The sequence below is a fragment of the Bacteroides sp. 43_46 genome (assembly GCF_001915455.1).
GTDB lineage: Bacteria > Bacteroidota > Bacteroidia > Bacteroidales > Bacteroidaceae > Bacteroides > Bacteroides caccae.
This window is the reverse complement of record NZ_MNQN01000124.1, coordinates 1-57,671: the sequence shown is the minus strand read 5'-3', so window position 1 is coordinate 57,671 and position 57,671 is coordinate 1. Positions and strand designations below refer to the sequence as shown.

The following is a 57,671-nucleotide window of genomic DNA, read 5'->3' as shown; positions in this document are numbered from 1 at the left end:
CTCATCCCGCCTTCCGTATGGGAGACGCGGAAATGGTTCGGAGACATTTGGAATTCCTGCCTGTCGAGGGGAACAATCTGATTGCGTTCCTTTTGAAGGAGCATGCGAACGGTGACCGTTGGGAAGATATTATCGTTGCTTTCAACTCCCGCACTACTCCCGCACGTCTGGAAGTACCTGCCGGCAAATATACGGTAGTATGTAAGGACGGTGTGATAGATGTTCGCGGACTTGGGACGCAAACCGGACCGGAAGTAATTGTTCCCGGCCAGTCTGCACTGATTATGTATAAATAGATAAAAATAGAAGAATATGAGCCAAAATACATTCAGCATGGCGGGGGGCGTAGCACGCAACCCGCTTGTGCGTTTAGCCAAACCCGTCACGGCAACTATCGGGGCAGACGAACATATAGCCATTGTAGGACCGAACGGTAGTGGTAAAAGCCTTTTTGTAGATACGCTGATCGGTAAATATCCGCTGCGTGAAGGAGCGCTGCAATATGATTTTTCTCCTTCTGCTACTCAGACCGTTTATGATAATGTAAAATACATCGCTTTTCGTGATACCTATGGAGCTGCCGACGCCAATTACTACTATCAGCAACGTTGGAATGCCCATGACCAGGATGAGGCTCCCGATGTCCGCGAAATGCTGGGCGAGATCAAGGACGAGCAACTGAAAAACGAATTATTCGACCTTTTCCGTATCGAGCCTCTTCTGGATAAGAAGATTATCCTTCTTTCCAGTGGGGAATTACGCAAATTCCAGCTCACAAAGACCCTGCTGACTGCTCCCCGTGTTCTGATTATGGATAACCCGTTTATCGGACTGGATGCTCCTACACGCGAATTGCTTTTCTCTTTGCTCGATCGTCTGACGAAGATGTCGTCGGTACAGATAATTCTGGTGCTTTCCATGTTGGATGATATTCCTTCCTTCATTACTCATGTCATTCCCGTTGACAAAATGGAAGTCTTTCCGAAAATGGAACGTGAAGTCTATTTGGATGCTTTCCGTTCAAGAGATACGGTCGTTCCTTTTGACGATTTACAACAACGTATCATTGATTTGCCTTACAATGGCAATAATTACGATGCCGATGAAGTGGTAAAACTAAACAAAGTCAGTATCCGCTATGGTGACCGTACTATTCTGAAAGAACTCGATTGGACTGTGCATCGTGGGGAGAAATGGGCATTGAGTGGAGAAAACGGTGCGGGTAAATCAACCTTGTTGAGTCTTGTTTGTGCGGATAATCCCCAATCGTATGCCTGTGATATCAGCCTGTTCGGACGAAAAAGAGGAACCGGGGAGAGTATCTGGGAAATTAAGAAACACATTGGCTACGTCAGTCCGGAGATGCATCGTGCTTACCTTAAAAACCTGCCGGCTATTGAGATTGTAGCAAGCGGTTTACATGATAGTATCGGGTTGTACAGACGTCCGCAACCGGAGCAGATGGATATTTGTGAATGGTGGATGGATGTATTCGGTATCGCAGCATTGAAAGATAAAGCATTCCTGCAACTTTCCAGTGGCGAGCAACGGCTGGCTCTGCTGGCACGTGCTTTCGTCAAAGATCCGGAACTGTTGATTTTGGATGAACCGCTTCACGGACTTGATACTTACAACCGTCGCCGGGTGAAGAAGGTGATTGAAGCCTTCTGCCAACGTAAAGATAAAACGATGATTATGGTGACACATTATGAATCGGAGCTTCCGGGTACGATAACAGACCGCATTTTCCTGAAAAGAAATTAGATGGCACACCGTTCAAGTTTGGTTTCTAATCTTCTTTTATGAATTGATTATTCTATTCATTTATATAAGTTATTGACTAAGGTTTTTCTCAAACCATTCTCACTGTGATGAGAACTTTTTCTCATTACTATGAGAAAAAGTTCTCGTCATGGTGAGAATAATCCCTGCCCTGAATGTATTGTAACGGGGTTCTGGAAGTAAATTGTGAACCTGCTTTCCGGGTTAGCCGAGTGGATGTGTAAACCAGAAACAGGAACCCTTTCCGGGTTCCGAGTCTACTCCGATCTTTCCTCCGAGTTGTGTGATGATACTCTGGCAGATAGAAAGACCGAGACCGGTGCCGGGAATAAAATTATTGAGTTTGACAAAACGGTTGAATACAGCCGTTTGCTTTTCCGGTTCGATTCCTATACCCGTATCCTCTACGGAGAATTTTGCTTCTTTTCCTTTTATTTGGTAACTGATGGTTATACTCCCTTCGGAGGTAAATTTTAACGCATTGACTACGAAGTTTGATAATACTTGGTAAAGCCTACTTTTATCGCTGGTGAGTTGCAAATCGGGCAGATCGGGAGACAGGCGGAGTTCCACCTGCGGGGAGGTTCGCATCTGCATTGCTTGGTATAATTCATTGCATAACCGTTTGGCATTCACTTTCTCGAAGGTAAAGTCAAAAGTTCCAGCTTCGATTTTTGACAAGTCGAGAATATCGGAAATAAGTTGTAGCAGGCGTTTGTTGTTCTCTTCGATGATGGTGACATACTGCAGTTTCTCTTCCGGATTGTCCGCCTCTTGCAGCATACTCGAAAAACCGACAATCGCATTGAGCGGTGTACGTATCTCGTGGCTCATATTGGCAAGGAAGGCAGACTTTAGCCGGTCGGATTCTTCTGCTTTCTCTTTAGCTTGAATGAGCATTCGTTCCGTTTCTTTCAGTTGGGTGATATCAAAGTTGATGCACAACATTTCGATGATATTATCCTGTGGGAGATAATTCCGGACCAGCACATTCACGCGTGTCCACGTATAGTTTCCGTCAGCTCTGCGAATACGCATATCACGACATAATTTGCTACTTTCCCCTTTAATGACCTTATCCAGAAAATCAAGCATTACAGCCCGGTCTTCGGGGTGGAAGTGGGAGTGTATGCCGATGATTTCCGGTAGTGGGGTACCTTCTTCCTCTCCTATATTCCTGTACCAGCTGCTCAGGGCATAACCGTCCCGGCTCAAAGCGTCGAAATGGGCATAACCAACTTTGGCATAGTCGCCTACCAGGTCGAAGAAATTTTTGAACTCCTGAATCTTATTATAAGCAATGGTATTTTCGGTCTTGTCTACGTTAATCACCAAGTAATTGATCGGCTCATGATTATGGTCGTACAGCGTAGTTACTTTGGTTGTTAAATCTATACTGCCTCCCGAACTTTGTGACTGGTAGTATCCGTTTATCTTGGAAAATTCATAGCAGAATGTAAAGTCGGCGTCTTCATTATTTCTGAGTTTCTGTTTGATCTCTTCCGGAAGCAGGGGATTCTCGAACAGATTAACTCCCAAGACATCTTCTTTGCTGGCTATATGAAACATTTCCAGTTCCTTCTTGTTAAGGTCGATCAGGAGCCCGTCTTTATTGTATAATTCGATGCCTACGGGGATATTTTTATAGATATTATGCAGAATGCGTTCACTGTTCTGCAATGCCTGGTAAGCGGACGCCATATGTGGTCCGTCTTGTGTTTCGGCTATGCCATATATCTTGGTGTTTCCTGCCTCGTCTGTTTCCTGGTAACATATCTTGCTGCGTATCCATACACCCCCTTTAGGAGTATCGAGCAGATATACTTCTTCAATCGTCTGCTGTAATTCATCGAAAGAGTGGGAAGTGGTGTGTTGCTGGTCTTCCCTCAGAATCCGCTTGTTGAAATCATTGAAACTAATAATACCCTCCTCGTCGAGACCGAGAAGTTGGGCTATGAAGCCGGAGCATTTGTAACACTCTGTTTTTACATCTGCCTCCCACCAGCCGATGTTGGCTTTATTCATTAATTTCCGTAGGAAGATGTCTTCTCTGTGTGTGTCTGTTTCAGGCATTTTACAGTTTGTTCTGAAGGTTAAAAATTTGTTTAATATGTAAAAGTAGTCATTTTTGTCGGATTCCTGCTAATAAACCACCATTTTTAGGTATTGATAACTCCTTATTCTTTCGTGAACTTTGTGGAGAAATAAAATGTTCTATATATAATGCGTAGATATAAAAAGAAAGGAGATCATTAAGAATGAAAAAAATAGTATTACTTCGTCACGGAGAGAGTGTATGGAACAAGGAAAATCGTTTCACCGGCTGGACGGATGTAGACCTTACGGAAAAAGGAGTTGCCGAAGCCGAGAAGGCAGGGGAGACGCTGAGAGAATATGGCTTCAATTTCGATAAAGCCTATACTTCCTATCTGAAACGTGCAGTGAAAACTCTGAACTGCGTGCTTGATAAGATGAATCTCGACTGGATTCCCGTGGAAAAGAACTGGCGCCTGAATGAGAAGCATTATGGAGAGTTACAAGGGCTGAATAAAGCGGAAACCGCCGGGAAGTATGGGGAGGAACAAGTGCTTGTATGGCGCCGCAGCTATGACATTGCTCCTAATCCGCTTGCAGAGAATGACCTTAGAAATCCACGTTTCGACTATCGATATCACGAGGTACCCGATGCTGAACTGCCCCGTACCGAATCATTGAAGGATACCATTGAACGTATTATGCCTTATTGGGAATCAAATATATTTCCTGCATTGAAAACTGCCCATACTTTACTGGTGGTAGCTCACGGTAATAGTTTGAGGGGGATTATCAAACATCTGAAACATATTTCGGATGAAGATATTATAAAACTGAACCTGCCTACTGCCGTGCCTTATGTGTTTGAGTTCGACGAGAATCTTAATGTAGCTAATGACTACTTTCTGGGTAATCCCGAAGAAATCAGAAAATTAATGGAGGCAGTAGCCAACCAGGGAAAGAAAAAATAGAATAAAGTTATACATTAAAAAAATGAAGTTATGAATAAAGTTATAGAATTATTAGGAGATAAATCCTGTTATTATTTGGATCACACCTGTAAAACCATCGATAAATCGCTGATTCACATTCCCTCTCCCGATACAATAGATAAAATCTGGTTGGATTCAGATCGTAATATAAAGGTATTGAATAGCCTTCAGTCTCTCTTGGGGCATGGCCGATTGGCAAATACCGGATATGTGTCCATTCTTCCTGTCGATCAGGATATCGAGCATACCGCCGGGGCTTCTTTTGCTCCGAACCCGATCTATTTCGACCCGGAGAATATCGTGAAACTGGCTATTGAAGGCGGCTGCAACGCCGTGGCTTCCACTTTCGGAATCCTGGGTTCCGTAGCGCGTAAGTATGCCCATAAGATACCTATCGTTGTGAAGTTGAATCATAATGAACTGCTTTCTTATCCGAACAGCTTCGACCAAGTGTTGTTTGGCACCGTGAAGGAGGCATGGAACATGGGGGCAGTAGCTGTCGGAGCTACTATCTATTTCGGTTCGGAACAGAGTCGCCGTCAGTTGGTAGAGATTGCCGAGGCGTTTGAATATGCGCACGAACTGGGTATGGCAACCATTCTGTGGTGTTATCTGCGTAACAATGATTTCAAAAAAGGAGCAATAGATTATCACTCTGCTGCCGACCTGACCGGACAGGCTGACCGCCTGGGTGTGACCATTAAGGCGGATATTGTGAAGCAGAAACTTCCGACGAATAACGGCGGCTTTAAAGCTATCGGCTTCGGCAAGGTGGACGAACGTATGTACACCGAACTGGCGACTGACCACCCGATTGACCTTTGCCGTTATCAGGTTGCTAATGGCTACATGGGGCGTGTAGGACTGATTAATTCCGGTGGGGAATCTCACGGAACTTCCGATTTGCGTGATGCCGTCATTACTGCCGTAGTGAATAAGCGTGCCGGAGGTATGGGACTGATTAGCGGACGTAAGGCTTTCCAGAAACCGATGAATAAAGGGGTAGAATTATTGAATGCTATCCAGGATGTTTATCTTGATCCGTCAATAACGATCGCTTGATACGGTTGTGAATGGAAATAATTTCTTATCTTTGACTATTAGATAGTTAACCATTAAAAAAATAAGAGTATGAAGTTTTTTATTGACACAGCCAATTTGGAGCAGATTAAGGAGGCACATGACCTCGGTGTACTTGACGGAGTGACTACCAACCCTTCGCTCATGGCGAAAGAAGGTATCAAGGGAACACAGAACCAGCGTGACCATTATGTCAAGATATGTAATATCGTCAACGGTGATGTGAGTGCCGAGGTGATAGCGACCGATTATGAAGGGATGATTCGCGAAGGCGAGGAGCTGGCGGCGCTTAATCCGCATATCGTAGTGAAAGTGCCTTGTATTGCCGACGGTATCAAAGCCATCAAGTATTTCACGGAGAAAGGAATACGCACGAACTGTACGCTGGTCTTTTCGGTGGGACAGGCGTTGCTGGCGGCTAAAGCCGGGGCAACTTATGTATCTCCTTTCGTCGGCCGTCTGGATGATATTTGTGAAGATGGGATAGGACTTGTTGGGGATATTGTACGTATGTACCGCACGTATGATTACAAGACGCAAGTGCTGGCAGCTTCTATCCGTAATACGAAGCACATTATCGAATGTGTGGAAGTGGGGGCGGATGTTGCTACTTGCCCGTTGAGTGCCATTAAGGGATTGTTGAATCATCCGTTGACGGATTCGGGACTGAAAAAATTCCTGGAAGACTATAAAAAAGTCAACGGTTGAGAGTAGACAAGGCTCAATATATAGAACAAACGGTGAACATCAGGCAGTTCGTTGCTGCACAGTGTTCACCGTTTTTTATTTTTTAGTTGTCGGATGGCTATTCGTTTTTCTTTTCCTGTTTCCGCTTTTCCTTATACTGTGTCGGCGTTTCGCCTGTATATTGTTTGAAAGCCGTACTGAAATAGCGGGAAGTAGTAAACCCGACTTTCTCGGCGATTTCCGTAAATGACAGCTCCGTGCCAGTCATTAATGTGATCGCTTTCTCCATTCTGAATTTGTTAATATAATCATTGGCCCCCATATCGGTAAGAGCTTTTAGCTTGTTATAGAGCGAAGCTCGGCTCATGCCGATTTCTTTGCAGACCAGAGCGACATCCAGATTACTGTTATCCAGATTTTCCTGGATAATCTTATTCATTTTGAGTAAGAATGTTTCGTCCGCCTGACTGAACGTGCTCTCTTCCGGGGCAGGAATCAAGCCGGCATTCAGATACCTTTTCTTGGTATGTTCGCGGTTTTTCAACCGGTTGCGGATGAGTTCCATTAACATTTCTATTTCAAAAGGCTTGGTGAGATAGGCGTCCGCTCCGTTTTTGTAACCGCTCAGCTGGCTTTGTTTATCATCTCTTGCCGTCAGCAGGATGATAGGGATGTGGCTGATAGTAATATCCTCTTTGATGTTTTTACACAATTCATATCCGTTCATTCGCGGCATCATTACATCACTGACGATGATATCCGGAGTATGGCTCTTGATAAGTTGAAGGGCTTCTACACCGTCTGCAGCAATTACGATCCGCTTGAAATATTCTCCTAATGATTTTTTCAGGAAGTCCGTCAGGTCGGAATTGTCGTCCACTACCAGAATACTGTAAGGGGTCGTGTCGAAATTGTCCTCATCAGGAATCTGTTCATTGTCATTGTCGCCTATCAGTTCGTTCAGATATGCCTTAGGCTGGCAGATAATTTCTTCGGTCTTTTGCTTCAGTGGCAGTTCAAAGAAGAAAGTTGCACCTGCTTCCTGATTGTTGCGGGCACCGATAGAACCACCATGCAGCTCAACCAGAATCTTGGAATAAGATAATCCGATTCCCGTTCCGCTTTGTTCTCCTGTTCCTTGATAGAAACGGGTAAAGAGTTTCCGGGTGTCTACTTGCTGCAATCCGTTTCCCTGGTCGATTATGGAAATACGTATTCTGCTTTCTTCTGAAAGTAATTCGGAGGTAATTGTAATTTCTGTATTTTCAGGACTATGTTTGAGCGCGTTGATAAGCAGGTTGCTTAAAATAGTCTCGCACTTGTCCTTATCGAAACTGACAGTTTCAATCCGTGGGTCGAGCTCATAACGGATTCGCACATTCTTGGCTTCACCTTCACTGATAAAGTCTTGTGATACGTCCTCAATCCATTTATTGAGCGGATGAGGCTGTATCTGCATTTTACTTTCTCCGACTTCCATTTTACGCACATCAAGCACCATGTTAATCAGGTTCTTCATACGTTGTGACTGTCTGTAAATAGCTTTCAGCGGAAGATATTGATGATCTTCGGAGGAGAGTGATTTCAATATTCTGCTAAGTGGAGCGTGTATCAGTGTCAACGGTGTACGAAGCTCGTGGCTGATATTGATAAGGAAGCGTACTTTTTCTTCATACACTTGTTGCTCGTGCTCTTTCATAGCCCATTTGAGCTTTTCCTCTTTGCGTTTCAAGGTTCTTCGGAAAGTCTCTATAATAACGGCGACAACGAAAACTGCGCAACTGAGGATGAACCACCATGTACGATACCAGGGAGGAAGAATCGTTAACTCCAGTACTTCTTGGTTAGGAATCCAACTACCGTCTTTGGCCGTACAGGAAGCCATGATTTTATAACTGCCCGGTGGCAGTGAGCGTATAGCCAGTTCAGGGTTGTAGGATTCGACTTGTTGGTCATTCAACCCTTCTATCTGGTATTTATATACTTTTTGGCGGAAAATGTCTTCCTCTTTCGACATGATTCGGATAGTAATATTGCTGTTCCAAGGAGCAGAGATACCTTTCGGATTGCCGCTTAACTTATCGTTGACGGATTCTCCGTTGATAATGACATTTGACAATTGGAGTTGTGGAAGTTCGGAGGTAGTCAGCGGGAGCTTGCTGTTGATATGAAGCAAGCCTTTTACACCGCCCATGTAGATATCTCCCTGCATACTTAATAATTGAGGCTTGGAAAGATATTCGTTTAAAATAGCTCCATCCGACTCTCCGAATAGGACAAACTTCTTTTCTTTGATCAACCAGGCAAAGAGCATACTGTCGGCTCCTATCCATACTTTTCCCTGCTGGTCGCATACGAGTAGAGTAATTTCGCCGAACAGGGAAGTCGGTATCAGAGTCTTTGTCTTGGTTCCGGGATGATAATGTATCAATCCGTAATTGCTCCCGATCCAGAAGTGTCCTTCTTTATCTCGTGAAACGGAGTTGATAACAGTATCTTTCCGGCAAGAGTACAATGCTTTCAACCGGTTTGTACGGTTATCTAGTTCGTAGATGTGTTTTGTATCGTTTATATAAGTATAATCCTGATAATTGCCAATAGGTAAAAGGGTACCGATGATATCTTGCCCTTCCTGCTCGGTAGCAATATTGAAAGTCTGTTCTTTCAGATTGTATTTATAAACATGATCTCCCAGGAATAATATGCTGTGAGGCGTGTTTTGTAGTAAATTCACGGCTTTTCCCCGGTTACAGAGACGGGTGTTCGTTTCATTATCTACAATGGTGAAGGGATGTTTTTCTCCTGTTGCCGGATTGAAAATGAATACTCCCTGCGAGAAAAGGGAAATTAATAATTTACCGGGAGTAAACGGACAGATAGAGGCTACTTTGTCTTCCCAAGTCGAAGGGTAATGGGCGAATTTCTCCGTAAACGGGTTAAAGCTGTTTATGCCTCCTCCGTCCGTACCTATCCAGATCCGGTTTTCGGATTCCTGAAAAAGGCTCAAAACAGTGGAGTTGCTTAATCCGCGGTCGTTGCCGGGCAATACATCTTTATATGTTTTCATAGAAACTTCCCGGATGCTGATTAATCCGTTTCGGATGCTGCCTGCCCACATATTATTATTCCGGTCGTTATAAAGACATAAGATCGAATTGGCAGGAAGTGAATAGTTATCTCTTCCGGGGATGTGTTCCAATAGGGAAAATTGTCCCGTTTCCGGGTCAAGGATATTGATGCCTCCTCCGTCTGTTCCAATCCATATCTGCCCTTCCCGTTCGGCGAGGCTTAATACAACATTGTTGCTCAGAGAAGAATTGCGGGTGGTATAGGTGGCTAGCAGTTTTCCGTCGCGGGTCAGGCAATTCAAGCCTCCGTTGTAAGGTGCCACCCATATCCTTTTCTGTGAATCGATGAATATATTCATGATTTCTTTTCCGCAATCGAAAGGGGGAGGGTTATATTTTCCGGTTTTTAAGTCGAGTAGTAGTAAGCCCTGCCACCGACTACAACAGAGCAGGGTATGTTCATCCCAAAGGGTCAGCAGGGTGACATTGTAATTCGGTTCCCGCTCAAATGATTGCAAGAGGCGTAAGGAAGCATCCTGATAATTATAGAAAAAGATTTTATTTTTTGAACCGAACAAGACGCCGCCTTTTGTCAGGCAAACTGAATAAACGATAATGTTATTTCCCGACTCATTCGTTGGTATGAAGAAGTCATCACTCTGCCGTCGATAGCGCGCCACTCCTTTGTCCGTCAGAATCCAGATATTGTTTTGTTCGTCTTCTATCATCTGATAGATAAAATTATGTGGAATGGAATGAGGATCATCGGCCTGATGAACATATTTTTTGAGTTCATGCCCGTCGTATCGTCCCAGCCCGGAACGGGTTCCAATCCATACAAAGCCTTGTTCATCCGTCAGGATACAGCGCACGGTGGAAGGTAGTCCGTCTTTCAGGGAGATTTGTTTATAGTAATAATGTCCGGCTTGAAGGGGGAGAAGGCCGGTAAACTGTATGATAAATGCTACGCATAGTAGTACCAATATGTTTTTTCTCATGAAATCAGGTCAGTTTAACTGAAACAAAGATAATGTATTCGGATGAATATTACTTAAATCAGCTCTCTTATTTTTTAGTTTTTATCCCTATCTTTGCTCGAAAATATACGATTATGATTACCGAAGAACTACAAAAACTTTATCTGGCATATACGGGAGTTCCCGCCGAGAATATAACAGAATTACCTTCTTCCGGCTCCAATCGCCGTTATTTCCGGTTGGCGGGGGTGCAAACATTGATCGGAGTTTATGGAACCTGTATCGATGAGAATGAGGCTTTTCTTTATATGGCGGCCCATTTCCGCAGATGCGGTTTGCCTATTCCTGAGATTCACATTGTGTCGGAAGATAAAACCTATTATCTGCAAGAAGATTTAGGAGACACTTTGTTGTTTCATGCCATAGAGAAAGGACGTGCCACGAGTGTCTTTTCCGAAGATGAAAAAGAACTGCTTCGAAAGACGATTCGCCTGCTGCCCGCTATCCAGTTTGCCGGGGCGGACGGATTTGATTTCTCCCGTTGCTATCCCCAGCCGGAGTTTAACCAACGTTCTATCCTTTGGGACCTGAATTACTTTAAATACTGTTTTCTCAAGGCTACCGGCATGGAGTTTCAAGAGGATAAACTGGAAGATGATTTCCAGAAGATGAGCGATGTTCTGCTTCGTAGTTCTTCTGCCACTTTTATGTATCGTGACTTCCAAAGTCGTAATGTGATGATTAAAGACGGCGAACCATGGTTTATTGATTTTCAGGGCGGACGTAAGGGACCGTTCTATTATGACATTGCTTCTTTCTTATGGCAGGCAAAAGCAAAATATCCTGATAGTCTCCGTCAGGAACTGCTGCAAGAATATATTGAAGCACTCCGCAAATACCAACCAATTGACGAACCTTATTTTTATAGCCAGCTTCGCCATTTTGTACTTTTCCGTACTTTGCAAGTGCTTGGAGCCTATGGCTTTCGTGGCTACTTCGAAAAGAAGCCCCATTTTATCCAGAGTGTTCCTTATGCTATCGGGAACCTGCGCGAACTGTTGAAAGAGGAATATCCGGAATATCCGTATCTCTGTAAAGTACTGCGTGAACTGACTGGGCTGAAACAATTTACGGACGATCTGAAAAAGCGCCAGCTCACAGTCAAAGTCATGAGTTTTGCTTATAAGAAAGGGATTCCTGACGATCCGACAGGCAATGGGGGCGGCTATGTTTTTGATTGCCGCGCTGTAAATAATCCCGGAAAATATGAACGTTACAAACCTTTTACCGGACTGGATGAACCGGTGATTACCTTCCTCGAAGAAGACGGAGAGATTCTTCGTTTTCTCGATCATGTTTATGCCTTGGTGGATGCTTCTGTGAAACGATATATGGAACGGGGATTTAGTAATTTATCTGTTTGTTTTGGCTGCACCGGAGGGCAACATCGTTCTGTTTATTCCGCCCAGCATTTGGCGGAGCACCTTAATAAGAAATTCGGAGTAAAAGTAGAATTGGTGCATCGTGAACAGAATATAGAACGTACGTTTGAAGCAACTATATAGAAGACTAATGAAAGCTATGATATTTGCTGCCGGTTTGGGCAGCCGGCTGAAACCGTTGACCGACTCTATGCCGAAAGCCCTTGTTCCCATAGCCGGACGTCCGATGCTGGAACATGTTATCCTGAAACTGAAAGCATCCGGTTTCACCGAAATTGTGATTAATATTCACCATTTCGGTGAACAGATACTCGATTTTCTGAAAGCTAATGATAATTTCGGACTTACCATACATATTTCCGACGAGCGTGAACAGTTGCTTGATACGGGAGGAGGAGTCAGGAAAGCCTGTACTTTCTTTGAACATTCCGATGAGCCTTTTTTAGTGCATAATGTCGATATTCTTTCGGATGTGGACCTAAAGGAATTATACGACTATCATTTACAAAACGGCAGTGTGGCTACTTTGTTGGCCAGTCGGCGTAAAACTTCACGTTATCTGCTTTTTGATACGGACAGGAGGCTTTGCGGCTGGATTAATAAAGGCACGGGACAAGTGAAGCCGGAAGGCTTTCGACCGGATGAATCACGTTATCAGGAATATGCATTCAGTGGTATTCATGTTCTTTCACCTGCTATTTTCCGCTTGTTGGATGTTCCTTGTTGGGAAGGCAAATTCTCTATTATGGATTTTTATCTTGCTACCTGCCGGCAGGTGGAGTTTTCCGGTTATCTGGTAGAAGATTTGCGACTCATTGATATCGGTAAGCCTGAAACACTGGCTAAGGCCGAAGGCTTTTGTACCGGAACACTACATAGTGATGCCTAACGGGGCCAAACAGCTCTGTTTTTAGCATGAAACAAAAGATTTGCGTAAATTTACCCGGTTGAACAAACTATATTGTAAACTAGGCAAATCTTGCTGTATGGAAAATAGATATTATCAGACTTTGGTAAATGAGATAACGGATAAATTGTTACATAATATTTTTTAATGATTTATCTGTAGGATTGGAATTATACGATAGAGCTGGTCTCATGATAGATATTAACCATTCTCGGTTGAAATTAATGGGAGGCAAAGAAAAAAAGATCTTTTAGGACGTAATTTGTTCAATCATACGGCTTTTCCTGATGAAATAAAGCAGCAAAGTAAAAAAGGAGAAAGCCGTCCTCTTCTTTCATCTGAAAAGTAGACCAGACCACTATTTTCTTATTTCTTTTTTTGATTCAAAAAATGTTCAAAGATATCTATTGTATTATTATTAATCGATGAAATGGGTGGTTTTAGACAAATTTGGAAAAAACATAGCTGTTTTTAAACACTTCACTTTAAACTACGTCTTTATATTTGCAATGAATTTCAACGAAAGGGAATTCAGAAAAAACTTTTTAATCTTTAATTTAATAACTTATAAAAATGACTTCTATGAAGAACCTATTGAAAGTTTTTCTAATGTGTTTCATTACGTTATTTGCTTTTGCAGGGCAAATGATGGGACAACAAAAGACCATTACAGGTAGGGTAGTGGATGCTCTTAATGAGGGTATGCCTGGTGTTAATGTACAAGTAAAAGGTACTACCTCAGGAACAATAACTAATATTGATGGCGATTTTTCAATTTCCGTACCTAATACAAAGTCTGTATTAGTATTTACTTTTATTGGATATGTGAAGCAGGAAGTTGCTGTGGGAAACCAAACAAAACTGAACATTCAAATGAAAGATGATACACAGAGTTTGGATGAAGTCGTGGTAGTTGCTTATGGAACAGCTCGTAAAGGTGATTTGACAGGAGCACTGACGACGATGAGACCAGATGCGAATGAAGCTGCAAAAGCCGTTTCCATAGATAATCTGTTGGAAGGAAAAGTTGCCGGTCTAGTCGTGAGCACGGCTTCTTCCAATCCGGGAGCTGCTTCGTCCATTACGATTCGTGGAGCTAGTTCGTTGCGAGGTGATAATCAGCCTCTTTATGTCATTGATAATATTCCGCAAGCTTCAACTGGAGAATTTTCTTCTTCGGGTATTAGCGGAGACTTTCAGATTGCTCAAGATCCGCTGTCATCATTGAACCCTGCCGATATAGAGGATATTACGATATTGAAAGACGCATCCTCTACTGCTATTTACGGTTCTCGTGGTGCGAACGGTGTTATATTGATAACTACTAAAAAAGGTAAGGAGGGCAAAGCTAAAGTGAACGCTTCGGCTACTTTTACTATTGCTAATGCAAGCAGGTTGTTGGAGATGATGAATTTAGAGGAATATGCTGCTTATCATAATTCAAGAATTACGGATGGCAAAGTGCCTTTCCATATTGTTGGAGATGAGGTGAGATATGTATTTAATGGAGCTTACGATAAATATGATCCTGCTGATCCTGAAACTTATAATGTAGTAAATTATCGTAACTGGCAGAAAGAAATCTATACTTCTGCTTTTTCTCAGAACTACTCTTTATCAGTAAATGGTGGTGCAGGTAAGACAACTTATTATATTTCCGCTAATTTTAAAGATATTAATGGTACTGTGAAGCAGACCGGTTTGAAGCAAGGAGACTTGCGTGCAAATTTGAGTGCACAGCTTTCCAAATCTGTAGATTTAAACATGGCGTTAAGCGGATCCTTGCGACAGAATAATATGATGGCAGGTGGTAATACTCTTGGCGGTGCTACTGGTGCTATTTCACGTACTGCTCTTGATTATGCTCCTTTCGAATTGCCGGAGAATGACCCGTCTTTTACAAATGAAAATAAAACGAATGTGTTCAGCTGGCTGAATGATTATGTGGACTTGACAGATGACAAAACTTTTAAAGCTAGTTTGAATCTGAATTGGAAAATAAATAAGTTTTTCACTTATAGTCTTCGTGCAGGTGGTAATATCAATACGAATGATCGCAAACGATGGTATGGAATGCAATTGTATCAAGGAATGAATAATCAGGGTTATCTGGCAACCTCTAATCTTTCAAAAAGTAATTATTCAGTAGAAAATATAGTGAACTATAATACGAAACTTGGTAGTGTAGGTACATTGGCTGCAACAGTCGGTATGACTTATGATGATTATAATTTTCTAAATAAAAATGTGATTGGAAAGAACTTTACGATGTTTGAGTTTCGTGAGAATGGAATGCATATGGCAGGTGATGTAATTACGTCGCAGCCTATACAAAAAGATTATCAGTTACTTTCTTATTTGGGACGAGTTAATGTTAGTTTGCTTGATAAATATTTGATTACAGCTTCTTTGCGTGCCGATGGTTCCAGTAAGTTTGCGAAAAATAATCGTTGGGGATATTTCCCTTCTGCATCCATAGCTTGGCGTATGGAACAAGAAGAATTTTTGAAAGATGTTTCATGGCTGAATCAATTGAAGTTGCGTTTCAGCTATGGTGCAACCGGAAATCAAAGTATTGATCCTTATACTACTTTTTCGATGTATGGACAAGGATCTGGTGAAATTTCATATGCGGATGGAACAGGAAATAAAACGACTGCAATGGTGGTGACCAACTTGTCAAACAGTAGTTTGAAATGGGAAAAAACATCTTCATGGAATGTCGGATTGGACTTTGGTTTGTTTAATTCCCGTTTGAGTGGTACCTTGGATATCTATCAGAAGAAAACAACAGATTTGCTTATTTCAAGGAATTTGCCGGGATCAGCTGGATTTAGTTCTACTTATTACAATCAAGGTTCATTGAATAATAAAGGTGTTGAATTTTCTTTGAATGCACAAGTCATTGACAGTTCATCTTGGAAATGGTCTGTAAGTGGTAATATAGGTGTCAATAGGAATGAAATTTCAGATTTAGGTTTGTTGCCTGCTGATTTTGGATGCTTGGGTGAGAGAGTTGGGTATTATGGTAATAGTTTAGGGGATCATTTTGGTGTAGGGCATATTTTCTTGGCAGGTGAAGCTCCGGGATTATTTTATGGTTATGTGACTCAAGGGATTGTCCAAAAGGAAGATATAACAGAAAATGGAATTAAGTACATTAAACAAGATGGAAGTGTGGGATATTACCAAACGGTGAATAAAACGACTCCGGTAGCCGGTGACGTGAAGTATGTGGATAGAAATGGAGATGGTGTAGTGGATGACAATGATCGCGATATTATTGGTAACCCGAATCCTGATTTTACTTATGGTTTTCAGACTAAAGTATCTTGGAAATCCTTGTCGTTGTCTGCATCCTTTAATGGGGTACAGGGTAGGGATATTTTAAATGTAGGTAATCGTTACAATAACACTCCGGGAACTAAATCGAATAATGTGACGCGTAAAGCGTTCCAAAATATGTGGACGGATGAGAATCCAAGTAATTTATATCCGAAATCAACATTTGTCGTACAAAATATGGTGATGGATCGTTATGTGGAAGATGGCAGTTATTTGCGTTGTTCTGATATTACACTGAGTTATATACTTCCTGCCAAATGGACGAATAAGATTGGTATAAAGAATACATCTGTTTATGCTTCTGTAAAAAATGCGTTTGTGATAACAGATTATAGTGGTTATGATCCTGAAGTAAATAGTTTTGCTTTTGACGGTTTACGTCCGGGTGTTGATATGAACTCATATCCGACTCCTCGTTCATTTGTTTTTGGCTTAAATTTAACATTCTAATTTCTAAAATCACGAAGACATGAAAAGAATTAAATATTATATTTTATTATTGGCGTCAGTTGGCTGTTTCTCAGCCTGTACCTCTTGGTTGGATGAAGATCCGGTCTATTCTCAGAATAATGCAGTTGTTTTTTCATCAAGGAGTAATGCCGAATTGGCTCTGCTGGGATGTTATGGATATATGACGACAACAGGGGCGTATGGACAAATGTGGCAGGAACTGCCTATCATAGCTTCCGGATTTGCTTTCGGACAGCGTACTGCTTCTACGGCAATTTCATTGGAGGCTGTACCTAGTGATGACTTGATTCCTATAGCCTGGAATGGGATGTATAAAGTGGTGACTGAAGTAAATGCTTTTCTGGAAAGTCTGGACAAAAGCAGTTTGAGCGATACAGATAAGGTACAAATGGGAGGGGAGGCTAAATTCTTGAGAGGATTAGCTTATTATAATTTGGTTTCTTTGTTTGGTGATGTGCCATTAAAAACGGCTGCCTCTTCATCGGATGGTATTTCTGTACCTCGTTCTCCTCAAGCTGAGGTTCTGGCTTTGGTAGTTCAGGATATGAAAGATGCTATGGCTATTGATAGTAAGATTGTAGACGGACGTGCGAATTCATGGGCTGCAAAAGCTTTTTTAGGTAAGGTTTATTATAAAATGGCGTGTCTGGGTATTGACGAAACTGCAAATTGGACGAATGCCAAGAATATGTTTGACGATGTTTATGAAGCTCATATTTTCGATCTTGAACCTAAATTCGGAGATTTGTTTGGTGATTATGTGACCGGATCAAAGGAGGCTATTTTTCAGTTGAATTTTACAACTTCTTCTACCGTTTGCTTTAATCGTGCAAGTAATCGTTTTGCTCCTCCGCAGGCTACTACGGGAATTTCTTGGGGAACTTATAAAGCGTCTAAAGCTGCTTATGATTTACATGAAGGTACTTATCCGGGAGATCCTCGAATTAATGAGACATTTTTGACTCGCTGGAGAAACCGTAGCGGTAACAACCAGGCTAATCCAAAGCCGACTGTGGGAGATGTACTTTCACCTAATGACTCTACTTACTTGTATCCTTATTTTGCATATGTAAATGGTGATATTGACGAGTATGTGATGAAGAATGGTGTTGCTACCAAAGAAAAAAAGAAATATGTAGGAAAGTTGCCTTATAAAGCATTCATTGATCCCAAGAACCCTACTATTGAGACTATTGAAAATTATGCTTCAACGCATGGCGTTACATTGGAAAATGTAGCTATCACCAAATGTTTAAAAGAAGTTTTTGTAAAAACCGGATCTCAAAATGCTTGGCCATGTTTTCAGAAGTTATATGATCAGAATCAGGTAGGTACAGCGAGCCATAAAAACTTAATGGTTTACCGTTATGCTGAAATGTTATTGTTGATGGCAGATGTGTACAATGAATTGGGGGACACTCCTAAAGCCATATCATTAGCAAAAGAAGTTCTAAATCGTGCACGTAATTCGGGTATGAAAGTTTCTGCTCAGCCGGCTGACTGGCCGACATCCTTGAATCAGGAAGAAGTAAGACAGAAATTGTTTTTTGAGCGTATCATAGAACTTTGCGGTGAGCCCGGAATGTATGAAATGCCTCGTATTCGTGGGACAAAGTATTTTAAGATGGCTTTGGAGTTACATAATAATCATGAAATAACGATAGCATCTGACGCATTGTATCCTGCTAGTTCTAATGCTTGGTTAGATCGTATTTATAATGGTACAAGAGGATTGACGGATGAATTTTTGAAAAAGAATTTGTTATTGCCAATTCCTAGTAGCGAGATTGACGCCAATCCGGCCCTTACTACTTCAGACAATAATTTTGGCTATACGAATTAAGTAGAAGCTTAAACCCCTTAAATGACCTGATAAATTTCCGGATGCGGGGATATTTGTCCTGGCATCCGGAATTTAGGGTTATAATCAGTCCTTTTGAACATTTATGGAAATAAAATGGCGATAAATGGAAGTCGATTATTAATCAAAAAACTTATTTTTGCCGATGATGAATTCTTCGTTTACTTAATTTATTATATATGAAAAATCTACAATCCGGACTATTTTACTCTTTGACTGGCGTTACCGCCGTAACTTCCCTTGTTTCTTGTTCAATCAAACAAAAGCCTGCGGAGCAGAAACCACTGAATATCGTCTATATAATGACAGACGATCACACGGCACAAATGATGAGCTGTTACGACACACGCTACATGGAAACACCGAATCTTGACCGCATTGCTGCCGACGGTGTACGTTTTACCCAAAGCTTTGTTGCCAATTCTTTAAGTGGTCCCAGTCGCGCCTGTATGATAACAGGAAAGCATAGTTGCGCCAATAAATTCTATGATAATACCACTTGCGTATTTGACAGTTCGCAACAGACTTTCCCGAAGCTGTTGCAGAGAATCGGCTATCAGACAGCATTGGTGGGTAAATGGCATCTTGAAAGCCTGCCCTCCGGCTTTGATTACTGGCAGATAGTCCCTGGACAAGGTGACTACTACAATCCGGATTTCATTACGCAAAATAATGACACTATTCAAAAACATGGATATCTTACGAACCTTATTACTGATGATGCTATCGACTGGATAGAGAATAAACGCAACCCGGAGAAGCCTTTCTGTCTTTTGATACATCACAAGGCAATTCACCGTAACTGGCTGGCAGATACTTGTAATTTGGCTTTGTATGAAGATAAAACCTTCCCGTTACCGGATAACTTCTTTGACGATTACGAAGGTCGTCCCGCTGCCGCTGCACAAGAAATGAGCATTGTAAAGGATATGGACATGATTTATGACCTCAAAATGCTCCGTCCTGATAAAAAATCCCGTTTGAAATCCTTGTATGAGAAATATATCGGTCGTATGGATGAAGCGCAACGTGCCGCATGGGACAGGTTTTACACTCCGATTATAGATGATTTCTATAAACAGAATCTTCAGGGTAAGGAACTTGCCAATTGGAAATTCCAGCGTTATATGCGTGATTACATGAAGACTGTAAAATCACTGGATGACAATGTTGGTCGCGTACTCGATTACTTGAAAGAGAAAGGTTTACTGGATAACACACTTGTAGTCTACACTTCCGATCAGGGATTCTATATGGGCGAACACGGTTGGTTTGACAAACGTTTCATGTACGAAGAATCTATGCGTACACCGCTTGTCATGCGTCTGCCGAAAGGATTCGACCGCAGAGGTGACATCACCGAAATGGTTCAAAACATTGACTATGCACCTACTTTCCTCGAACTGGCGGGAGCAGAGATACCTTCCGATATTCAAGGTGTATCTCTTGTGCCTTTGTTGAAAGGTGAACATCCGAAAGACTGGCGGAAAGCTCTTTACTATCATTTCTATGAATATCCTGCTGAACACATGGTGAAACGTCATTACGGTGTACGCACAGACCGCTATAAACTGATTCATTTCTATAATGATATCAACTGGTGGGAACTATATGACCTGCAAGCAGATCCGTCGGAAATGCACAATCTCTACGGACAACCAGAATACGAATCGGTGGTGAAGGAGTTGAAAGAAGAAATGCTGAAACTTCAGGAGCAATACAATGATCCTGTCCGTTTCTCCCCGGAACGTGACAAGGAATAAATCCAATGTACATACATCATGAAAAAATATATCTTAATCATTCTCATTCTGCTTTCGCCATTGCCGGTGTTTTTGCAGGCTGATAACTTAACATCCCCTTTTAATTCAATAGTTCCACGCCCGGCACAAATTACGCCGGGTAGTGGTAGCTTTATCTTTTCTGCAAAAACTACATTTGCAGTAGAAAATCAGGAACAGGCCACAATTGCTCACAACTTTATCGATTTGTTTGTCCATGCTGCTGGGATAACCCCCATGTTAAATGTCGGGAGCAAGGAGGGGCAAGTCATTTTCGTGACAGATTCTTCTTTAAAAACTGAAGCATATCTGTTAAAGGTTACGCCGGAACAGATACTTATTAAAGCTTCGGATACAAAGGGCTTCTTTTATGCATTACAATCTATCCGCCAACTTCTGCCTGCTGCCATAGAATCGGGACAACCGGTAAAGAATGTCGTGTGGAGTGTTCCGGCAGTGACAATTCAGGATGAACCTCGTTTTGGTTTCCGGGGATTACTGTTGGATCCGGTACGTTGTTTTATTCCTAAAGAAAATGTACTGCGGATTATCGACTGTATGGCGATGCTGAAAATCAATAAACTTCATTTTCATCTGACAGATGATAACGGTTGGCGGATTGAAATCAAGAAATATCCTCGTTTAACGGAAGTCGGTGCATGGAGGGTAGACCGTACGGATGTGCCTTTCCACTCACGCCGTAACCCGAAACGGGGAGAACCAACGCCGATAGGCGGTTTCTACACACAGGAAGATATCAGGGAAATAGTGGCTTATGCCGCTGACAGGCAGATTGAAGTTATTCCCGAGATAGATGTACCGGCACATAGTAATGCGGCGCTTGCTGCATATCCTCAACTTGCCTGTCCGGTCGTGAAAGACTTTATCGGTGTACTTCCCGGATTGGGAGGACGGAACTCAGAGATTATTTATTGTGCGGGAAACGATAGTGTATTTACCTTTCTGCAAGATATTTTCGATGAAATTCTGACACTTTTCCCTTCCCGCTATATTCATGTTGGGGGAGATGAGGCACGAAAGACGAACTGGGAAAAATGCCCGCTTTGTCAGAAGCGGATGAAAAAGCAGCATTTGACTAATGAAGAAGATTTACAGGGCTACTTTATGAAGCGTATCAGTGATTATCTGCGTAAAAAAGGACGTGAAGTGATTGGTTGGGACGAGTTGACAAACAGTTCTTTTCTTCCCGAAGAGTCTATTATACTTGGTTGGCAGGGAATGGGAACGGCTGCCCTGAAAGCTGCCGAAAAGGGACATCGATTTATTATGACTCCGGCACGCATCATGTATCTGATCCGTTATCAGGGACCTCAATGGTTTGAACCGGTAACATATTTCGGAAACAATACACTGAAAGATGTTTTTGACTACGAGCCTGTGCAGAAGGATTGGAAACCGGAATATGAATCTTTATTAATGGGCATACAAGCTTGTATGTGGACAGAATTTTGTAATAAGCCGGAAGACGTGGATTATCTCTTGTTTCCTCGTCTGGCTGCTCTGGCAGAAGTAGCATGGACGCCCACGGGCACAAAAGATTGGTCCGGTTTCTTGAAACGGATGGATATATATAATGCACATTTGGCAGAAAAAGGGATTGTTTATGCCCGTTCGATGTATAATATCCAGCAAACAGTGACGCCGGTAAACGGACATCTGGAGGTGAATTTGGAATGTCTCCGTCCGGATGTGGAAATTCGCTATACGCTGAATGGCAGTAATCCGGCGATGTCCTCACATCGTTATGACGGACCTATCCGTGTGACAAAAACGCAAATGGTGAAAGCCGCCACCTTTATGGACGGCAAGCAAATGGGAGAAATCCTGGACTTGCAGCTTACATGGAACAAAGCCACGGCAAAACCATTGCTTGGTAATAAGAAAAATGAAATGTTATTAGTCAACGGATTGCGGGGAAGCCTGAAATATACTGATTTCGAATGGTGTAACTGGAGCCGGAATGATTCAATTTCTTTCACCATAGATTTGCTTGGTAAGGAAAAATTGAATAAATTTGCCATTGGTTGCATTACGAATTATGGAATGGGAGTGCATAAACCGAAAATGATTCGTGTGGAAGTTTCCGATGATAACCGGACATACTGTGCCATAGGGGAGTTGAACTTTTCTTTGGAAGAAATTTATAAGGAAGGAACTTTTAGAAATGATTACTCGCTGGATATGGGTGGCGTATCTGCCCGTTATGTACGTGTGACGGCGAAAGGAGCAGGGATATGCCCTAAAGATCATGTCCGTCCCGATCAGGAAGCAAGAATCTATTTTGATGAAGTAATGATAGAATAAGAGTCTAGTCGTTAAAAATAATAATTATGAACATTAGCTTAAAGAAACGAACCTTTTTAATCTTATTGGCAGGACTGACTGCTACCTTCGCTTCGGCGCAGGAACAACCGTTGCCCGAATGGCAGAGCCAGTATGCGGTAGGACTGAATAAACTCGCTCCTCATACCTATGTATGGCCTTACGCCAATGCTTCCGATATTGAAAAACCGGGCGGATACGAACAGTCTCCTTTTTATATGACCCTGAACGGAAAATGGAAATTCCATTGGGTGAAGAATCCCGATAACCGTCCGAAGGACTTTTATCAGCCTTCTTATTATACCGGAGGTTGGGCGGACATCAATGTTCCCGGCAATTGGGAACGTCAAGGGTATGGTACAGCTATCTACGTCAACGAAACGTATGAGTTTGACGACAAAATGTTCAACTTTAAGAAGAATCCGCCGTTGGTCCCTTATGCAGAAAATGAAGTCGGCTCATACCGCCGCACATTTAAAGTGCCTGCCGACTGGAAAGGACGTCGGGTAGTACTTTGCTGTGAAGGTGTTATCTCTTTCTATTACGTATGGGTGAACGGGAAACTGCTCGGATATAACCAAGGCTCGAAAACGAATGCCGAATGGGATATCACGGATGTCTTGAACGATGGAGAGAATGTAGTGGCTTTGGAGGTATACCGTTGGAGTGCGGGTGCTTATCTCGAATGCCAGGATATGTGGCGTTTGAGTGGTATCGAACGTGATGTTTACTTGTACAGTACTCCCAAACAGTACATTGCCGACTATAAATTGAATGCTTCTTTGGATAAGGATAGATACAAAGACGGTATCTTCGGACTGGAAGTAACTGTGGAAGGACCTTCTTCTACTACCGGTTCTATTGCGTATACATTGAAAGATGATTCGGGTAAAGCTGTCTTGCAGGACGCTATTCAAATTAAATCCCGCGGATTAAGTAATTTCATAGCATTTGATGAAAAGAAGATTCCGAATGTGAAAGCCTGGGATGCGGAACATCCCCACCTTTATACACTCGTGCTCGAACTGAAAGACGACCAAGGTAAAGTCACTGAACTGACCGGATGTGAAGTTGGTTTCCGTACCTCGGAAATCAAGGATGGACGTTTCTGTATCAACGGCGTTCCGGTATTGGTAAAGGGAACCAACCGCCACGAACATTCGCAACTCGGACGTACGGTAAGTAAGGAACTAATGGAACTGGATATCAAACTGATGAAACAACATAACATCAACCTTGTTCGGAACTCACATTATCCTACCCATCCTTACTGGTATCAGCTTTGTGACCGTTACGGATTGTATATGATTGATGAAGCCAATATTGAATCTCACGGTATGGGCTACGGTCCCGCCTCTCTTGCCAAAGACAGTACTTGGCTGACAGCCCACATGGACCGTACACACCGGATGTACGAACGTTCCAAGAATCATCCGGCCATAGTTATCTGGTCGTTAGGAAATGAAGCTGGCAACGGCATTAACTTCGAACGTACTTATGATTGGCTGAAATCTGTAGAAAAGACCCGCCCCGTGCAGTATGAACGTGCCGAACTGAATTATAATACGGATATTTACTGCCGTATGTACCGTGGCGTAGACGAAATAAAAGCGTATGTAGCGAAGAAAGACATTTACCGTCCTTTCATCCTTTGTGAATACCTGCATGCAATGGGTAACAGTTGCGGCGGCCTGAAGGAATATTGGGATGTCTTCGAAAGCGAGCCTATGGCACAAGGCGGTAACGTATGGGACTGGGTAGACCAATCTTTCCGCGAAATAGACAAGAGCGGGAAATGGTACTGGACTTACGGCGGTGATTATGGTCCGCAAGGAATTCCCAGTTTCGGTAATTTCTGTTGTAACGGCTTGGTCGGTGCCGACCGTGAACCACATCCGCATCTGCTCGAAGTGAAGAAAGTGTATCAGAATATAAAGACCACTTTACTTGACCGGAAGAACATGAAACTTCGTATCAAGAACTGGTACGATTTCTCTAATCTGAATGAATATATATTCCATTGGAATGTAACAACCGATAGTGGAGAGAAACTGGCAGAAGGGACTAAAGTGCTGGATTGTGAACCGCACGCTACCATAGATATACAGTTGGGTAATGTGATTCTTTCGAAAAAGGACCGTGAGGCTTATCTGAACGTTAGCTGGACCCGCAAAGAGGATTCCCCGATGATAGATAAAGACTGGGAAGTGGCTTATGACCAGTTTGTACTTTCCGGCAATAAGAATTCTACGGCTCATCGTCCGCAAAAAGCAGGTGAAACAACATTTACCGTTGATAAAAAAACAGGAGCTCTGACTTCGTTGAGCCTGAACGGCAAAGAGCTGTTATCTACTCCATTGACATTAAGTCTTTTCCGTCCGGCTACGGATAATGATAACCGTGATAGAAACGGAGCACGTCTGTGGCGTAAAGCAGGACTGGATAATATTACCCAGAAAGTCCTATCACTGAGAGAAGGCAAATCCTCAACGACTGCCCGTGTTGAAATACTCAACGCGAAAGGACAGAAAGTTGGTACGGCTGACTTCATCTATGCACTGGATAAGAATGGCGCATTGAAAGTGAGCACTACTTTCGAACCGGATACAGCACTTGTGAAATCAATAGCTCGCCTGGGGGTAACGTTCCGCGTGGCTGATATGTATGACCAAGTTTCCTATTTGGGACGTGGTGACAATGAAACGTATGCCGACCGTAACCAATCCGGTAGAATCGGACTGTATCAGACAACCCCCGAACGTATGTTCCACTATTATGTCACTCCGCAATCCACGGGTAATCGTACTGATGTACGATGGGCGAAGTTTACGGATCACTCCGGTGCAGGTATCTTTGTCGAGTCAAACCGTGCTTTCCAGTTTAGTATCATTCCTTTCTCGGATGTGTTATTAGAGAAAGCTCGTCATATCAATGACCTGAAACGTGATGGAATGTTGACCGTGCACTTGGATGCAGAGCAGGCTGGTGTAGGAACAGCTACTTGTGGTCCTGGTGTATTGCCGCAATATTTGGTTCCGTTGAAGAAACAGCACTTTGAATTTACCCTTTATCCGGTAAAATAAGTGTTGAACCAATAGGTTATTAGATTATATATAATAGGTGTGGATTTTACTGGCTTTTCTGAATATTGTCAGAAATGTTCTATGAAAGTAGTGAAATTCACACCTTTATGTTATCTTTGCGCTATCAGTATTAATTAAATTTTATATCATGAACAAACTACTGACCGCAGTATTATTATCCTCTGTCATAACATTGAGTGTTCAGGCACAAAAGGCAGAAGAATATTATGTGAAGCACGTTGAATTTCCCCCGAACGCGACTCTTGAACAGAAAGTAGATATGGCGGCGCGCCTGATACCTACTCCCCAACAGTTATCCTGGCAACAAATGGAACTGACCGCTTTTCTCCATTTCGGTATCAACACTTTTACCGGACGCGAATGGGGAGACGGAAAAGAAGATCCTGCACTTTTCAACCCTTCGGAACTGGATGCCGAACAATGGGTGCGCAGCCTTAAAGATGCCGGATTTAAAATGGTGCTTCTGACAGCGAAACACCACGATGGATTCTGCCTTTGGCCTACGGCCACCACCAAACATTCCGTAGCCTCTTCTCCTTGGAAGAACGGACAAGGAGACGTTGTGAAAGAACTCCGGAAAGCCTGTGATAAATATGGAATGAAGTTCGGAGTCTATCTCTCTCCGTGGGACAGAAACGCGGAATGTTATGGAGATTCTCCCCGATATAATGAGTTTTTTATCCGCCAGTTGACGGAACTGCTGACCAATTACGGTGAAGTGCACGAAGTCTGGTTCGACGGTGCGAATGGAGAAGGACCGAACGGAAAGAAACAAGTATATGACTGGGACGCTTTCTATAAAACGATTCAACGCCTGCAACCCAAAGCTGTTATGGCAATTATGGGCGATGATGTGCGTTGGGTAGGAAATGAGAAAGGACTGGGACGTGAAACAGAATGGAATGCCACTGTGCTCACTCCGGGAATTTATGCCCGTTCGGCGGAAAACAACAAGCGCCTGGGTGTCTTTAGTAAAGCGGCTGACTTAGGAAGCCGTAAGATGTTGGAGAAGGCCACGGAACTGTTCTGGTATCCGTCGGAAGTGGATGTGTCTATCCGTCCGGGGTGGTTCTATCATGAGGCGGAAGATAGCAAAGTAAAGTCTTTGAAACATCTGTCGGATATCTATTTCCGGTCGGTAGGCTATAATTCCGTGCTCTTGTTGAATATTCCTCCCGATCGTAAAGGCTTGATAAGTGAGGCGGATGTGAATCGTCTGAAAGAATTTGCTGCTTACCGCCAACAGATATTTGCTGACAACCGGGTGAAAAAAGGAAGAAACTACTGGAATGCCACTTCGGGTAGTGAAGCTGTTTATTCCTTGAAGCCGAAGTCGGAAATCAATGTTGTAATGCTTCAGGAAGATATAACGAAAGGGCAGAGGGTAGAGGCTTTTACCGTTGAGGCTCTGACGGATAACGGTTGGAAAGAAGTTGGTAAAGGCACGACAATCGGATATAAGCGTATGCTGCGTTTTCCGGCGGTAAAAGCCGGCAGGCTGCGGGTGAAGATTGATGAATGTCGTCTGACTGCTCACATTAATCAAGTGGCTGCTTATTATGCGCCTCCTTTACAGGCAACCGTTCAGGGTGAAGATTGGAACAACCTGCCCCGTACCGGTTGGAAACAGGTCGCTGCTTCGCCGTTGACGATAGACTTGGGCAAGTCGGTGACATTGACCAGTTTTACCTATGCTCCATTGAAAGCGGAAGCGAAACCTACAATGGCTTTCCGTTATAAATTCTTTGTGAGTGCGGACGGCAAGAACTGGAAGGAAGTTCCTACCAACGGTGAGTTCAGTAATATTATGCATAACCCGTTGCCGCAGACCGTTGCTTTCGGTCAGAAAGTGCAGGCACGCTATATTAAGTTGGAGGCTACTACGCCTACCGCAACAACCGCAAAAGTGGAAATGAATGAAATAGGAGTGAAGATAACCCCCTGACGGAGTTGTCATCATTAAAAGATATGCTTAGAGAGTAGCAGTGAGGACTGGCGGTCTTGATTTCTCGTGAATCAGACGCCAGTCTTTTTTTTATTAAACCAAATGAACCTTTTACTGTTATTAATTAAAAAAGACAGAAGTTATGCTAGTAGTAGATTTAGGAAAGTGGATGAACAAAATCCTGATAGATTGGGGAATAGACCCGAAGGTAGCTGATCGTTTTGATGAAACTATTATTGCTTTGCTGATGATAGCGATTGCTATCGGTCTGAATTATCTGTGTCAGGCGATTCTTATAGGAGGAATGAAGCAATACACCCGTCGGAAACCACATCTTTGGAACACGTTGTTGATGAAGCGTAAGGTGTTTCATAATCTGATTCATACGATTCCGGCTTTTCTGGTTTATGCTTTGCTGCCAATGGCTTTTGTTCGTGGCAAGGATTTATTGCTTATTTCCCAGAAAGCTTGTGCCGTTTACATCATCTTTTCTTTGTTGTTGGCAGTTAATGGGATTTTGCTGATGATAATGGACATCTACGATGGAAAGGAGTCGATGAAGAACCGCCCGATGAAGGGATTCATTCAGGTGTTGCAGGTACTTTTGTTCTTTGTCGGAGGAATTGTAATTATTGCTATTATCGTGAATAAGTCTCCGGCCAGCTTGTTTGCCGGATTAGGTGCTTCGGCAGCTATTCTGATGTTGGTGTTCAAGGATTCCATATTGGGTTTTGTAGCAGGCATTCAGCTGTCTGCCAATGATATGGTTCGTCCCGGAGACTGGATTACGCTTCCTTCCGGCGCAGCTAATGGTACGGTGCAGGAGATTACGTTGAATACAGTCAAAATTCAGAACTTCGATAATACGATCTCTACCGTTCCGCCTTATACTCTGGTCAGCAGCCCCTTTCAGAACTGGCGGGGAATGGTGCAATCGGGAGGACGAAGGGTGATGAAGAATATAACCCTGGACTTGACTACCCTCCAATTCTGTACGCCGGAAATGCTCGACCGTTATCGAAAAGAAATACCTTTAATGGCAGATTATCAACCCGAGGCAGGAGTCGTGCCTACCAATTCGCAGGTTTACCGTGTGTATATTGAACGGTATTTGTGTAGTTTGCCTGTGGTGAATCAGGATTTGGACTTAATTATCAGCCAGAAGGAAGCCACGATGTATGGTGTGCCTATTCAGGTATATTTCTTTTCCCGTAATAAGGTCTGGAAAGAATATGAACGTATCCAGTCAGATATCTTCGACCATTTACTGGCAATGGTTCCTAAGTTCGATTTGAAGGTTTATCAGTATTCGGATTGAATGATTATATTCTCAAAGTATTCTCACCATGATGAGAAAAAAATCTCATCATGGTGAGAATTTTTTCTCATTACGATGAGAATTTTTTCTCGCTGTGGTGAGAATAATCCCTTGTCTGAGGTATGCTGGGATGAGGTTTATGGTCTTAATTAATAAAGTATCAGATTAAAATCGACATAGATTGGCAGATGATCGCTAATACCCCCCTGATATTTCATTCCTTTATAGGTGCGGAAAGGTTCCTTATCGCCATATTTCTTATCTTCGGTCAATAGAAAAGGGAGGTTGGAAACGGTTGCTTTGTTTTCGCTTGTGGAAAAACTGTTTGCTGGGTTAAGTAGAGAACCGGATACAATTAGGTGATCGAGTAATCCCCATTCTCCCCGATATTTGTATGAACCGAAATTTTTGGATTGGGCTTTTCGGGCAAGTAAATGGTAAAGCTTTAAAGGAGAAGGAGCAGTTGGCGGAGGGGATTCTGCTTCCAGTATTTTCTGAATAGATTTATTGGTCGGATAGTCATTGAAATCTCCCATAATGATAATTTGTGGATGAAGCCGTATGTTGAGAATACTGTCAGCCTCTGTGTACAGTATTCGGGCTGCATGAAGGCGGTACGGTTCGGATTCTTTTGCTCCGCCGGAACGACTTGGCAAGTGGCAGACAAATACGTCCAGTGTGTCTCCGGTCAGTAGCAAACCACTGACGTGCAACAAATCTCTCGTGGGGCGAAACTGTTTCAGGGGCGGAATAGAGACAGAGCGGAAAGACAAGAGCTTGAATAAATCCCGTTGATAGAGCAATGCTACGTCAATGCCTCTTAAATCGGGAGAGTCGGTCATGACATAGCGGTAATTCAATTCCTTTAAAGGAGAACGGCGGGTGAGGTCGCGAAGTACCGTATCATTTTCTACCTCACATAACCCGACTAATGCCGGAGGTTCCCATTCGCCGACGGCAGTAATGACACGCGCCATATCAGTCAGCTTTTTCTTGTATCTGGTGTAATTCCAATGACGGAGGGCATCGGGAAGAAACTCACGGTCGTTTTTCAACGAATCATGATGTATGTCGAATAGGTTTTCTACATTCCAACTTACAACTCTGAAACGGATTTGTTGTGCAAAGGAGAGGGTGCAGAAGCCCATAACAAAAAAGATTATGGCCATAGCTGCTCTTTTTCTGCTACGACCACAATCTCCTTTTTTATAGTGGCTTATCTGTCCGTTACTTTTTGGCAGGTACATGTGCCAGAATATCCAACAGATGTTTCCAGAATTTCTCTACGGTAGGGATAAGCATCCGTTCGTCAGGAGAGTGAACTCCTGTCAAGGTCGGGCCGAAAGAAATCATATCGAGCGTCGGATACTTGTCGAGGAACAGACCGCATTCCAGTCCGGCATGAATCGCCTTTATTTTGGCATCTACGCCGAATAGACGTTTGTATGATTCGGCAGCCACTTCTAGGATAGCTGAATGTGGGTTCGGTTTCCAGCCCGGATAACCTTCACCGAAGGTAACATTGGCTCCTGCCAGTTGGAAAGCGGAGCGGACAGTATTTGCCATGTCGTCGCGTGCGGACAGGATAGAACTGCGTTGGCTGGTTTCGATACGGATGACATTGTTCGGTTTCATCTTGACAGAAGCCAGATTAGTAGACGTTTCTACCAGTCCGGGGATGTCCTGACTCATGGCATAAACACCGTGAGGGGCTGCATACAGAGCTTTCAGCAGACGGGCGGTGGTATCCTGATCGATAGCTGTTTTACGGGGAGTTTCCGATTCAAGGACTAGTCGCAAGTCCGGTTCGGTAACGGATAACTCGTTTTCTACTTCGCTGGTGAAGATATTCAGTTCGGTGCGGACGTCATGTTTGGCGTCTTCGGGAACCGCGCAGATTGCGTATGCTTCGCGAGGAATGGCGTTGCGCAGGTTACCGCCGTTGATTTTGCAGAGGTACAGGTCATGTCTGGTAGCCATGCGGGTGAGGAAGCGGTTCAGTATTTTGTTGGCATTGCCTCGTCCGAGGTGGATGTCACCACCGGAGTGCCCTCCTTTCAATCCTTTCACTTCTACTTTGAAGAAGAAATATCCGGCGGGAACTTCAACCTCTTTATAAGTAAACTCTGCAACGGAATCGATACCTCCGGCGCATCCGATAAAGATCTCTCCTTCATCTTCCGAGTCGAGATTAAGCAGGATGTCACCACTCATGAAACCTTCTTTCAGGGCGAAAGCTCCGGTGAGTCCGGTTTCCTCGTCTACGGTAAACAGGCATTCCAGCGGACCGTGTTCAATGCTGTCGTCGGCCAGAATAGCCAGTTCGGTGGCTACGCCGATACCGTTGTCGGCTCCAAGGGTGGTACCTTTCGCTTTCAACCATTCACCGTCAATTTCTGTTTCAATGGGGTCGGTGAGGAAGTCGTGTTGAACGTCGTTGTTCTTTTCACACACCATGTCGATATGCGATTGCAGTACGACAGTTTGCAGGTTTTCTTTTCCCGGAGTAGCGGGTTTCTTGATAAGTACGTTACCGGCTTCGTCCACTTTGGTTTCCAGGTTATGTTTTGCTCCGAATGCCTTCAGGTAGGCAATCATTTTTTCTTCCTTCTTCGAAGGGCGGGGCACCTGGCAGATTTCTTCGAAATACTTGAATACGCCGGCCGGCTTCAAATCTTTTTTTTCCATGCTGTTTCTATTTTATAATAGGAATAGAAGAGTGGTTTTGGCTTCTTCTATTGCTAAATATGGTTAATTTGATTGGCTTATCTGAACTCATATCTCATTAAAGCCTATCTTTGCACTCACAAAATTAATAGAAATGGTTGAGACTATACTGATAACTTTGTTAATAGTTGCTATTTCCCTGGTATTATTAGGGGTGAAAGTATTCTTTACGAAGGGAGGGAAGTTCCCGAACGGTCATGTGAGTGGGAATAAAGCGCTGCGTAAGAAAGGGATTGGGTGTGCACAGTCTCAAGATCGCGAAGCACAGAAGAAGCCACGTTTTTCTATTGATGAGTTGGAAAAAGCCTTGAACGATAGTATGAATTAAATTATTAAAAACAATACACTTATTAAATTATGAATAGAATGAACTACCTCATGAACGGTTTGGCTGCTCTTGCGTTTATTGTTTTATTTTCACAATGTGCCGGCAAAACTGACAATCAAACTTCAACAACTCCGGCTCAGGTGAATGCCGAACTGTCAGGAATGAAAATCGCCTATGTTGAAATAGATTCGCTATTAGCTAAATATAACTTCTGTATTGACTTGAATGAGGCAATGGTGAAGAAGAGCGAAAACGTTCGTATGACACTGAATCAGAAAGCTACTGCTTTGAATAAGGAAAAACAAGACTTCCAGAAGAAGTATGAAAACGGTGCTTTCCTGTCACAGGATAGAGCTCAACAAGAATACAATCGTTTGGCTAAGATGGAACAAGACTTGCAAGAGTTGAGTAACAAACTCCAAAACGGTTTAATGGAAGAAAACAATAAGAACAGTTTGCTGTTCCGTGATTCTATCAATGCTTTCTTGAAAGAATATAATAAGACACATGGATATAGCTTGATTTTCAGTAATACAGGTTTTGATAATCTGCTTTATGCTGATAGCGCGTTCAATATCACAAAAGAAATCGTAGACGGGTTGAATGCAAGATATTCACCTGCTGCTAATAAGTAACTTTTTTTAGCTTTTCTCTTATAAAAGAGATTTCATTGTTTATATTAGAAATATGTAAATTATAATGTTCCTGTTCTAGGCTGTGAAGTTTTGGACAGGTTTTTTTATGCCCTTTCCTTTTCTTCTTCCTGTGGAATACGGAAGGCGGTGTAGAGTTCGAGTATGGCAGCAATAGTGAGGCAGGCAATCCATTCATTGCCTCGTGTGGTAAACATGAAAGCACCAGTCAGTATAAGAGCGAGTGCTCCGAATATCTGCTGAACACGGAGACGTTTCAGTGTCTTGCTTTTCCCTTTTACCGGGGTGTTTACTTGTGCCAGTGCAATGAATCCGGCTCCAATAGTATATATGTAGGGTGCATAAATCCAGCCTGTAATGAATACGGCTGCTCCTGTGAGGGCCATTACGGCGCCTACGCCAAAGAGGGCGGGTACTAGTTGCTTCATTCTTTAATCTTCAAAAACGTAAATATCTTCATTGGGTTTCTTCATCAGATACTTTTCGCGGGCGATCTGTTCGATAGCGTCCGGATTGGTACTTATTTCATTAAGGCGCTTGGTATTCTCTTCGTAATCCGCCCGGTACTTTTCTATTTCTTCTTTCAACTGGCTGATCTCCCGTTCGTATCCAAGACGGCGAAGCAGGCTGTTTTCATCCAAAAAAACGATAATGACAACAAATGCGACGATAGTGATAAGATACTTGCGTCGGCATATAAATTCCCAGATACTGATTAGTTTACCCATAATTAATCTTTTTAATCTCCGCAAAGATAAAACTAATAACTTAAAAACTTATCGCTTCTGCTTCAAAACTTCTCTCTCTATCCCTTATTACTTATCACTTTTTTGTGTACATTTGCAAGCAAAGCAAAAATAGAGAAAATCCCGGATATGGAAAACTATATTGTATCGGCCCGTAAATACCGTCCCTCCACGTTCGAATCGGTGGTAGGACAGCGGGCGCTGACCACTACGCTAAAAAATGCAATTGCTACTCAGAAACTTGCTCATGCGTATTTATTTTGCGGACCGCGTGGGGTAGGAAAGACTACTTGTGCACGTATCTTCGCCAAAACAATCAACTGCATGACACCTACTGCCGACGGTGAAGCTTGCAACCAGTGTGAATCTTGTGTTGCCTTCAACGAGCAGCGGTCGTATAATATCCATGAGCTTGATGCAGCTTCCAACAACTCGGTGGACGATATTCGTCAGCTGGTGGAGCAGGTGCGTATCCCGCCACAGATTGGCAAGTATAAGGTTTATATCATCGACGAGGTACACATGCTTTCGGCTTCTGCATTCAATGCGTTTCTGAAAACGCTGGAAGAACCTCCCCGTCATGCTATTTTCATCTTGGCCACGACGGAGAAGCATAAAATTCTTCCGACCATTCTTTCCCGTTGTCAGATTTATGATTTCAATCGTATCAGTGTGGAAGATACGGTGAATCATCTTTCGTATGTTGCTTCGAAAGAAGGAATCTCAGCAGAGCCGGAAGCACTGAACGTGATTGCCATGAAAGCAGATGGAGGTATGCGCGACGCATTGTCTATCTTCGACCAAGTGGTGAGTTTTACCGGAGGAAATATTACGTATAAGAGCGTGATTGACAACCTGAATGTACTTGATTACGAATATTATTTCCGTTTGACGGATTGCTTTCTTGCCAATAAAGTGAGTGATGCGTTGTTGCTTTTCAACGATGTGTTGAATAAGGGATTCGACGGAAGTCACTTTATAACCGGATTGTCTTCTCACTTTCGCGATTTGTTGGTAGGCAAAGATCCGGTAACACTTCCTTTGCTTGAGGTGGGAGCGAGTATCCGCCAACGTTATCAGGAACAGGCGCAGAAATGCCCGTTGCCTTTCTTGTATAAGGCGATGAAGCTCTGTAACGAATGTGATTTGAATTACCGCATCAGCAAGAACAAGCGTTTGCTGGTAGAACTGACCTTGATACAGGTTGCGCAGCTTACCACCGAGGGGGATGATGTGAGTGGTGGGCGTAGCCCTAAACAGACTATAAAACCCGTGTTCTCACAACCTGCCGCCGCTCAGCCGTCGCAGGTAGCTTCCGCTTCATCTGTACAGCAGGCTCCTGTTCATTCGTCACCGGCTTCGGTTACTGCTAATGTCACTCCCAACAGGCAGCCGCAGATGGCTACGACGGCAAGGCCTGTATCGCCTTCTGCTACGAATACGACTTCATCCGCTCCTTTGCCGGGCGCAGGAATTCCTTCGGTTGCCAAAGAGGAACGAAAGGTCCCGGTGATGAAGATGTCCAGCCTGGGCGTATCTATCAAGAATCCGCAGCGTGATCAGGCCGCGCAGAATGCAACTGTAGCTCATGTTCCCAGAGTACAGCAACCGGAACAAGACTCTAACTTCAATGAACGGGATTTGAATTATTATTGGCAGGAGTATGCAGGTCAGTTGCCGAAAGAGCAGGTGGCTATCGCAAAACGCATGCAGGTGCTTCGTCCGGTGTTGCTCAATAACTCTACCACTTTTGAAATTGTAGTGGATAATGAGATTGCTGCAAAGGACTTTACGGCATTGATTCCTGAGTTGCAGGATTATCTCCGTGGCCGGTTGAAGAATAGTAAAGTGGTGATGACGGTACGGGTGAGTGCACCGACAGAAACGGTTCGTGCAGTAGGTCGTGTGGAGAAGTTCCAGATGATGTCTCAAAAGAATCAGGCATTGATGCAGTTGAAAGAAGAATTCGGATTGGAACTGTATTAGTTTCGGGTAAGAAATTCCCGCTTCCTTTTTCTGCAAGACAAGAATAGAAATGACAAACGCCGGCAGACTTGCAGTGTTCTCACTCAAGTCTGCCGACGTTTATTTTTAGTGTAATCGGTTGTTCATACGGTCCTCATATCCATCTCCCGGTCTTCTTTCCGGCATTACGATCCATAGGATGATATATATGATGATTCCGGCAAAAGCGGTGAAGATTGTTGCTAATACATAGACGATTCTTAATAGGGTGGGATCCCAGCCGAAATAATCGGCGATTCCGGCACATACCCCTGCAACCATTCGGTTACCGGCGGAAGCTCTGGTTAATTTTTTGTTATTTTCCATAATATACTGTTTTTGTATAAGAAAAAAGCTCCGAATATTACTACTCGAAGCTTTCATCAATTACTCTTATTGTTGGGGTGGAAGACCGGACTCGAACCGGCGACATTCAGAACCACAATCTGACGCTCTAACCAACTGAACTACATCCACCATGTCTGCGTTTCTCTAACGCGGTGCAAAGATAGATATTATCTTTAAATCTCCAAAGAATTCTATTACTTTTTTTTATAAAAAGTGTATTCTTTTATTCCCCGATTGTGCTTGCTGAAAAGGGATCGCGCATCATTCGTGAAGATTTTCAACGAGTTACGGGCTTTTAAAGGAACTAACTCTATCGGTAAGTTTACCGGAAGTAATTGGTGATTTTTTTTCTCAGATTGAACCGGTCGTGCTGTCCATACTAAGCTATACTCGCAGTTGTTGAGGCGGACGGTACTATCCTTTACCAGTTCCATTTTTACCATGAGTCCGCCGTCGGTACGGCGGGCGGACATATTGGAAATATAATTTCCCAAAGAATATACGACAAGATGTTTGTCATTTGTCAGGCTATCCGTACGGACTTCAATTGGTTGGACAACGTGCGGATGTGAACCAATGACATGGTCTACTCCTTTTTGAAGAAGCCAGCCGACAAGGAACTTTTGCTCTTTATCAGGAAGGGATTGATATTCGATTCCCCAATGCATACAGGCGATAATGGCATCCGGATGCAGTGTCTTGCTCACTTCGATGTCTTTGGCGATAATAGCCGTATCAATATAGTTCACGATATTGGGAGGAGTAACGGCGATTCCGTTGGTTCCATACGTATAGTTGAGCAGGGCGATACGGAATCCGTTCTTTTCTAACAGGAGCGGATATTTCTTTTCGCGTTCTTCGGCATTGGTGTACGTACCGGCATGAGGGATATTCAGAGAGTCGATCAGAAGAATAGTACGTTCCAATCCTGATCTTCCGCGGTCGAGACTGTGGTTGTTGGCTGTCACCAGTACGTTGAAACCGGCGTCGTGAATGGCGGTGAGGAATTCGTCGGGTGCGCTGAAAGCAGGATAACCTTTATAGGGCTTTCCACCCAAAGTAACTTCCAGATTGGCTATGGCAAGATCTACACTCCCAATTTCTTCTTTCACGTATTCAAAGCAAGCGGAGTAATCATAAGTCCCTGTTGCGGTACGCGCAGCATTGATCTGTCCTTGATGTTGCATGAGATCGCCTACGAAAAGAAGCCGCAAGGTGTCGGCAGACATGATGCTGTCGGGTGTCGACAGAGTATCAGATAAGGTATTAATAGAATCTCTCCTTGCCTGCGACCGGGAGGTGCAGGACAGGGAGAGAAATAAAATCATCAGAAACAGTGCATGTCTCATTGATAAATGGCTTTCTTACCGGCTAAAAGTGTATTTTTCATTAACGATACTATCGTCATCGGACCAACGCCACCCGGTACGGGGGTGATGTAAGAGCATTTTGGCGCTACTTCGTCGAACTTCACGTCACCGGTCAGCTTGAATCCGGATTTCTTAGTTGCATCTGGCACACGGGTAGTACCTACATCAATTACGACTGCACCTTCTTTTACCATTTCAGCCTTCACAAAGTTGGGCTGTCCCAAAGCGGCAATGATAATGTCGGCTTCCTGACATTCTTTTATCAGGTCTTTGCTGCGGCTGTGACATACGGTGACGGTTGCGTCTCCCGGATAAGCCTTCTGCATCATCAGGGCAGCCATAGGCTTGCCGACGATATTGCTTCGGCCGAGTACGACACATTTCTTGCCCGAAGTCTCAATTTTGTAACGCTTCAGTAGTTCGAGGATACCGTTGGGAGTGGCAGATACATAACACGGAAGTCCGATAGACATACGTCCTACATTAATAGGGTGGAATCCGTCTACGTCCTTGCGGTAATCAATCGTTTCGATAACTTTCTGTTCGGAGATATGTTTCGGTAACGGGAGTTGGACGATGAATCCGTCTACGTCACTGTCTTCATTCAGTTCACGTACTTTGGCGAGCAGTTCTTCTTCGGTCACGTCGCTTTCGTAGCGGATGAGGGAAGATTTGAACCCACAAACTTCGCAGGCTTTTACTTTGGCGGCTACATAAGTTTCGCTGCCACCGTCGTGTCCCACAAGGATAGCTGCCAGGTGGGGACGTTTACCGCCCTGAGCCACAATTTCGGCTACTTCGGCTGCAATCTCTTGTTTTACTTGTTCGGAAATGGCTTTTCCGTCTATCAGAGTCATATTTTCAGAGTATTTATTGGTGATAGGCAAAAGTAAAATAAATAACTGAACTCTCCAAAAGGATTGTTGTTTTTGTCGGGATACAAAAAAAGCAGAGGCTCTATTTAGGTGAAACAGAGCCTCTGTTTACCCCAAATAGAGCCTCCATTTGATGCAAATAGAGCCTCTGTTCGGAAACAGGCTAAAAAGGACTTTTTCCTGATTAGATTTCCATATTCTTATTCGTTAATAGCTGTCCTTTGTACTCTCCGGTCAGTGTGCGGAGGAAGGCTACAATCTTATCTACTTCCTGTTGTGGCAAATCGATGCCCAACTGGTATTTAGCCATTGCACGGACTGCGTCATCCATAGTAGCCATGCTGCCGTCGTGGAAATATGGAGCGGTCAGTTCGATATTCCTCAGACCGGGCACTTTGAAGCGGTGGCGGTCACGTTCTATTTGAGTCTGTTTGAAGCGGCCGTTGTCTTCTTCAGTCATTTCTGCCTGTCGATCGGCAAAGTAATCGTGCTGTACGCCTATCAGTTCATAAGATTTCCCTCCCAGGATTTCTCCTACATGGCAGGTTGCGCAATCATACTTCTTGAAAAGTTCGTATCCGGCGATTTCGTTTTCGGTGATTGCATCTTTTTGTCCTTTCAGATAGCGGTCGAAGCGTGAGTTGGGAGTCAACAAAGTCTTTTCAAACTCCTGAATGGCGTCTGTGATATTCTTCTCGCTCAATCCGTCGGCATACACTTCGTTGAATGCGGATACGAAATCTTTGTCTTCAGCCAATTTATCGATAATCTGGTCGAATGATTCGCAAGCCATTTCCACTGGATTCAACGGAGGACCGGCAGCTTGTTCGGCAAGAGTTCCGGCACGGCCATCCCAGAATTGAACGAAATTGTATGCGGCGTTGTATACTGTCGGGGCATTGACGCCACCAAACTGTCCGCCTACACCTTCGGAATATTGTTTGTTGTCCACGCCGCCTGTATCCAACCCGTGGCAACTGGCACATGATACGGTATTGTCAGCAGATAAACGTGTGTCATGATACAACAAATTACCCAGAACGACTTTGCGTACATCCACTGCGATAGAATCGGCAATGGGACGAATGGGTTCGTTGGCAAATTCCGGTGCTACTGTAATGTCCGTATACATTCCCATACGGTGACTTTTTACCCAGTTCAGTGCGACTTCCTTTTTTGCGTCATTGAAGGAAGCCCCCCAATGCACAAGGTAATATTTTGCCTGGGGCATTTTTCCGTCGAGGATCACTTTTTCTATTTTGGCCAGGTCTGCCGGATTGAGGGGCTGTCCTGCTTCCAGATCTGCCTCCATTTGGGTCATGTCGAAGGCACGGTATGCCTTGCTGACGTCTTCCATTACAATTTTTCCGGCCACAGGCATGCTTGCATAGAACGGTAGGTCCGGTGTTGAGGTATGACATCTCAAACATCCTGCATCCGTAATAATCTGCTGCATCTGCGCATTTGCTTCCAGATCGGCAGAAGGTACGCGGTGCATAAGTCGATAAGTGACTGCTAATGCCGCTACTACTACCAACAGTGCCACAATTAGTTTTGTACTTTTCTTCATTTCACATTTGTTTTTTTAGATTAGTTATTACGATTATATAAGTGTACGCTTTGTTGAGCCGCCGGTAAATAATTTACTCCGTACCAGCACATCTGCAAAGCCAGGAAGGACATGATGAGCAACACATAAAGCGTTTTCCGTCCCGTTTTCCGAAAAAGACGGAGGTGTACGTAAAGTAAATACCCTGCCCAAGTGATGACTGCCCAAGTCTCTTTCGGATCCCAGCTCCAATAGTTTCCCCATGCTTCTTTTGCCCAAAGGGAACCTAGCAGCATACCAATGGAGAGGAATGCTATTCCCGCATAAACCAAATTGTCGGCTGTGTGCAAGTATTCTTCCTTATGGCGGAACAACCCAGTCAATGCGATTATAAAAGCACAGCCCAATACAGAGTAAGAGAACATATATACGGTGACATGGGGAATGAACCATATGCTTTGCAGAGCCGGCATTAGTGACTGGTCGTGTATCTCGGGTTTCATCAGATTGATAATGACAAAGACTGTGGCGAGCAGTGCCGAGAAAGAAAGAATCCAACGATACTGCCATCTGATATAAGTCAGTAGTCCGGCTATGCCCATGAAGAAAGAGTACCACAAACGGGTTTCCCCCATAGTGCGTAACGGAGGACGTTGCAGGAAGAGCCATAATCCGGTAATGAATACGGCCAGAACGATAATTCCGCCTGACGTAAAACCGATTGCTGTCTTACTTCTCGTTGACGAGCGAAGGGCAAATACTGCTCCTATCAGCCATAAGCAGATAGATACTGCTGCAAATACATAGAAATTATCCCAGTTTATCATCTGTTTTAGGTCCGTTAATGAATAGAAGAATAGCTCCCGCAAGCATCATCAGGATACCTGCTACTATTATATATTTCCAGGGTTGCTTTACTACCTGCAAGATGCAGTACTCACTCTCGTTGCCTTTCGTTACGTCATAGCCGGTGAGGTAAATATCTTCTCCCAACCGATAGGCGTATGGGTGATTGACCTCAAGCAATGCTTTTTCATTTCCCAGACGTACATTGGCGGCAAAGCGGGAAGGACGCCCGTTCGGGTAGTATTCTACGGCAAAAGAGTTGAGTTCGATTTCATAATCCAAATAATGCGATGCACCGTTCATGTCGAATGCTTCGCGTGATGGCTCACCTTTATATATAGGTATACGTAAAGTCTGTGTGTCACTGCTTCCTAGAAAACCGGCAAATAGAGCCAGCCATAGCCCCGCGTGATTCAGGATGAATCTCCAACGTGCCTGTTTGCGGTAATGATAGGCGTGAATGGTAATCATTGCCAGGTTACTTAATAAGAACAGAAGTATGGCGATGAATATCCAGGAAGTCATAAAGTTATAGCAACCTAAAAAGGCTGGAAGCCCTTCACGCATTTTTGCTTCCGCATCGGATAGTTGAGGGAAAAGACCTATTATCAGGCAACCGCAGATGAGTAATCCGATAGATAGGATACTTGCTTGGGAAGAATAGAGGAATCGGGTAAATTTTGCAATTTTATATTCCTTATACAACATCCATAACAAGAAAAGCCATAGCGCCGCAAAAACAAGATTGAGCGGAAAGGCGAAAAAGGAAACCGGAAAATTTCCCGTAAGTAGTTGCATCGCAACTGCCAGTGAAATATATACCATTACGTAGACGTAGTGCATATTCGTGCTTTTGTTCTGTTATTTTTTGCAAAGTAAACAAATAAAAATGAATATACATATAAAATCTATGTAAAATTGTAATCATTACAATTGAATGACAGAGCTGATGTGATTATAAGGAGAAAATCACATAAAGTAGATGTAGGAAAGGAGAGGAGGGGTTTAAAAAAATAAAGAAAGGAAGCCGGAAGCTTCCTTTCTTTATTAGAATTTGAAACGAAATCTTTTATTTCTTCATCTTAGGCATCATCTTACCCATTTTGCTGCTGGTTACCATTTTCATCATTTTACGAGTCTGGTCGAATTGTTTCAACAGGCGGTTTACTTCCTGAATCGTTGTACCGCTACCTTTCGCGATACGTGTGCGGCGTGAACCGTTCAGGATTTCCGGGTTGGAACGCTCTGCCGGAGTCATGGAGTAGATGATAGCTTCGATACTCTTGAAAGCATTGTCATCGATATCAATGTCTTTGATTGCTTTTCCTACTCCCGGAATCATGGAAGCAAGGTCTTTCAAATTACCCATTTTCTTGATTTGTGCAATCTGGCTGAGGAAGTCGTTGAAGTCGAATTGATTCTTGGCAATCTTCTTCTGTAAACGTTTAGCTTCTTCTTCGTCGTATTGTTCCTGCGCACGTTCTACCAACGAAACGATATCACCCATACCGAGGATACGGTCTGCCATACGGGCAGGGTGGAACTGGTCGATCGCGTCCAACTTTTCGCCTGTACCTACAAACTTAATCGGCTTGTTGACTACCGAACGGATAGAAAGCGCCGCACCACCACGGGTATCACCGTCGAGCTTGGTCAGTACCACACCGTTGAAGTCCAGACGTTCATTAAATTCTTTGGCCGTATTCACAGCGTCCTGTCCGGTCATGGAATCAACCACAAACAGAATTTCGTTCGGATTGATTGCTTCCTTGATAGCGGCAATCTCGTTCATCATCTGTTCGTCTACTGCCAGACGTCCGGCTGTATCGACGATTACGAGGTCGTATCCTTTGGCTTTAGCTTCCTGGATAGCGTGTTGCGCGATTTCTACCGGGTTCTTGCTTTCCAGTTCGCAGTACATCGGTACGTCAATTTGCTCTGCCAACACACGCAACTGTTCGATAGCTGCCGGACGGTAAACGTCACAAGCTACCAGTAATGGCTTGCGGTTCTTCTTGGTTTTCAGCATCCGGGCCAGCTTACCGGAGAAGGTAGTCTTACCGGAACCTTGCAAACCTGACATCAGGATTACTGCCGGGCGGGCATCAATATCAACTTCGACAGTCTCGCCACCCATTAACTGGGTCAGTTCGTCGTGCACGATTTTCACCATCAACTGGCTTGGTTTCACTGCTGTAAGTACGTTCTGTCCAAGAGCTTTTTCTTTCACGGTATCTGTGAAATTCTTTGCTACCTTGTAGTTTACATCGGCATCAAGAAGTGCCTTGCGTACATCTTTCAGCGTTTCCGCCACGTTAATTTCGGTGATTTTGCCTTCACCTTTCAGAATCTTGAATGACCGTTCTAGTCTTTCACTTAAATTATCGAACATAGTTATTTAATTACGAATTAATATTTTGAGCCTGCAAATGTACAAAAATCTCTTGTATTTATATCTTTTTATTCTGCCATTTTGCTTTTTTGAGATAAATATAACTCGTTATCAATAACAAGGTATAGTACACAATCTCAATGGTAAAGCAGATTTCAATCGGTGCTTTGAGCCACATCCCGATGAAAATGATATACGAGCCGTAAATGATAATTGTAATTGTTTCGAGCAGTAAGGCGGCTTGTGTGTTTCCTGTGCCCGAGATACCGTTGAACACAACATTGGCTACCGATGCGATGAGCATGGCGATACAAATCACATAGACTGAAGGGACGGATTCTGCAATCAGTGCTGCCTCACTGGTATAGACGGACAACAGTAGTTGCGGGAATAGTGCTGTGACTGCTACCAGCCCCAGCATAATAAAGAACGAGAATCTCGCAATTTTATTAATAAGCGGCATTACGTGCTTGATACCTCCCGCACCGATAGCATTACTGACAAGACTGTTTGTGGTGGTTGCCAGTGAATTGACCGGAATCAGCAATACGACGTAGATACTCCGGACTATGTTGGCAATCGCCAGTTCCCGTTGTCCCAGCCGTTCTACGGCAACAAAGAATACGAACCATGTAGCCATTGACAGGAAGTATTGGAGCATGGTGAAGCAGGAAATGCTGAGAATCCGCATCAACAGTGCAGGGTCGAACGAACGCAGACGGTTCAGTCCGTATTTCTTTAAGTCGATAGTGACATATGTGTAGATGAGGAAGAATAGGATAGAGGAGGCTTCGGCCAGTACGGAAGCAATGGCGGCTCCCTTGATACCCATTTCGGGCAGACCGAATTTCCCGAAGATCAGTGCGTAGTCCAGCACGACATTGGTCAATGCCATGACGACTGCGTTAATGGTCAGCACTTTAGTACGTGTGATTCCGATATACAGTGCCCGGAACATAACATTGATGAATGAGAAGAAGAATCCGTAGATACGCCAGTCCAGAAACTCCATTGTCCCTTTGTAGATTGATTCCGAGGAAACCAGCAACCGCATGATGTTGCCGCCGAAAGCCTTGGTGAAACCGAAGAGTAGTAATGCCATTACAAATAGGAACATAACTCCCTGAATCATCACCGGACCTACATCTGTGTAGCGTCCTTCGCCGTTACGTCTCGCAATGACGATTTGCGAACCGGTACTGAATCCGAATGCGATGGTGAATACACATATATAGAATAGTCCGCCCATAGCAGAAGCTCCCAAGGCAACTTCACTTACGTGACCCAGGAACGCCGTATCGGTGACATTGATGACATTTTGTGCCAGCAAGCTGAGTAGTATCGGGTAACTGACACTCCAAATCTGTTTGTTGGTATACATATTAAGCGTTTAAGTTTACATTTTGCAAAGATAGCGCTTTATTCCGAATCGGAAGCGATCGGGTAGGTGAAAACAATTTCCGGACCCTCCGGGGTTTGGGTATTGATTTGATAGGTTCCTCCGAAATGTGTCAGCAATAATTGGTTGATTTCGTGCCGGATGACAGTTTCCTGTGAGACAAAGGTAGTATCCGCCAACGGCGAATTAATGATTTGGAAATGAAGCATTTCATCTTTCCGGCTGAGTATGAAACGGATGACGCGTTCCTGTTTTTGGTCTTGCTGGTATTCATGCGGGTAAACCAGTGTGCTAAGTATCATCTGTGTCAGGCGGGCGGTATCTGTGCGGACGGGCTGTGACTTCGTTTCTGTGTAGAATCGGACTTGGATGCCTGTCGTTTCATTCTTCATACGTGCCATATAACATGCTTCGTTGCATAGTTCGACAGCATCGTAAACTTGTATCTGGAATTTCATCATTTGAGCTTCCAGGCGTGATAAGTCGAGCACATCGTTGACAAGTCTCATTAACTTTTCAGAGCTTTGGTGGATTATGTTCGAATATTCCTTCCTTGTTCCTTCATCAATATTCGGTTCACACGCTATGAGTTGCGAGAATCCTACTACGTTATTGAGCGGAGTGCGGATGTTATAACTCATGTTCGAAAGAAAGCGGTTCTTTATTTCATTCGTTTCCCGAACGGTTGCGGCGGCTTTGCGGATTTCGTTTTCCGAACGTTTCAATGCCTTTCGTACCATAGCCAGACGGAACATGAAAATGAATAATACAAATAAAACAACGATAATCACAGCCAGAAAGATGAGGCGAATCCGGTTGTTGTGCCGTTGTTGTTCCATATTGATTTTATCCAGTTGATAACTGCTCTTTATTTGTTCCATTTGATTGTTTGCAAGCGACATGGAGGCGGAATCTTTAATGGCAAGTGCCTTCTGATATAGTGGAACGGCCTTTTCGCTATCGCCGGCCTTTACCCATATTTTAGCTTTCACCAATAACTGTTCGGCATAGTCGCTGGCATAGTTGTCTTTTAGCATGACTAATGTGGTGTCGATATAATCTGAGGCTTTTTGATATTCACCGATATATTTGTAATATCTGGCGTAGGTGTCGAAATAAAGTACCTGATACATGAAATAGTTGTTTTCGTTCTGATATTCCTTAGCTTTCACCAGATGTTCATAGGCTCTTTGCGGCTGTTGGGTATTCAGGTAATAATAAGCATAGAACAATTCGTTGAACAGAAATACGTCAGAGAAACCGTCTTTAAGAGAAGGATTTTCCTTGATATGTTTATAGAGTGTGCTTTCGAGTTCTTGCAGGTATTTAAACAGCTTGCTGTTATTCTTCATTTCTTTGGTGACAGATACCAATTGCGACAGTACCGAGATGCGAACTACCGGATTAGCGTCCGGAGCAAGTAGCTTGTAGGCTTCTTCCAGTGCTTTGATGCCTTCCTCCCAACGTTGACTGCCGATGTAGGCATTGCTCAGACACTGATGAGCGGCTACCAGTCCCCGATGATTGTTTTTTTCGAAAGCTTGTTGCTTCATCTTGTTTGCCTCGCTAATGGCACGCTCGTATTCTTCGTTGTAAGTGTACAAGTCGATCTGGAAACGTTTGGCGTCGAAGAAATAATCCCATATACCGGATTTGTGGACGTGTGGTTCCATTTGTGTAATCCATTTCGCTACGCTGTCTGTTTTGTTGTGGTTATAATAGTACAATAGGTGATAATAGGCTGCCAGTCCTGCGTATTTATCATCCTTCTGAAACAATGCTTCTTTCATTAAAGTGTCCGAGAACTGGATGCATTTAGGATTATTCTGTTCTATTCTTATAATGTTGTTTAAAGCTACAAGACGGGTTGAGTCATGAGGCAGGTTTTGAAACACCTGTATCAAACTGTCCGTGTTCATTTCATAATCGGCTTTTCCGACAAGAAAGCAGCAACAGACTATGTGCAGTAGTATTAATCGTTTCATCTTGTTTCCTCCTTTCCTTGGTCGCTTTTGTCAATAGGATGTGTAAACAAGAAACGTGAACCTTCTTCGTAATCGGGGTCGATCCAGATACTACCTCCCAGTTGTTCGATGATGAGTTGGCAAATCGATAGTCCGAGCCCCGTACCTTGGGCATTTTCATTGAGCTTCTCGAAACGGTTGAATATCTTTTTCTGTTTTTCTTTAGGGATTCCTGTGCCGGTATCGGTGACAGAGAAAAGTGCCGTATCTTCCGTTTGTTGCTCAAGTTGCAGAGTGATAGAGCCTTGTGAGGTGAATTTAGTTGCATTGATAAGCAGGTTGATCAGTACCTGTTGCAGGCGGGCACTATCTGTCAGTAGTTCCAAGGAATCGAGAGGAGTGGAGAAGCGGACGTCTGCATGGGTCTGCTTTATCTTTTCCACCATATCAATGACGTTTCTGCATAGTCCTACTGCATCGCATATTTTGAACTTGAATGTCATCTTTCCAATTTCAAGGCTGGATAAGTCAATCACGTCATTAATCAACTTTAGCAACAGTTCCGAATTTTGCTGGATAATATCATTGCACTGTTTTCTCGTTTCTTCATCAATGGATTCTTCCGTCAGAATGGTGGAAAAGCCGGATAAGGCGTTGAGCGGAGTACGAATCTCATGACTCATGTTAGAGAGAAAAAGGCTTTTAGTGCGAATCGAATTTTCTGCCTGTTTCTTTACTTTTTCTTGTTCTTGTTGCGATTGGATCAGACGTTTGTTGTTCCTTTTGATGCGGAAGATGAAGAATATAATTAAGGAGAGGACAGACAGGATAATAAACCAGCTCCAGTATAAGATTTTCTTTTGCCTGTTTATGTTGTTTAATTCATTCTTGTCAATCTGATAGAGAGTATGCAATTCATTGATCTGGCGCAGATAGCTATTGGCGTCAAGTGAGTCTTTGCGTGCGTTAATCACTTCATATTCCTCACATGCTTCTTCGATACGTCCCATTAATGAAAGAACTTTTGCCCGTTCTTGTGATATCTGTATGTCTTTGTACGAACCGGATTCTTTGACGTATGGCAGTAATTCATCATACGATTGCAATGCCTGGGTATATTCTTTTGCGGCGATATGGTAGGAAGCATATAAGTATTTGATTAACAGAAGAAAATATGGATACGGATGTTTGGCATAGATTCGCTCCATTTTTTGCAGATGTTCCAATGCCGAAGGGAGTTTGTCTGACTGTATCTCATAAAACGCACGGCAACAGGGAAGATAAAAATAGCAAGGTGAATCGGGCCTTTTGTCGCAAAGAGCTTCCAGGTAGTTGATATCTTTCTCAATACCTGCCATTTGCCGGTTATTGAGCTTAATAAGTATCATTTGAGATAATGCGTTTTTTAAATAGATGTCGGCTTCGGGTATCTGTTGCATAATCTCTATTGCTTCTTCATAAGAACCTATGGCAACTTGTGGTGTTGATGAGCTTAAATATGTATTTCCGATTGCACGTAGTGCAAGAGCTGTTCCTAGCGGGTAGTCTATCTCTTTAGCTTTCTTATACATTGAATTGGCGTTGTCAATAGCCAGGCTGATATTTCCTTCTGTTATTGATGACTGAACCGCCATTGCTTTGAGCTGGAATAAGATGTCGTATCGTTGCTGCTTTTCAAGTTCAGGTGTTAACAGCTTCTCCCATAAGATAATACTGTCTGTGGTGACGCCGGTGTTAAAAGCAAGGTCATACTGAATGAGCGGCTGTAATAAAGACAGACGTTCTGCATTAGTATGTGCAGCGTACAATGTTACCGATATGAATACCGTTATAATTGTAGTAATTATGTGGTGTAAGTTTCTATTCACCGAATGTTTGTTTGCAAGGTTTTATGCAAAAGAAACAAAAAGAGCGAAGACTGACAAGAATCTTCGCTCTTTTTTTCTAATTTATTTTCTTTTGATAATATCACGTGCGCTAGGGCCTTCGTGGTTGGGGTAGCCGGGAGTATGATTTCTGCATCTCGGGTCGGCGTCTACTTTCAGACTGCGGTAATTATCTTTTGACCGGGTGATGTAGTCGTCGAGCATGGCACGGTGTTCTGCAAGAACCTTGGCATATTGGGGATTCTTGGCGAGGTTCTTACGTTCACCCGGGTCGTTCTTCATGTCATAGAGTTCTTCTCCGTTGCCTTCCAAATAATGGGTGTACTTGTATCTGGGGCCACGTACCATACGTCCGGGAGTAACTGTGTATTCATATTCACTATGCCATTCGGATACAACATATGGATGAGTCTTCTTTTGTTTTTCTCCTTTTAATGTCGGTGCGAGGCTGATTCCTGCCTTTTCTGCGGGAACAGGAATGCCGGCCAGGTCACAGAGGGTTGGCAATAAGTCTAGTGTAGGCTGCGTGAGTAAGTGGTCTACCGGTTTTTTCTGATGCTTGATACCGGGACCTGCAAAGATAAATGGTACGTTTGTCATTTCATCATAGAAACTGATGTGCTTGGTCACCATACGGTGTGAAGTCATTCCGTCACCATGGTCGGCAAGGATAACAACGATTGTGTTCTTTCCTGCGGGGGTGGAGTATAATGCTTTCAAAACACTGTCTACTTGTTTGGATACCATTTTTGTATAGTGCTGGAAAGCGGCGATGTAATGGCGGTAATTTTCCTCACTCCAATGGGAGGCTTGCGTCATACGCCGGTGGCTGCAACAGATGTATTGCACCGGGGTAGGTATGTTGTTCCAGTCTTCTACATCGAAATTGTCGGGCAGTTCCGGGAGTGTGCCGCTGACAGGTCGGTCAGTATGTACTCCTTCATTTTCTCCTACGAATCCGCAGATATTATGGGGATTCTGAAAATCGGCAATGCATATGAAAGGTTTTTCCGAAGGATTGCTTAAATAGGAAACAACGTCCTCGCAGGTTCCTACGTCCAGAAAACTATCATTATTGACCGGAAATTCCGGGTCGGTAAATGGCTTTGCTACCGGCTCTTTATGTTTGAATCCTCTTAATGAACCCATATCGTGCGTTTTTCCGAAGTGTACAGCTTCGTAACCGTTTTCCGAAAAAAGGCTTCCTAATGTCGGAACGTTTTCCGGTATAGGTGTATTGATCGGTTCGCTGGAGTTGGAGCGTACGTTAGTTTGATGAGGCATCATGCCACTCCATAAAGCGGCGCGTGACGGTTGGCTGAGGGGGCAGCCTACATAAGCATTGGAAAAGATAACTCCTCTTGAAGCTACTTCGTCGATAGGAAGGGTGCAACCTTGTGTATGACCGTAGGCGCCAACGACGCGTTGTGTAAGATGGTCGCATTGGATAATCAGAAAATTGGGCTTTTCTTGTGCTTGGGCTGCTATGCCGCAAAGAGCCAATCCCATGAAAGGATAAATTGTTTTCATTCTTGGTTAGAATTAAGTGATACTTGATTTTGAAGCAAAAGTAGGAAAAAAGGGAAAGCAAAAAAGGGGGGAATACTTGTTTTGGACGCAAGTGAAAGTTTTTTGTACAAAATTGGAATAAATGACGGGTGATAAAACTATAAACGGTGAACAAACTGCGATTATAACGCATTCTGTTCACCGTTCATTATTTATGGTTTACTGCTAATTAGCTGTTCATGCTCATCAGGAATTCATCGTTGTCTCTGGTTTTTTCCAGACGGTCTTTTACGAAGTCCATTGCTTCGATCGGATTCATGTCGGCAAGATATTTACGGAGAATCCACATACGGTCGAGAGTTGTCTTATCAAGTAACAGATCGTCACGACGAGTACTGGATGCGGTAATGTTGACTGCCGGGAAGATACGTTTGTTGGACAGGTTGCGGTCGAGTTGCAACTCCATGTTACCTGTACCTTTGAATTCTTCGAAGATAACTTCGTCCATTTTAGAACCGGTATCAATCAATGCAGTTGCGATGATTGTCAGTGAACCACCATTCTCGATGTTACGGGCAGCACCAAAGAAACGTTTCGGCTTATGAAGTGCGTTTGCATCCACACCACCGGAAAGTACTTTGCCCGATGCAGGAGATACTGTGTTGTATGCACGTGCCAGACGAGTAATAGAATCAAGGAATATAACTACGTCGTGGCCGCATTCTACCAGTCTTTTTGCTTTTTCCAATACGATACCTGCGATTTTCACGTGGCGCTCTGCCGGTTCATCAAAGGTAGAAGCGATAACTTCGGCATTGACGCTGCGCGCCATATCTGTTACTTCTTCCGGACGTTCGTCGATAAGCAACATAATCATGTATACTTCCGGATGATTGGCTGCAATGGCATTTGCAATGTCTTTCATTAAAATTGTCTTACCGGTTTTAGGCTGGGCTACGATTAAAGCACGTTGACCTTTACCGATTGGAGCGAAAAGATCTACTACGCGGGCAGACATGGAATCCGAATAACCGCCTTTGCAGAGTTTGAACTTTTCATCCGGGAAAAGCGGTGTCAGGTGTTCGAAAGGAACACGGTCGCGAACGAAAGCGGCGTCACGTCCGTTAATCTTCGATACCTTTACTAACGGGAAATATTTCTCTCCTTCTTTGGGCGGGCGGATAACTCCTTCTACCACGTCACCGGTTTTCAGGCCAAATAACTTGATTTGCGACTGTGATACATAGATATCGTCAGGAGAAGAAAGGTAATTATAATCGGAAGAACGGAGGAATCCGTATCCATCCTGCATAATTTCCAGTACGCCTACTCCATTAAGGATGTCATCGAATTCATAAGGCTTTTCACGCTCAATAACTTTACGTTCCTGCTGCTGTTGTGGTACCGGAAGATTTTCGTTCGCGTTGTTTGGCTGGGCAGGACGCGGCATCGGTACACGCTGCTGGTTCTGATTTTGGTTATTGTTACGTTGGAAGTTATTATTGTTATTATTATTGGCGTTATTGTTATTATTGCTAGCATTATTATTGCCATTATTGTTGTCACGCGGACGGACAATGCGTGGACGTTGTTGCTGTTGTTGCTGATGAGCCTGTTGTTGTGGCTGTGGTGCTTGTTGTTCGGTAGCAGTTTGTGCCGGTTCAGTTTTGGTGGCTTCGAATTTTCCAAAAAGTTCGGTGGGAAGTTCTATCTTTTCTGAAGGCAGATCTTCGATAGGAATAAAATCATCGTCGTCGGCACCGGATAAGATATTGCTTTCTTCGTCTATAACGGGTTCGGCTTTCTTTTGCGGTTGCGGTTTCACTACTACTTTCTTCTCTTCAGCAGGTTTGTTGGCTTTTGTTTTCTTTTCGGGAGCTTGTGCCGGGACTGCTTTTTCTATTACTTCAGGAGCTTTCTCAGTAACTACTTTATCTTCCGTTACTTTAGGAGTTGCAGTTTTCACGCTTTCAACTTCTTTTTGCTCTGCTGCATCGGCATTTTTACGCGGACGGCCTACTTTACGTTTAGGAGCTGCGGTATTTTCTGCTTTAACTTCAACAGCAGGAGTCTCTTTTTCTTTATTTGCACTTTCCTCTTTTTTAGAAGGCTGTTGTGGCTTGGCAGGAGCAGCTTCTTTGGCTTTCTCAGCTTCTCCTTCCTTGGTTGCGGAAACTACTTTGTTATCTTTCTTGGCAGGCGCTACGCGTGAACGCTTTTTCTTTTGTTCTTCTTTGCGTTCTTCTTTAAGCTTGTCTGCGGCAACTTTCTTTGTGGCTCCGGCGATTGCTTGTTCATCGAGTATTTTGTAAACAAGGTCTTCCTTTTTTAATGAGTCTGTTTTTTTTATGCCTAACTCTTTGGCAATAACTTGAAGTTCCGACAGGTCTTTGTCGTTTAATTGGATAATGTTATACATATAGTATGGTAAGTTATTAATATTTCTTTTTTGCTGAATTATGGACAGCATTACTATGACTCTCCGGTCACAGATATGCGAGCATACGTTTTGTTTTTATTATGAATTAGGGATGTATATGTTGAATCGTAGAATGTTTCAACGGGGCAAAGATAATAAATTTTTTTGGTTTCATAAACAATCAAACCTTTTTTTCAACGTAAAAGTGTATCTTTGCTACATAAAAGAAAATAGTATGACAGTAAATGAAGCTCATTTAATTTATTTTTCGCCTACACACACATCAAAACAAGTTGCCGAGGCGATTGTTCACGGAACAGGAATAAAAAATATTCTTCCTGTTAATGTCACTTTGCAGACTACCGGGGAAGCTGTAATTCCTGCATCTGCATTGGCTATTATCGTAGTTCCCGTATATGGAGGTCGTGTAGCTCCTTTGGCAATGGAACGTTTGCAGAATATTCGTGGCTTGGATACACCTACTGTGTTGGTTGTGGTTTATGGCAATCGTGCTTATGAAAAAGCCTTAATGGAATTGGACGCTTTCGCCCTTCCCCACGGATTGAAAGTGATTGCCGGCGCAACTTTTATCGGTGAGCATTCATATAGTACGGATGAACATCCGATTGCTGCCGGACGTCCGAATGATTCGGACCTGGCTCTGGCTACGGAGTTCGGGAAAAAGATCATAGAAAAAATAAAAACGGCTACCGGCCCGGATACTCTTTATCCGATAGATGTCCGTGCTATCAAACGCCCGAGGCAGCCTTTCTTCCCCTTATTTCGTTTTTTGAGGAAGGTTATCAAGTTACGTAAAAGTGGCACACCGCTTCCTCGTACTCCGTGGGTAAAAGATGAGAGTCTGTGTACACATTGTGGGTTGTGTGTGGTTCATTGTCCGGCGGGTGCTATTACAAAAGGCGATGAACTAAATGTAGATGAAACCAAATGCATCAAATGCTGTGCTTGCGTGAAAGTCTGTCCTAGGAATGCAAAAGTGTATGATACTCCTTTTGCGGCTTTATTATCGGATTGTTTCAAGAAGCAGAAACAGCCTCAGACTATTTTGTAAATAACAACGCGTTTCGTTGTTTCATCAATACGGAAGCGGTTATCTATTCGTTCGCCTATCAGCCATGCAATGCGTTCTCCGCAACAGAGCACCCATTGACGCTCTTTCTGACTGATAGAAAATTTGCGGTCGGTCAGGTAATCGCTTATTTTTTTCTTGCCTTTCATTCCGAAAGGAATAAAAGTATCACCGATTTGCCATTTACGGTGATAGATTTCTTCATTCAACTTGTCAGCGTCAAAACATGCTGTTCCTTTTTCCCGTGGAATCTGAAAATTTGACGTGTATTCTTTCTCTTCTTTAATTAATTGAAAAGGGGGGATGTCTTTTTCTTCAGACCGGATTTCTTCCAGTAGCAAAAATTCCCTGTCTTTAATCACTCTCCATTCTTTGCTGGCAAACTGTTTTCCCGATTGTCCATGAAGTGAGTTTGCAATATCTTTGATTTGTGTGGAGTTAAAGCCGAGTGGATGCAGAGTCTCGAATAAAATAGTTTCGGGTACAGCTTCTTTTAACAAACTGCTGATCCGGATTCCTTCTGGTGTGACTATTCTTGCTTTTGTTTTTGCTATACATTTATTGTATATAGTAGCTACATCATTCAGATAATTACTCGTCTCCACCAGACTATTCTTGACGGATGGATTAATCTCCTCCATAAGTGGAAGGAGGTTGAGCCGGATCTTGTTGCGGGTGTATTCATCTTCCAGATTTGTACTATCGGTTACATAATCCTGTTCAATGTTTTGTAAATATTGAATGATCTCTTTGCGGTTGACACAAAGGAGTGGACGTACAATAGCTCCGTTTCGAGGACGGATTCCGAGTAATCCGGTGATTCCTGTGCCACGGATTAGATTGAGTAACATTGTTTCTATACTGTCGTCCTGGTGATGAGCAACGGCAATGACATCGGCCCGGTATTTATTTTTAATTTCTTCAAACCAGTTATAACGGAGTTCCCGCGCTGCCATTTCTATCGAAATATGCTTTTCGGCTGCGTATTGGGTTGTGTTGAAATCAGCGGTATGCAATCTGATGTTGTATTTCAGGCAGAGTTGGCGGACAAATGATTCATCGCGGTTTGATTCCTCGCCGCGTAAATGAAAGTTACAATGTGCGGCTTCGCAGTGATAACCTGCTGTGTGGAGAATACGTAGCAGTGCCACAGAGTCGGCGCCGCCGCTCAATGCTACCAGAATTTTGCTGTCTGATGAAAACAGATGATTCTTTTCTATATATTGTGTAATCCGTTGCTGTATCATGTTTGCAAAGATAATAGTTTCTTGCTTAGTCTTTTGAATTTTTCAGGAACTTCTCCTTCTGTTTCCTCTTTTTCTGATTACCAGATCTTTTTTAGTGAGGAAGTTTTTCGATTAGAAATGACTCTTATTTAAAAACAATCTAAATAATTTGCGTGCTCCGAAGTTATGAATTATCTTTGCCGAAAATTTAGAGAGTTATGCGTTTGTCCGAATTAACAACAGGCGAAAAAGGTGTCATCGTAAAGGTGCTGGGACACGGTGGTTTTCGTAAACGTATCGTGGAGATGGGTTTTATTAAAGGTAAAACCGTTGAAGTTTTATTGAATGCTCCATTGAAAGATCCCATTAAATATAAAGTCTTAGGTTATGAAATTTCTTTGCGTCGTCAGGAAGCTGAGATGATTGAGGTAGTCAGTGAAGAAGAAGCAAAAAAACAAGCCGGCGAAACTATTTATCACGAAGGTTTGCCTGAAGATGTTTCTGTAAAAGAAGAAGATATGAAGCGGTTGGCGTTAGGTAAACGCCGTACCATTAATGTTGCCTTGGTCGGGAATCCGAACTCGGGCAAGACTTCTCTTTTCAATCTGGCTTCCGGTGCCCATGAGCATGTCGGAAATTATAGTGGTGTGACTGTGGATGCCAAAGAAGGGCATTTTGATTTTGAAGGGTATCATTTTCGTATTGTAGATTTGCCGGGGACATATTCGTTATCTGCATACACGCCCGAAGAAATTTATGTCCGTCGTCATATTATAGATGAAACGCCGGATGTGATTATTAATGTAGTAGACTCCTCCAACCTCGAACGGAATTTATATCTTACGACGCAATTGATTGACATGAATGTCCGTATGGTGGTGGCTTTGAATATTTATGACGAATTGGAATCCAGTGGGAATACATTAGACTATCATTTGCTGAGCAAACTGTTTGGAGTACCGATGTTACCTACTGTCAGTAAGAAGAACCGTGGATTGGATACCTTGTTTCATGTCGTAATCAACCTTTATGAAGGCGTCGATTTCTTTGATAAACAGGGGAATATGAATCCGGAAGTATTGAAGGATCTGACCGAATGGCATGATTCTTTGGAGGACCGTAAGAATCATGAAGAGGAACATCTGGAAGATTATGTACGCGAACATAAAAGGACCGGGCGTGTGTTCCGCCATATTCATATCAATCATGGACCTGATTTGGAGAAAGCTATTGAGGCTGTAAAAGAAGAAGTTTCCAAGAATGAGTTCATTCGCCATAAGTACTCTACCCGTTTTCTATCAATAAAATTGTTGGAGAATGATCCGGACATAGAGAGTTTTGTACGTACTTTGCCGAATGCGGAGGAAATCCTGCGTATTCGTGATAAAATGGCCAAACGCGTACAGGATACGATGAATGAAGATTGCGAGTCGGCTATTACGGATGCGAAATATGGTTTTATCAGTGGTGCGCTGAAAGAAACTTTTACTGATAACCATTTGGAACAGGCGCAGACTACAAAAGTGTTGGATTCCATTGTCACTCACCGTATTTGGGGATATCCTATTTTCTTCCTTTTCATGTATCTGATGTTTGAAGGTACTTTTGTGCTCGGGGAATATCCGATGATGGGGATTGAATGGTTGGTGGAACAAATAGGCGATTTGATTCGTAACAATATGACGGATGGCCCGTTGAAAGATATGTTGGTTGACGGCATTGTGGGTGGTGTAGGAGGCGTTATTGTCTTTTTACCAAATATTCTGATTTTGTATTTCTGTATTTCATTAATGGAGGATTCCGGTTATATGGCTCGTGCGGCGTTTATTATGGATAAGATTATGCATAAAATGGGGTTGCACGGAAAATCGTTTATACCTTTGATTATGGGATTCGGATGTAATGTACCTGCTATTATGGCTTCACGTACTATCGAAAACCGGAAAAGTCGTCTCATTACGATGTTGATTAATCCACTTATGTCATGTAGTGCGCGCTTACCTATTTACTTGTTGTTGGTAGGAGCTTTCTTTCCGAACAATGCGAGCTTGGTATTGTTAAGCATCTATGCAATTGGTATTTTTCTGGCTGTGCTGTTAGCACGGTTGTTTAGCAAGTTCTTGGTGAAGGGTGACGATACTCCGTTCGTTATGGAACTCCCGCCGTATCGTATGCCGACTGCGAAATCGATCTTTCGCCATACATGGGAAAAGGGAGCGCAGTATTTGAAAAAAATGGGCGGAATTATTATGGTCGCTTCTGTTATAATTTGGTTTCTGGGATATTATCCGAATCATGATGCATACGAGACAGTTGCCGAGCAACAGGAAAATTCTTATATCGGTCAGTTAGGACGTGCGATAGAGCCGGTGATAGAACCTATGGGGTTTGACTGGAAACTTGGAATTGGCTTGATTTCAGGAGTGGGGGCAAAGGAGCTGGTGGTAAGTACATTGGGAGTGTTGTATGTCGATGATCCGGATGCAGATTCGGTAAGTTTGGCAGAAAGGATTCCGATCACTCCGTTGGTCGCATTCTGTTATATGCTTTTTGTACTGATTTACTTCCCGTGTATTGCGGCATTGGCTGCTATAAAACAGGAGTCCGGTAGTTGGAAATGGGCATTGTTTGCAGCTTGTTATACTACGGTATTGGCTTGGCTTGTATCCTTTGCCGTTTATCAGATTGGAGGATTATTTGTATGATTAATTGGCAGGAATGGGTAGTAGGAGTACTGGTAGTACTCTGTATTGCTCGTATTATATATGGAATCTTTCTTTTTTTTCGTCGTACGCGAGAAAATAAAAATCCTTGTGACAGTTGTGTAAGTGGCTGTGAACTAAAGGATATGCTAGAGAAGAAGCGTAAAGAGTGTGGTGTAAAGAAAAAAAGTACAAAGAAAAATTGCTGTGGATAGTTGGTAATTTCAAAATTTGTACTACCTTTGCAACCGCAAACGAGAAAAATGGTTCCTTGGATGAGTGGCTTAGTCAGCGGTCTGCAAAACCGTGTACGGCGGTTCGAATCCGCCAGGAACCTCAAGAAATCCTTGCAACTAACTGAAATTCAGTAAAAGTTGCAAGGATTTTGCTTTTAGGATTAATAAAGAGGATTAATCTCTAATGAAGTTCTGAATCGCCAGATAGAGCGAATCAAGGAGATAGAATAGTTATTCGCTTGCTCGTTTCAGTCTTTCCAAAATT

The 57,671-nt window shown here is 43.2% G+C and carries 39 protein-coding genes and 2 tRNA genes (1 of these 41 running past the window's edge); 21 read left to right on the top strand and 20 right to left on the bottom strand.

The features are described 5' to 3' along the window. Both pulA and BHV72_RS14390 read left to right on the top strand, forming a co-directional pair. A protein-coding gene (gene pulA, locus BHV72_RS14395) for a type I pullulanase (protein WP_286856260.1) crosses the window boundary here: on the top strand, nucleotides 1-296 show its end. The gene continues 1,711 nt to the left of window position 1, outside the view; the window shows 296 of its 2,007 coding nt (coding positions 1,712-2,007); the start codon falls outside the window, past its left edge; it ends in the stop codon at nucleotides 294-296. Nucleotides 297-312: 16 nt separating this feature from the next. Next, a complete protein-coding gene (locus BHV72_RS14390; RefSeq protein ID WP_005678469.1) occupies nucleotides 313-1,764 on the top strand; it encodes an ATP-binding cassette domain-containing protein in 1,452 nt (483 codons plus the stop codon). A 222-nt stretch (nucleotides 1,765-1,986) separates the two neighbouring features. On the opposite strand, the gene BHV72_RS14385 is transcribed toward BHV72_RS14390, so the two are convergent. Beyond that, the gene (locus BHV72_RS14385; RefSeq protein WP_172681103.1) at nucleotides 1,987-3,807 is read right to left on the bottom strand and encodes a sensor histidine kinase; all 1,821 of its coding nucleotides are present in this window, start codon (nucleotides 3,805-3,807) and stop codon (nucleotides 1,987-1,989) included. A 233-nt stretch (nucleotides 3,808-4,040) separates the two neighbouring features. On the opposite strand from BHV72_RS14385, the gene gpmA reads away from it, so the two are divergent. The 3 genes from gpmA to fsa all read left to right on the top strand — a co-directional run bounded on the left by gpmA (nucleotide 4,041) and on the right by fsa (nucleotide 6,596). Then, nucleotides 4,041-4,787 carry a 2,3-diphosphoglycerate-dependent phosphoglycerate mutase gene (gpmA, locus tag BHV72_RS14380; RefSeq protein WP_005678471.1) on the top strand — a complete coding sequence of 249 codons (747 nt, stop codon included), beginning with the start codon at nucleotides 4,041-4,043 and terminating at the stop codon, nucleotides 4,785-4,787. Nucleotides 4,788-4,817: 30 nt separating this feature from the next. Then, complete coding sequence (locus tag BHV72_RS14375) at nucleotides 4,818-5,870, top strand: class I fructose-bisphosphate aldolase (protein ID WP_122264326.1); 1,053 nt, start codon at nucleotides 4,818-4,820, stop codon at nucleotides 5,868-5,870. A 69-nt stretch (nucleotides 5,871-5,939) separates the two neighbouring features. Next, a complete protein-coding gene (gene fsa, locus BHV72_RS14370) occupies nucleotides 5,940-6,596 on the top strand; it encodes a fructose-6-phosphate aldolase (protein ID WP_005678473.1) in 657 nt (218 codons plus the stop codon). Between the two features lie 97 nt (nucleotides 6,597-6,693). Here the strand turns inward: fsa and BHV72_RS14365 are convergent, their stop codons facing one another. Beyond that, on the bottom strand, nucleotides 6,694-10,641 hold the full coding sequence (locus BHV72_RS14365; RefSeq protein WP_286856256.1) for a hybrid sensor histidine kinase/response regulator transcription factor: 3,948 nt from the start codon (nucleotides 10,639-10,641) through the stop codon (nucleotides 6,694-6,696). 113 nt (nucleotides 10,642-10,754) lie between these two features. On the opposite strand from BHV72_RS14365, the gene BHV72_RS14360 reads away from it, so the two are divergent. From BHV72_RS14360 to BHV72_RS14320, 9 genes are all read left to right on the top strand, one after another. After that, the gene (locus BHV72_RS14360; protein WP_032838177.1) at nucleotides 10,755-12,185 is read left to right on the top strand and encodes a RapZ C-terminal domain-containing protein; all 1,431 of its coding nucleotides are present in this window, start codon (nucleotides 10,755-10,757) and stop codon (nucleotides 12,183-12,185) included. Nucleotides 12,186-12,192: 7 nt separating this feature from the next. After that, nucleotides 12,193-12,951: a nucleotidyltransferase family protein gene (locus tag BHV72_RS14355; protein ID WP_286856254.1), complete on the top strand. Its 759-nt coding sequence runs from the start codon at nucleotides 12,193-12,195 to the stop codon at nucleotides 12,949-12,951. Nucleotides 12,952-13,551: 600 nt separating this feature from the next. Continuing rightward, nucleotides 13,552-16,764 (top strand): SusC/RagA family TonB-linked outer membrane protein, encoded by a 3,213-nt coding sequence (locus tag BHV72_RS14350; protein WP_286856252.1) that lies wholly within the window; start codon nucleotides 13,552-13,554, stop codon nucleotides 16,762-16,764. A gap of 19 nt (nucleotides 16,765-16,783) precedes the next feature. After that, on the top strand, nucleotides 16,784-18,628 hold the full coding sequence (locus BHV72_RS14345; RefSeq protein WP_005678480.1) for a RagB/SusD family nutrient uptake outer membrane protein: 1,845 nt from the start codon (nucleotides 16,784-16,786) through the stop codon (nucleotides 18,626-18,628). A gap of 197 nt (nucleotides 18,629-18,825) precedes the next feature. Next, on the top strand, nucleotides 18,826-20,409 hold the full coding sequence (locus BHV72_RS14340) for a sulfatase family protein (protein WP_149921899.1): 1,584 nt from the start codon (nucleotides 18,826-18,828) through the stop codon (nucleotides 20,407-20,409). A gap of 18 nt (nucleotides 20,410-20,427) precedes the next feature. Beyond that, nucleotides 20,428-22,752, top strand: a complete 2,325-nt coding sequence (locus BHV72_RS14335; protein ID WP_149921898.1) for a glycoside hydrolase family 20 protein — start codon at nucleotides 20,428-20,430, stop codon at nucleotides 22,750-22,752. A 26-nt stretch (nucleotides 22,753-22,778) separates the two neighbouring features. After that, nucleotides 22,779-25,853: a glycoside hydrolase family 2 TIM barrel-domain containing protein gene (locus tag BHV72_RS14330; RefSeq protein ID WP_192912713.1), complete on the top strand. Its 3,075-nt coding sequence runs from the start codon at nucleotides 22,779-22,781 to the stop codon at nucleotides 25,851-25,853. A gap of 148 nt (nucleotides 25,854-26,001) precedes the next feature. After that, nucleotides 26,002-27,819: an alpha-L-fucosidase gene (locus BHV72_RS14325; RefSeq protein ID WP_005678484.1), complete on the top strand. Its 1,818-nt coding sequence runs from the start codon at nucleotides 26,002-26,004 to the stop codon at nucleotides 27,817-27,819. A gap of 142 nt (nucleotides 27,820-27,961) precedes the next feature. Next, nucleotides 27,962-29,137 carry a mechanosensitive ion channel family protein gene (locus BHV72_RS14320; RefSeq protein ID WP_005678485.1) on the top strand — a complete coding sequence of 392 codons (1,176 nt, stop codon included), beginning with the start codon at nucleotides 27,962-27,964 and terminating at the stop codon, nucleotides 29,135-29,137. Nucleotides 29,138-29,286: 149 nt separating this feature from the next. On the opposite strand, the gene BHV72_RS14315 is transcribed toward BHV72_RS14320, so the two are convergent. Then, entirely contained in the window at nucleotides 29,287-30,306 is a 1,020-nt protein-coding gene (locus BHV72_RS14315) for an endonuclease/exonuclease/phosphatase family protein (RefSeq protein ID WP_369894381.1), read from the bottom strand. Between the two features lie 58 nt (nucleotides 30,307-30,364). After that, the gene (locus tag BHV72_RS14310; protein ID WP_122295693.1) at nucleotides 30,365-31,825 is read right to left on the bottom strand and encodes an aminoacyl-histidine dipeptidase; all 1,461 of its coding nucleotides are present in this window, start codon (nucleotides 31,823-31,825) and stop codon (nucleotides 30,365-30,367) included. A 133-nt stretch (nucleotides 31,826-31,958) separates the two neighbouring features. On the opposite strand from BHV72_RS14310, the gene BHV72_RS14305 reads away from it, so the two are divergent. After that, complete coding sequence (locus tag BHV72_RS14305) at nucleotides 31,959-32,192, top strand: hypothetical protein (protein ID WP_005678489.1); 234 nt, start codon at nucleotides 31,959-31,961, stop codon at nucleotides 32,190-32,192. A gap of 29 nt (nucleotides 32,193-32,221) precedes the next feature. Next, on the top strand, nucleotides 32,222-32,827 hold the full coding sequence (locus BHV72_RS14300) for an OmpH family outer membrane protein (protein ID WP_005678490.1): 606 nt from the start codon (nucleotides 32,222-32,224) through the stop codon (nucleotides 32,825-32,827). 104 nt (nucleotides 32,828-32,931) lie between these two features. Here BHV72_RS14300 and BHV72_RS14295 read toward each other — a convergent pair whose 3' ends face one another. After that, the gene (locus BHV72_RS14295) at nucleotides 32,932-33,273 is read right to left on the bottom strand and encodes a hypothetical protein (protein WP_005678491.1); all 342 of its coding nucleotides are present in this window, start codon (nucleotides 33,271-33,273) and stop codon (nucleotides 32,932-32,934) included. 3 nt (nucleotides 33,274-33,276) lie between these two features. Beyond that, nucleotides 33,277-33,573 carry an FtsB family cell division protein gene (locus BHV72_RS14290; RefSeq protein ID WP_286856243.1) on the bottom strand — a complete coding sequence of 99 codons (297 nt, stop codon included), beginning with the start codon at nucleotides 33,571-33,573 and terminating at the stop codon, nucleotides 33,277-33,279. A gap of 147 nt (nucleotides 33,574-33,720) precedes the next feature. Here BHV72_RS14290 and BHV72_RS14285 point away from each other — a divergent pair, with 147 nt between their 5' ends. Then, complete coding sequence (locus tag BHV72_RS14285) at nucleotides 33,721-35,577, top strand: DNA polymerase III subunit gamma/tau (protein WP_122118909.1); 1,857 nt, start codon at nucleotides 33,721-33,723, stop codon at nucleotides 35,575-35,577. Between the two features lie 105 nt (nucleotides 35,578-35,682). On the opposite strand, the gene BHV72_RS14280 is transcribed toward BHV72_RS14285, so the two are convergent. The 13 genes from BHV72_RS14280 to rho form a co-directional block, all read right to left on the bottom strand. Continuing rightward, entirely contained in the window at nucleotides 35,683-35,922 is a 240-nt protein-coding gene (locus BHV72_RS14280; protein WP_005681588.1) for a PspC domain-containing protein, read from the bottom strand. A 73-nt stretch (nucleotides 35,923-35,995) separates the two neighbouring features. Continuing rightward, nucleotides 35,996-36,072, bottom strand: a tRNA-His gene (locus tag BHV72_RS14275). A gap of 65 nt (nucleotides 36,073-36,137) precedes the next feature. Continuing rightward, nucleotides 36,138-37,292: a CapA family protein gene (locus BHV72_RS14270; protein ID WP_286856240.1), complete on the bottom strand. Its 1,155-nt coding sequence runs from the start codon at nucleotides 37,290-37,292 to the stop codon at nucleotides 36,138-36,140. Beyond that, entirely contained in the window at nucleotides 37,289-38,170 is an 882-nt protein-coding gene (gene folD, locus BHV72_RS14265) for a bifunctional methylenetetrahydrofolate dehydrogenase/methenyltetrahydrofolate cyclohydrolase FolD (RefSeq protein WP_005681584.1), read from the bottom strand. The genes BHV72_RS14270 and folD overlap by 4 nt, the downstream gene beginning before the upstream one ends. A 202-nt stretch (nucleotides 38,171-38,372) precedes the next feature. Further along, nucleotides 38,373-39,758 (bottom strand): cytochrome c peroxidase, encoded by a 1,386-nt coding sequence (locus tag BHV72_RS14260; protein ID WP_005678499.1) that lies wholly within the window; start codon nucleotides 39,756-39,758, stop codon nucleotides 38,373-38,375. A gap of 20 nt (nucleotides 39,759-39,778) precedes the next feature. After that, entirely contained in the window at nucleotides 39,779-40,564 is a 786-nt protein-coding gene (locus BHV72_RS14255) for a cytochrome c biogenesis protein (protein ID WP_005681583.1), read from the bottom strand. Continuing rightward, on the bottom strand, nucleotides 40,548-41,426 hold the full coding sequence (locus BHV72_RS14250; RefSeq protein WP_005681582.1) for a cytochrome c biogenesis ResB family protein: 879 nt from the start codon (nucleotides 41,424-41,426) through the stop codon (nucleotides 40,548-40,550). Before BHV72_RS14250 ends, BHV72_RS14255 begins: the two co-directional genes overlap by 17 nt. A 226-nt stretch (nucleotides 41,427-41,652) precedes the next feature. Next, nucleotides 41,653-42,975 carry a signal recognition particle protein gene (gene ffh / locus BHV72_RS14245; RefSeq protein WP_005678502.1) on the bottom strand — a complete coding sequence of 441 codons (1,323 nt, stop codon included), beginning with the start codon at nucleotides 42,973-42,975 and terminating at the stop codon, nucleotides 41,653-41,655. A gap of 58 nt (nucleotides 42,976-43,033) precedes the next feature. Next, nucleotides 43,034-44,356, bottom strand: a complete 1,323-nt coding sequence (locus BHV72_RS14240; protein ID WP_005678503.1) for an MATE family efflux transporter — start codon at nucleotides 44,354-44,356, stop codon at nucleotides 43,034-43,036. Nucleotides 44,357-44,394: 38 nt separating this feature from the next. Further along, nucleotides 44,395-46,359, bottom strand: coding sequence for a tetratricopeptide repeat-containing sensor histidine kinase (locus BHV72_RS14235; RefSeq protein ID WP_055171830.1), 1,965 nt, complete (start codon nucleotides 46,357-46,359; stop codon nucleotides 44,395-44,397). Then, on the bottom strand, nucleotides 46,356-48,206 hold the full coding sequence (locus BHV72_RS14230) for a tetratricopeptide repeat-containing sensor histidine kinase (protein WP_005681579.1): 1,851 nt from the start codon (nucleotides 48,204-48,206) through the stop codon (nucleotides 46,356-46,358). Before BHV72_RS14230 ends, BHV72_RS14235 begins: the two co-directional genes overlap by 4 nt. An 81-nt stretch (nucleotides 48,207-48,287) precedes the next feature. Beyond that, nucleotides 48,288-49,754 carry a sulfatase family protein gene (locus BHV72_RS14225; RefSeq protein ID WP_286856235.1) on the bottom strand — a complete coding sequence of 489 codons (1,467 nt, stop codon included), beginning with the start codon at nucleotides 49,752-49,754 and terminating at the stop codon, nucleotides 48,288-48,290. A gap of 208 nt (nucleotides 49,755-49,962) precedes the next feature. Then, nucleotides 49,963-52,152, bottom strand: coding sequence for a transcription termination factor Rho (gene rho, locus BHV72_RS14220; RefSeq protein ID WP_258974175.1), 2,190 nt, complete (start codon nucleotides 52,150-52,152; stop codon nucleotides 49,963-49,965). A gap of 235 nt (nucleotides 52,153-52,387) precedes the next feature. On the opposite strand from rho, the gene BHV72_RS14215 reads away from it, so the two are divergent. Beyond that, nucleotides 52,388-53,224 carry a 4Fe-4S binding protein gene (locus BHV72_RS14215; RefSeq protein ID WP_022042002.1) on the top strand — a complete coding sequence of 279 codons (837 nt, stop codon included), beginning with the start codon at nucleotides 52,388-52,390 and terminating at the stop codon, nucleotides 53,222-53,224. On the opposite strand, the gene tilS is transcribed toward BHV72_RS14215, so the two are convergent. Continuing rightward, nucleotides 53,209-54,489: a tRNA lysidine(34) synthetase TilS gene (tilS, locus tag BHV72_RS14210; protein ID WP_122118988.1), complete on the bottom strand. Its 1,281-nt coding sequence runs from the start codon at nucleotides 54,487-54,489 to the stop codon at nucleotides 53,209-53,211. The two genes, BHV72_RS14215 and tilS, sit on opposite strands and share 16 nt — an antisense overlap. Before the next feature lie 197 nt (nucleotides 54,490-54,686). Here tilS and feoB point away from each other — a divergent pair, with 197 nt between their 5' ends. The 3 genes from feoB (at nucleotide 54,687) to BHV72_RS14195 (ending at nucleotide 57,507) form a co-directional block, all read left to right on the top strand. Then, complete coding sequence (feoB, locus tag BHV72_RS14205) at nucleotides 54,687-57,173, top strand: ferrous iron transport protein B (RefSeq protein WP_005681571.1); 2,487 nt, start codon at nucleotides 54,687-54,689, stop codon at nucleotides 57,171-57,173. Continuing rightward, on the top strand, nucleotides 57,170-57,385 hold the full coding sequence (locus BHV72_RS14200) for a hypothetical protein (RefSeq protein WP_022042005.1): 216 nt from the start codon (nucleotides 57,170-57,172) through the stop codon (nucleotides 57,383-57,385). Before feoB ends, BHV72_RS14200 begins: the two co-directional genes overlap by 4 nt. Before the next feature lie 50 nt (nucleotides 57,386-57,435). Beyond that, a tRNA-Cys gene (locus BHV72_RS14195) sits at nucleotides 57,436-57,507 on the top strand. Nucleotides 57,508-57,671 lie beyond the last annotated feature (164 nt).

Coding starts and splice junctions, on each gene's coding strand:
- BHV72_RS14390 (WP_005678469.1), top strand. CDS start 313: ATGAGCCAAAATACATTCAGCATGGCGGGGGGCGTAGCACGCAACCCG.
- BHV72_RS14385 (WP_172681103.1), bottom strand. CDS start 3,807: ATGAATAAAGCCAACATCGGCTGGTGGGAGGCAGATGTAAAAACAGAG.
- gpmA (WP_005678471.1), top strand. CDS start 4,041: ATGAAAAAAATAGTATTACTTCGTCACGGAGAGAGTGTATGGAACAAG.
- BHV72_RS14375 (WP_122264326.1), top strand. CDS start 4,818: ATGAATAAAGTTATAGAATTATTAGGAGATAAATCCTGTTATTATTTG.
- fsa (WP_005678473.1), top strand. CDS start 5,940: ATGAAGTTTTTTATTGACACAGCCAATTTGGAGCAGATTAAGGAGGCA.
- BHV72_RS14365 (WP_286856256.1), bottom strand. CDS start 10,641: ATGAGAAAAAACATATTGGTACTACTATGCGTAGCATTTATCATACAG.
- BHV72_RS14360 (WP_032838177.1), top strand. CDS start 10,755: ATGATTACCGAAGAACTACAAAAACTTTATCTGGCATATACGGGAGTT.
- BHV72_RS14355 (WP_286856254.1), top strand. CDS start 12,193: ATGAAAGCTATGATATTTGCTGCCGGTTTGGGCAGCCGGCTGAAACCG.
- BHV72_RS14350 (WP_286856252.1), top strand. CDS start 13,552: ATGAAGAACCTATTGAAAGTTTTTCTAATGTGTTTCATTACGTTATTT.
- BHV72_RS14345 (WP_005678480.1), top strand. CDS start 16,784: ATGAAAAGAATTAAATATTATATTTTATTATTGGCGTCAGTTGGCTGT.
- BHV72_RS14340 (WP_149921899.1), top strand. CDS start 18,826: ATGAAAAATCTACAATCCGGACTATTTTACTCTTTGACTGGCGTTACC.
- BHV72_RS14335 (WP_149921898.1), top strand. CDS start 20,428: ATGAAAAAATATATCTTAATCATTCTCATTCTGCTTTCGCCATTGCCG.
- BHV72_RS14330 (WP_192912713.1), top strand. CDS start 22,779: ATGAACATTAGCTTAAAGAAACGAACCTTTTTAATCTTATTGGCAGGA.
- BHV72_RS14325 (WP_005678484.1), top strand. CDS start 26,002: ATGAACAAACTACTGACCGCAGTATTATTATCCTCTGTCATAACATTG.
- BHV72_RS14320 (WP_005678485.1), top strand. CDS start 27,962: ATGCTAGTAGTAGATTTAGGAAAGTGGATGAACAAAATCCTGATAGAT.
- BHV72_RS14315 (WP_369894381.1), bottom strand. CDS start 30,306: ATGGCCATAATCTTTTTTGTTATGGGCTTCTGCACCCTCTCCTTTGCA.
- BHV72_RS14310 (WP_122295693.1), bottom strand. CDS start 31,825: ATGGAAAAAAAAGATTTGAAGCCGGCCGGCGTATTCAAGTATTTCGAA.
- BHV72_RS14305 (WP_005678489.1), top strand. CDS start 31,959: ATGGTTGAGACTATACTGATAACTTTGTTAATAGTTGCTATTTCCCTG.
- BHV72_RS14300 (WP_005678490.1), top strand. CDS start 32,222: ATGAATAGAATGAACTACCTCATGAACGGTTTGGCTGCTCTTGCGTTT.
- BHV72_RS14295 (WP_005678491.1), bottom strand. CDS start 33,273: ATGAAGCAACTAGTACCCGCCCTCTTTGGCGTAGGCGCCGTAATGGCC.
- BHV72_RS14290 (WP_286856243.1), bottom strand. CDS start 33,573: ATGGGTAAACTAATCAGTATCTGGGAATTTATATGCCGACGCAAGTAT.
- BHV72_RS14285 (WP_122118909.1), top strand. CDS start 33,721: ATGGAAAACTATATTGTATCGGCCCGTAAATACCGTCCCTCCACGTTC.
- BHV72_RS14280 (WP_005681588.1), bottom strand. CDS start 35,922: ATGGAAAATAACAAAAAATTAACCAGAGCTTCCGCCGGTAACCGAATG.
- BHV72_RS14270 (WP_286856240.1), bottom strand. CDS start 37,292: ATGAGACATGCACTGTTTCTGATGATTTTATTTCTCTCCCTGTCCTGC.
- folD (WP_005681584.1), bottom strand. CDS start 38,170: ATGACTCTGATAGACGGAAAAGCCATTTCCGAACAAGTAAAACAAGAG.
- BHV72_RS14260 (WP_005678499.1), bottom strand. CDS start 39,758: ATGAAGAAAAGTACAAAACTAATTGTGGCACTGTTGGTAGTAGTAGCG.
- BHV72_RS14255 (WP_005681583.1), bottom strand. CDS start 40,564: ATGATAAACTGGGATAATTTCTATGTATTTGCAGCAGTATCTATCTGC.
- BHV72_RS14250 (WP_005681582.1), bottom strand. CDS start 41,426: ATGCACTACGTCTACGTAATGGTATATATTTCACTGGCAGTTGCGATG.
- ffh (WP_005678502.1), bottom strand. CDS start 42,975: ATGTTCGATAATTTAAGTGAAAGACTAGAACGGTCATTCAAGATTCTG.
- BHV72_RS14240 (WP_005678503.1), bottom strand. CDS start 44,356: ATGTATACCAACAAACAGATTTGGAGTGTCAGTTACCCGATACTACTC.
- BHV72_RS14235 (WP_055171830.1), bottom strand. CDS start 46,359: ATGAAACGATTAATACTACTGCACATAGTCTGTTGCTGCTTTCTTGTC.
- BHV72_RS14225 (WP_286856235.1), bottom strand. CDS start 49,754: ATGAAAACAATTTATCCTTTCATGGGATTGGCTCTTTGCGGCATAGCA.
- rho (WP_258974175.1), bottom strand. CDS start 52,152: ATGTATAACATTATCCAATTAAACGACAAAGACCTGTCGGAACTTCAA.
- BHV72_RS14215 (WP_022042002.1), top strand. CDS start 52,388: ATGACAGTAAATGAAGCTCATTTAATTTATTTTTCGCCTACACACACA.
- tilS (WP_122118988.1), bottom strand. CDS start 54,489: ATGATACAGCAACGGATTACACAATATATAGAAAAGAATCATCTGTTT.
- feoB (WP_005681571.1), top strand. CDS start 54,687: ATGCGTTTGTCCGAATTAACAACAGGCGAAAAAGGTGTCATCGTAAAG.
- BHV72_RS14200 (WP_022042005.1), top strand. CDS start 57,170: ATGATTAATTGGCAGGAATGGGTAGTAGGAGTACTGGTAGTACTCTGT.